Origin of the sequence: Brevibacillus borstelensis (genome assembly GCF_037834415.1) — a bacterium.
In the GTDB taxonomy this organism is placed as follows: domain Bacteria; phylum Bacillota; class Bacilli; order Brevibacillales; family Brevibacillaceae; genus Brevibacillus; species Brevibacillus borstelensis_A.
The window spans coordinates 1-57,082 of the sequence record NZ_JAUMSJ010000012.1 but is presented as its reverse complement, the minus strand read 5'-3'; the positions used below and the strand labels follow the sequence as shown (position 1 = coordinate 57,082).

The window sequence follows — 57,082 nt, the reverse complement described above, 5'->3', positions numbered from 1 at the left end:
CGCGCGGTACATGCTCCAGATCGGCGAGCTTGTCTCCTATGTGCACAGACACGGAATCATTCACCGCGATGTACGGATACCGAATGTCATCTGGCAAAACGGGACGCCTTATCTGATCGACTTTGGCCTGGCCCGCTTTTGTGGAGATTCGCCCACCTATAGCGCAGCTGACATGAGCAGCTACCCGGAGGAAAAACAGTTGAAACGCCACGTCGAGCCTGCAAGCGATCTTTACGCCCTCGGACACTTCTTTTTGTTTTTGCTGTACACCGGGTATCAGCCGGGAGAAGATCAACCGGAGCGAAGCTGGGAGGAAGAGCTGACGCTCCGGCCCGAGGTGGCCGCGATGATCAGACGGCTGCTGCAGATTGATCGCGGCTATGCAGATGTGGACGAATGGCTCTGTGACCTAAAGGCCATCATTCAAAGCCAGACGAGGAAAAAGAGCAGTACACCCTCGCCGTAGCTTGGGGTATCTGCTCTTTTTGTATTACTCCCGAATCTTTTCCTGTTTGGCGTTCTCCATTTTTTGCTTCAGTTCACCTGCTTCACGGCGCAAGGTTTGCCTCTCGTGCTTCGAAAGCTCTTCTCCGCCGATGGGACCATTGACCAGCAAATCTTCCTCATACAACCGATCTTTGCGCATGGGAACCTCCTGTACAAAAGAATGGTGAGCCCACTCCTACTTTGTTTCAAAACGCCGCTTCTTATGTACCGGCCGTTTTTCCTTTGCGGCTTGCTTGACCTGTTCGGGATCGACCAATTGCCCGTGCGACATGGCCTTTTCCATGATCGAAAGTCCGGTCTGCTTGGAAAATTTGCGAAGGATAAACAGCTCCTGAGGCGTACTGATCGAAAAGACCAGTCCGGCCCTGCCCATTCGCCCAGTTCGTCCGCTGCGGTGAACGTATGTATCAACGTCCGCTGCCGGATCAAAATGAACGACGCACTCCACCTCGGGTATATCCAGGCCGCGGGCGGCTACATCCGTGGTGATCAGGACGGGATAAACTCCATCGCGGAACTGCTGCAAGGCCCTTGCCCTTTCTTCTTTGCTCGTGTCGCGATGCAGAAAACGGCAGGGCAGGCGGTGGTATTCCAGTTTGGCGACAATCTCCTCTACCTTGTCGATCTGATTGACAAAGACGATGGACGCCCGTACGTTTACCAATCGCAGCAGGCGACGCAGCGTGTCTACTTTTTTCCGAGGTTCGCTCACCAGATACATATGGACGACGCCAATCGCATTTTCCGGCCCGGCTGCTCTAATCAGGACAGGATCATTTGCCATTTCCGAGGCGAGCTCGACAACCTTCTCAGGGAGCGTCGCCGAGAAAAAGAGCCGCTGAGTATCTCGCAACACTCGCCGCATCACTTCCTGGACGGACCGAAGGAAGCCGGCATCAAGCAAACGGTCCGCCTCATCGACGACAACCGCTTTTACCTCGTGCACCTTTACCTTGCGGCCATCCAACAGCTCCACCAGCCGACCGGGTGTGGCCGCTACGACAGACGGGTGTTTTTTCAGCCGTTCCAGCTGGCGTTTTACGTCGACTCCTCCGATGATTGCGGCGGCCGACATGTTTTTCTTGGCGAGCAAGCCTTCCGCCACTTTTGTGATTTGCATGACAAGCTCATGCGTAGGTGCCAATACCAGCAGCTGAATGTCCTTGGATTCCGTATCCAGACGATCGATCAGCGGAAGCAGGTAGGCAAGCGTCTTTCCCGTTCCGGTGGGTGATTCGACCAGTGCGTTTCGGCCGCTCTGAATGAGCGGAATCGCTTCCGCCTGTACAGGAGTCGGCCGTTCTATTTTTTGCTCTCGCAGTGCTTCCATCAGCGATGTGCTTAACGTAAAATCTGCAAACGTGGCGCTCACAAAAACCCTCCTGGCATTGCTTTATCGTGCTTGGGTAAGCTTACCACATTTTGCGTTTATGCGAAACAGCAGGGAGTACAGCGTTCGCCCGTACCCGACATGCATGCCACTCGAGCATCATCCATGGAAGCTCGTCTTTGTAGTGAAAAATCGCCTGGAGGATGCTTACGTCAGCGGTTATTGGAATCAAGACGGGTTTCCCGCTCCTCCATCTTGTCATGCCGGTCCTTCTCCGTTCGTTGATTGATCGTTCCCGGGGGATTTTCCCGATACGCCTCCACCTGATTTTGAAACTCCTTGTCAAAGCCGCGCACTACCTATCACCTCCTGCCCTTATTTTGTCCTGATGTTCCTTATCTATTTCACGAAACTTTTTCGTCACCCGTTCGTCAATCTATTACAGAGAACTTATCAATCTCATAGGAAGGGTCGCCATGCAAACTTTATCACGCACTCGTACGAGAAAAAGACGCCAACGCCGCAATCGCCCCTGGCGTATATTGAAGCGCCTAGTATTTATAGGCACGATGACTGTTGCCACCTTTATGCTTCTCGGAGCGATTTTTCTGTTCGCGACAGACACGGGAGAAGAGCTTCGGGAATGGGCTGCCGGCACCTTGCTGACGACGCAGCACGACTACTGGGCGCCCTATACGTTTTTGCCGGACGAAAAGCTGGAAGCGCTCAAGCAGCAGATTCGCAATCCCGTCGTCATCAATTCCGCGGACGACACCCCCAAAATTCACGAGGAGGAGCCCCCGGTCGCGGTGGAGATACAGGAAGTGAAGAAGGAATTGATTGAAATCGAGGAAATCGACGAAAAGCGGAGCAATTATTACTTTAAAGGTAAGATTATGTACATCAGCGATCCCAAACGGGTTCACCTGCTCGTTTCCAATCGGAAAGACCGGGGCGAGCTGCTCGATGAATTTGTCAAAAAGCACAATGCATTGGGAATTGTAAATGCGAGCGGCTTTTCCGATCCGGACGGATACGGCAATGGCGTCAAAGCCTTTGGACTCGTAATCAAGGACGGGAAAATCCTGCAGGGCTACAATGCAAAGGGCGGGGAAACAGCGCTGGGGATCACATTCGACGGGACACTGATTACAGGCAACTATACGGCTCAGCAGCTGGTCGACATGGGGGTAAAGGACGCCATGAGTTTCCGCCCTCAACTCATCGTAAACGGAAAAAACCTGTTTGCCGACAAGCCGGCGAAAAGCTGGGGAATTCAGCCGCGAACCGCCATTGGCCAGAAGGAGGATGGCACCATCGTGTTTGTCGTCATCGATGGACGCCAGCCCGGACATTCGATCGGTGCCAGCATGAACGACATCGCCGAATTGCTCGCTGAGCGCGGGGTGGTTACGGCAATGGCGATGGACGGAGGGTCCAGCTCAATGATGCTGCACAACAACGAGGCGATCACCAAAACGTCCTGTCCCTATTTCCGAGGCCGCCATTTGCCCAATGCCTGGGCAGTTTTATAGGAGGAGAGCGGAGCGGTATGTATTATCACTTTAGCGAAGACCCGTTCATTACGTGTTTTCACCCGCGCCCCCATCCATCCCATCCCTCTCTGCCACCGGCCGTCTGGGCGATTGACCGGGAGAAATCGCCCCTGTATTTCTTCCCGCGAGACTGCCCCCGGATCGGGTTTGGCCGGGCGACAACAACTACCCCTGAAGATGTTGCCCGGTTTATGGGGTTCTCGGACGCGGCCATGGTTATCGCGACAGAATCAGCTTGGTATCCAATCATCAAAGAGACAAAGCTTTACAGGTATACGTTCCCACCTGACACATTTGTTCGCTGGGACGATGGAGCCGGCTATTACCTCTCCTTTGAAACGGTTACCCCGCTTGCTGTGCAACCACTGGGCGATCTGCTGGCATGCTTGACTCGGGAGAATGTGGAACTGCGGCTTACTCCCTCTCTGAAGCCTCTGCACGATGCTTTGCTCGACTCTACCATGCAGTTTTCCATGATCCGCATGCGCAATGCGCAGTTGTCATAACGGAATGCGAAAGAATCCGCAGTAAACAAACAGGCAGCCCCTCAAAAAGGCTGCCGTTTTTTCTTACAGTTTGATAGGCGTCTTGGCTTGGTCCAAGCTCCATTCTTCCACATTCCAAACCTGCGTGACCCAGTCCTCGTAAAATTCGGGTTCGTGGCAGACGAGGAGTACCGTCCCCTTGAACTCTTTTAAAGCTCGCTTCAATTCTTCCTTGGCAACTACGTCCAGGTGGTTCGTCGGCTCGTCGAATACCAGCCAGTTGGCTTCTCTCTGCAGCAGCTTGCAAAGCCGCACCTTCGCCTGCTCTCCCCCGGATAAAGCAGTCAGTGAGCGATTGATATGCTCATTCTTCAAACCGCAGCGGGCTAGCGCTCCCCTTACCTCGTGATTGTTCATGTGCGGAAACTCATTCCAAACATCATCCAGAGCGGTGACAGGCTTCGGCTTTACCTCCTGCTCGAAGTAAGCCGGGAACAAAAAGTCTCCGCGATCCAGCTTCCCGCCAAGCGGAGGAATCATCCCCAGCACCGTCTTTAGCAACGTCGATTTCCCGACGCCGTTCATCCCGACGACCGCTACCTTTTCCCCGCGCTCAAGGCTGACTGTAAGCTTGGGCAAGAGCGGAGCGGTGTACCCGATCGCCAAATCCTCCGCCGTGAAAACAAACCGGCTGCTGGCCCGAGCTTCCTTGAAAATAAAGGTTGGCTTTGCTGCAGATTCCGGTTTATCGATGCGCTCAATTTTATCCAGCTGCTTCTGGCGGCTTTTCGCCCGCCCGGAAGTGGAGGCCCGGGCCTTGTTGCGGGCGATGAAATCTTCCATTTTGGAAATTTCTTCTCTCTGCTTTTCGTAAGCGTCAAAATGCTGGGAGCGCTTCATTTCGGACTGCGCCAAAAACGACTCGTAGTTCCCCGTGTATCGGTTCAATTTGGTGAATTCCAGATGGTAAATCACGTTGACGACCTCGTTCATAAAAGAGGTGTCATGGGAGATCAATATGAACGCGTATGGATACTCCTTGAGGTATCCCTTCAGCCAGGTAATATGCTCTTCATCCAGGTAGTTGGTCGGCTCGTCGAGCAAAAGCACGCTTGGCTTCTCGAGCAATAGCTTGGCCAAGAGAACCTTTGTCCGCTGTCCTCCGGAAAGCGCGGAGACACCGCGGTCCAGACCGATCGCAGTCAAACCAAGCGCGTTTGCGATCTCCTCCACCTTGGCATCGATCAGATAAAAACCGCTGTTTTCTAAACGGTCCTGAATTTCTCCCATTCGCTCCAAAAGCTCCTCCAGCTCTTCAGGAGTCGCCTCTGCCATTTTCTCGCCAATCGCGAGCATCTCCGCTTCTTCTTGCAGCAAAGGCAAGAATGCATCCTTTAAGACATCGCGGATTGTTTTGCCCGCCTGCAATTTTGTATGCTGGTCCAAATACCCGTACTGGATCTTGGGCATCCATTCGATTTTCCCTTGATCGGGGATCAGCTGTTTGGTCAAGATTCCCATCATCGTGGACTTGCCCGTCCCGTTTGCCCCGACCAATCCTACCCGATCATTGGGCTGCAAACGAAAGTTGACATCGCGGAAAAGGACGCGGTCCGCGAAGCCATGCGATAAATTTTCAACGATCAAAACACTCATAAAGATCCTCCTGCCATATTCTTGCGTCAAAAAGTGACGTTCTCGAAAAATTTAGGTTGATAGCGCAATTCATAGCTGGACCCCGCCAAAATCTGCTCATCGAGGCGTCTGCGAAGCTCATTTAGCGAAATCTTTTCCATCGCTGTGTTCAAGATGACTGCACGGGCCATTTGTCTGAGCAGCTTTACTTCGTCAGCCAGCGAATCTCCATGCTCCTTGCCGCTGTGGACGATCTCCGAGCGATGGTTGTACGATTGCTTGACAAACTGCGCGATCTTCTCCCTCTTCTCCGGCGCATCACCGAAATAATAAGCCATACGGAAACGAAGCTTGTAGGTAATCTCCCCTTTTTTCCCATCAGGAGCAAAAAGCGATTCCAGTGAAATCCACAAATCCAGCAATTGGTCTTCCAAGCTTTTCTTTTCCAGGGACAAGGAATAGCGTCTGAGCGCAAGGGAGGGCAGTGCTATCCCCTCTTCCATAAGTGCGAGGAAAATTTTCTGCGCTTGTTCATCAAATAAGTATTTATCTCCATCAAGCGAACGCTTGAGGTACGTAATGCCGTATACAGGAAATTTCGCTGTAATAATGTATGGGATCGAACAAACTCCTCCGGTGGAGGCCAGATTCAGCTTGTACTCAATCTCCTCGATCCATTTCCGTTCATCCGAATACTTCAATTCATGCGTATCCGATGGATATTCCGCCAGCAAAAAGATACTGGTCAGATCTACTTTTCGATCGAACAAATAACGGCTCTCGTCCATCACGTTGCGAAGATACCGGGAGGCGACGTTATACGGCTTTTCGGCACCGGAAACAAGATGAAATGACTTGGGAAGCTCGATGTGAAGCGGATTCGTTGTCGTGCTGTTAAAAACGGGGGCAATCAATGTCGGCATACAGTCATCTCCCTTCCTGCGAGAAAGCCCTTGGTATCGGGTGAAATATCTTATCTTACCATAACATATCCGATGTCTGCACGGTGCTTTTCGCCAATATGCAAGTATTTCCGAGATTGCCTTTTCACAACTGCCATACTTGTACACAGACTTCCTTTTAGAATACCAGTATTTCCTATGGTTCGTCACTATCAGATTACGGCATTCTAAACAAGGAAGGAGTGGATACGATGGAAATGGATCATCTGCTGGATGAAAATCCGCACCAAACCTACAATAACACCTATGAACCGATGGAACAAACGGGCAGGCCCATGCCAGGTTCCAAAAAGGTGAAACAAGAAAACCATTCACGCCAAATCAAAACACGGGAAGGGTAAAGCATTCCCCTTCCTGTTTTTCACATCCCAAAGATTGAATTGTCCCACAAGGATGAACTATGATGATAGCAGTATCCTTGTTGGAGGTCTACAATAATGATTTCAGTCCCTCTTTCGGGCGGCAGCCCTCTTCTTCCTACCGTTACATACAGTGTTTCTCCCCTATTTGAGGTAGCCGCCAGCCTTCACAGCTTGGCCCATACATCCCAGACAAAGGTGCATTCCGACTGGGCAGACGAGCTTCTGTCTGGCTTTCAATCAGAAGGCCTCTCGGAAGAATGGGAGTATTTCGCTCCCATTTTCCTTGAAACAATCCCGGAAGTTTTTGATCCAGTCCAGACAAAAGAGGTCATGCTGGTAGAAGACCTGTATGATTACTTTGTTCAGATGCCTGCCGCATCTTTTGCAAGCAGTCTCCTATCACTCGAAGCTGGAAGAGGAAAAAGCGATAATTGCCCTACCATCTACCAGGATGCAAATCAGGATGCCGAGTTCGTAAAAGGTCGATTTTCCTTATTTCTGTCTACCTATTGGCTATTGTTTTTTGAGGAAAAGTGGGAGAGGATCGCGCCTTTGTTCGTCAATGAAGCCGAGAAGATCTATCAGGCATTGCGCTCGCCCGATGAATGTGCCGCCTTTTTACAAACGGTTGCTCCGCTTTTTACCTATCGTGAGAAAGAGCAAAAGCTGCTCTGTGACGATGGTTCAACGGATACCGTACATGCCGAACAACTCGTATTGTGTCCAAGCTATTTTTACGATCATATTCGAATTGCGACAGAGGGATTGGCAACGTACCTCATCTATCCCATGAACAAATAGAAAACGCCCTCTCAAGGGCGTTTTCCATCTTGAATCATGTGGGCAACAATTAATTTATCCAGTTTTTGACTAATTTTTACGATTTCCGGGTCGAGAAAATTGTAGCCAGAATCTTTCGCTGCTTTTTCAAGCTGCTGGCGTACATCATCAATCATCTTTTGCGTAATTTCCATGGTGTCTACCCCCACCCGACTCAGTCTCCCACTATTTTACATTATTTGATAAACGGTGGAAAGGGGAAATACAGAAATAAAAAAACCCTGCATCATACAGGATGCAGGGTTTGTGTTGTTCGATTACTTCATTACGTGGATCGGACGGCCCAAAGCCAGCTCCGCTGCTTCCATCGTCACTTCTCCCAGCGTCGGATGAGCGTGGATGGTCAGCTCAATATCTTCGAGCGTCGCTCCCATTTCGATCGCAAGTCCGATTTCAGCAATAATGTTGGAAGCTTCTGGTCCGACGATTTGCGCCCCGAGGACGAGGTTCGTTTCCTTGTCGGCAATCAGCTTGACGAAGCCTTCACCCGCATTGACGGAAAGCGCGCGGCCATTGGCAGCAAACGGGAAGCGGCCAGACACGTAGTCAATGCCTTTTTCCTTCGCTTCACGCTCGCTGAGTCCTACACTCGCAATTTCCGGGTCGCAGAATACAACTGCCGGGATCGCCTTGTAGTCTACTTCTGCAGGGTGGCCAGCGATTGCTTCCGCCGCCACTTTCCCTTCATAGGAAGCCTTGTGGGCAAGGGCCGGTCCTTCCACAATGTCCCCGATGGCGTAGACGTTCGGAATGCTGGTCTGACCTTGTTTGTCTACGACAATATAGCCACGGTCAGTCAGTTTCATGCCGATGTCTCGCACGCCGAGCTCATCGGTGTTCGGACGGCGGCCTACGGTTACGAGAATATATTCAGCTTCGACCTGCTTTTGTTCGCCTTTTACTTCAGCGGTTACAACAACGCCGTCTTCCTTCTCTTCCATTCCTTGTGCCAGAGCTTTTGTGTGAATCTCCACGCCCAGCTTCTTCAGCTTGCGATCAACGAGGCGGGTCATTTCCGCTTCAAAGCCCGGAAGGATCTGGTCGGAGCCTTCCAGGATGGTTACCTTCGTGCCGAATTTGGCAAACACAGTACCCAGCTCCACGCCGATGTAGCCACCGCCGATGACGACCATGCTCTTCGGAATTTCCGTCAGAGCAAGTGCTTCCGTCGAAGACAGCACACGCTTGCCGTACGGGAACGCCGGCAATTCGATCGGACGGGAACCGGTCGCGATGATGCAGTGGTTGAAACGGTAGCGGTTTACATCATAGCCGTGGAATACCCGGACTTCGTTCTCGCTCACGAACAGAGCTTCGCCGGGGATTACCTGGATTTTGTTTCCTTTAAACAGTTTGCCGACTCCACCAGTCAGCTGGTTGACGATGCCTTTTTTCCACTCCTGGACTTTGGCAAAGTCGACCTTTACGTTCTCCATGGTAATTCCCATGACGTCCGTATGTTGAGCATGCTCATACGTATGAGCTGCATGGATCATGGCTTTGGACGGGATGCAGCCGACGTTCAGACATACGCCACCGAGCTCGGCTTTCTCTACGACAGCCACGGTTTTGCCCAGCTGGGCAGCGCGAATGGCTGCCACATAACCGCCGGGACCGGCACCGATGACGAGAACGTCTACCTCTGTTGTAAATTCTCCTACTACCATCGCTTGTTATCCCTCCATGACGAGCAGTGTTGGGTTTTCCAAGAGCTGCTTCACGTAGTTGACGAATCGTTGAGCAGGTTCGCCGTCGATGAGTCTGTGGTCGATGCTGAGCGAGAGCGACAGCACTTGGCCAACTACGATTTCACCGTTTTTTACAACTGGTTTTTCACTAATACGGCCCACTCCGAGGATCGCCGCTTCTGGATAGTTGATGATCGGAGTAAAGAACATACCGCCTGCAGAACCGATGTTTGTGATGCTGAAGGTAGAGCCTTTCAGCTCATCTGCGGATGCTTTGCGGTCGCGTGCCTTCGCAGCAAGCTCGCTGATTTCGCCAGCGATTTCGAAGATCGATTTACGTTCGGCAGCTTTCACTACCGGCACAACCAAGCCTTGGTCCGTTGAAGTAGCGATACCGATGTTATAGTACTTTTTGTAAACAATTTCTTGTTTTTCGTCGTCGATGGAAGCGTTCAATTCCGGGAACTTTTTCAGGCCTGCGACTACAGCTTTGACGATGAATGGCAAATAGGTCAGCTTTACGCCACGCTGTTCAGCCAGCGGCTTCGCATCTTTGCGCATAGCGACCAGCTCTGTCACGTCCACTTCATCAAAGATGGTTACGTGAGGAGCGGTGTAAGCAGATTTAACCATTGCTTTGGCAACCGCTCTGCGAATCCCCTTGAGAGGTACCCGTTCTTCGATTTCGCCAGCTTGTGCCGCGTAGTGGACAGTCGGAGCTGCCGCTGCCTGCTGTACGCCAGTTGTTTCCGGAGCATCTGCTGCCGCTGGTACTGGCGCTGCTGCTTCTGCTGCTGCAGGAGCAACTGCTGCCCCGCCAGCCAGGAAGCGGTCAATATCTTCACGGGTAATCCGGCCGAGTTTGCCTGTGCCTGGCACATTTGCCAGCGCAACGCCTTTTTCACGGGCGTATTTGCGTACAGACGGCGTAGCCAGCACGTGTTTGCGATCGATTGGTGCTACGGTTGCTGTCGCTGCAGGTTGTGCGAGCGGAGTATCCATTGCTTGGTTTGCGTTTGCGCTTACCTGGGAGCCAATGTCGCAGCCCGGTTCCATTTTCTCTTCGGCAGCCGGTGCTGCTGCTTGGCTGTCTCCATGACCGTGGTCAGGAAGATTCGGGATTTCGCCTTCCACGTCAAATTCGATCAGCGGATCGCCGACCACGCAGACAGTGCCTTCCGTAACTTTCAGTTCCAGTACTTTTCCTTTTACAGGAGATGGAACTTCCACTACAGCCTTGTCATTTTGCACTTCCATGATAACTTGGTCTTCTTCAACGGTATCCCCCGGCTTTACATGCCATTTGACGATTTCGCCCTCATGGATGCCCTCGCCAAGCTCCGGGAGTCTAAAAGTAAAACGACTCACGCTATCTCCTCCTCAATGAGGTTGTTTGTACAAGCATAACTATCCATTATGGAAAAAGAGTTGCCTAAAGAAGGCGGAAAGCATTCTCTTTCCGCCGGGTATGTGATTAAAAATCGAGTACTTGAGTCAAACCGTCTACGACGCGTTTCACATCTGGCAGCCAGATGTCTTCTGCTTGCGCGAACGGGAAGATCGTATCCGGTGCAGTAACGCGAAGCACTGGCGCTTCCAGGTGCAGAATGGCGCGTTCGTTGATTTGAGCGATGATTTCGGCAGCTACGCCGGATGTTTTTTGCGCTTCCTGTACCACGATGGCGCGGTTGGTTTTCTTCACGGACGCGACAATCGTATCGATGTCGATCGGGTTTACTGTGCGCAGGTCGATCACTTCCACTTTAGCGCCGCGAGCTTTTTCCAGCTCTTCAGCCGCTTTCAGGCTGGTATGAACCATAGCGCCGTAGGTGATGATGGTAACATCGCTGCCCTCTTTCACTACGTTTGCTTTGCCGAGTGGAATGGTGTACTCGCCTTCCGGTACTTCCTGGCGGAAAGAGCGGTACAGCTTCATGTGCTCCAGGAAGACAACCGGATCGTTGTCGCGGATGGCAGAGATCAACAAGCCTTTTGCATCGTACGGGTTGGAAGGAATGACGACTTTCACCCCAGGCGTTTGCATGATCAACCCTTCCAGCGAATCCGCGTGCAGCTCAGGCGTTTTTACCCCGCCGCCAAAAGGAGAGCGGAACGTGATCGGGCTGTTGTAGCGGCCTCCGGAGCGGAAACGCATACGGGCTGCCTGAGAGGCTATCGCGTCGAATGTCTCAAATACGAAGCCGAAGAATTGGATTTCGGCAACCGGGCGGAATCCGTTGACGGAGAGGCCCACAGCCAGGCCGCCGATTCCGGATTCGGCAAGCGGCGTGTCAAAAACGCGCTGCTCGCCGAACTCGGCTTGCAAACCTTCCGTAGCACGGAATACCCCGCCGTTTTTACCCACGTCTTCACCGAAGACGAGAACGGTTTCGTCGCGCTTCAATTCAACGCGCATTGCGTCCGTAATGGCTTGAACCATTGTCATTTGTGCCATGGGTTACTTCGACTCCTTTGCCAGATATTCCGCCTTTTGTTCTTCCAGTGCAGGCGGCAGTGTTTCAAACATAACGTCGATGAGCTCGCTTACTTTCATTTTCGCTGTTTCGTCCGCTTTCTTGATCGCGTCGGCAACCGCTTGCTTCGCTTCTTCGATTACCGCTTCTTCGTCTTTTTCGCTCCACAGGCCCTTGTTTTCCAGGAACTTGCGGAAACGGATCAGCGGGTCTTTTTGCTCCCATTCGCTTTGCTCTTCCCCAGTGCGGTAGCGAGTCGGGTCGTCACCAGCCATCGTATGTGGACCATAGCGGTAGGTAAGCGCCTCGATCAGCGTCGCGCCTTCGCCGTCAATACCGCGCTGCTTCGCTTCGGTCACAGCATGGTACACAGCAAGAATATCCATACCGTCTACACGTGCGCTGGCGATACCGGCAGCCTTCGCTTTCACAGCGACGTTTTCAGCGGCTGTTTGTTTTTCAAATGGTACAGAAATGGCATATCCGTTGTTTTGCGAGAAGAAGATCACGGGCAGCTTGTAGACGCCGGCAAAGTTCATCCCTTCGTAGAAATCCCCCTGGGAGGTAGCACCGTCGCCGAAGTAGTTGATCGCTACGCGTTTTTCACCGCGGAGCTTGTAGCCCATCGCAATGCCTGTAGCCTGCGTACATTGGGCGGCAATGATGATTTGCGGCATCAGGACGTTTACGCCTTCCGGAATCCGGCCGCCTTCGATATGTCCACGAGAGTAGAGGAATGCTTTGTGCATCGGGAAACCGTGCCATACCATTTGCGGAATGTCGCGGTAGCTTGGCAGGATGAAGTCTTCTTTGGAAAGTGCGGATTCCGAACCGATCATGGCAGCTTCCTGTCCGGCTACCGGCGCATAGAAGCCGAGTCGGCCTTGACGGTTCAAGCTGATCGCACGTTGGTCCCATACACGGGTAAAGACCATTTTGCGCATCAGTTCACGCAATTCATCATCAGAAAGCTTGGGCATGAGATCAGGACGAACAACGGTTCCGTCCGGAGCAAGAATTTGCAGCGGAGTGTTGTTGCCCGTTTGTTCAACAGCAGTAGTCACGCTCATCACATTCACCTCGTCACTGGATTATAAAGCGGGAAAGGTCAATTGCCCGAAAGCCGCCGTGTTGAAAGTGCTTACAACCGCTTTCGCGCAACCCTGTTATACCTCAGATAAAATAACTGTTCAACGTGTTATAGTATTGATATTACAGGGTTTATTTCCTTCCTGTTATCATTTACTATAAAATCTGTATCAGTTTTTTTCAAGGATTACTTTGGAATTTCGTTTAGGAGTTGAGATGAAATCCCATGTCAGACTATGTAAAAAGAACGATTGTGAAAGAAGAACTTTCCAGCAAGCATCTGGACTCGCCCCGCTCCGTCAGGGTATATCTCCCTCCCGGATACAATGAGCTTCTCTCCTACCCTGTCGTCTACTGCCAGGATGGAAATGATTTTTTTACCATGGGCCGGATTGCCACAATTGCCAACCAGCTGATCCTGGACGAAGGTGTGTCGCCCTTTCTGATCGTAGGCGTATCGGTGGAGCGAAGCAAACGGACAAGCGAGTATTCTCCCATCGGCTCGCGGAACGAAGGGTATAAGCGTTTCTTTATAGAAGAATTGGTCCCGTACATCGAAGAGCGCTATCCGGTCCGCCAAAACCGGGAATCGCGGGTGCTTGCGGGCGATTCTCTTGGAGGAACCGTATCCTTGCATATCGCGCTTGACGCCCCTGCACTCTTTTCCAATCTGCTTTCCCTGTCGGGCGCGTATTTCCAGCCCACCTCGGATCAATTGTCTGGGGCGAAAGACCTTGGCTGGCTGAATGCCTGGATGGTGGTCGGGCTCGATGAAACAGCCGTCGAAACTCATATCGGGACCTATGACTTTGTGGAATGGAACCGCAAAACAAAAGACCTCCTCGAAAAAAAGGGGGCTGCTGTCTCCTACCGTGAGAAACCGGGAAACCACGTCTGGGGTCTGTGGCAAAAAGAATTGCCGGACGGGCTGCGTCACTTCTTTCCGGCGTCCGACATGTAGCGATTGTCTGTCTTCATGCGCTTAAAGTCCGTTAATCTCCCGAATATCGGCGTAGCTGTAGTAACTGCCATCCGTCAGGAACAACCCCTGGTGGGTGGCTTTGTCTATTTCCCCTGCTACTTGTCTGTCATCGCAAAGGACAATGTTGACGACTTTGCTTTCATCCCGCTGCATCTGGCTCTGCACCTGCTGACGCTGTTTCGCAGATATCATCAAGACCCCTCTTTCCCTTTTGTTGGATAGTCGTAGTATTCCTTTGAAAAGGCTGAATTACTCTCCCGCACGTCATCTTGCGGGAAGCCCGCCCTCCCGTTTCGCGGGAAATTCGCCAGGGGTGAGCTCATGGCTGGTCGCTTGTTGGACTTGAGTGAAATGGAACATTTTGGGGCAAACTCTACACAAACAGCTCCTTAGTCTGATTTGCAAAGCAGCCTTGCAGCAAGGAAATTCACCTGGAAAGGATTCACCCAGATGAAGCCGTTTACAAAGTCCCACCCGTCGGACCTCGTCCCTGTTCTAAGCGACAATCTGCAACATATCCTGAACCTGCTTGGAAACAGTTCCGATATCGTTTTCAAGGAAATGTCCCTGGGCCGAACCGAGCGGAAAGCTGTCGCCATTTATGCAAAAGGCATGGTTGACCAGCAATTCCTGCTCAATCAAGTATTTGGAGTGATTTCCCGGAGCTTTCTCACAGAAGTGGAAGAGAATCCTCTCCCCTATTCGGAACATCTCAAGGACTTTACCCGGAACGCGAGCACACTTGGCGATGTCTCGCAGGTAACCAGGGCTGATCAATGTGTTTCCGAGATACTGGCAGGCAATACTTGCGTTTTGTTTGACGACTATAACAGCGCCATTGTGTTTGGAACGGCCAAGGACAACTCCCGGCAGCAAGAGGAGCCCGCGAGCGAAGCGCTTGTACGCGGACCGCGGATCGGTTTTGTGGAAGAGGTGAGCGAAAATACAGCGATTCTGCGACGACGGTTAAAGGATCCCCACCTCACCTTTGAGTCATTGTTTTTGGGCAGACGCGCACGAAAAGAGGTCGTCATCTGTTATCTGCGTGACGTAGCGAAACCGGATCTTGTAAACGAAGTAAGGCAAAGAATACAGAAAATCGATATCGACGATCCAATTGAATCGGGCTATGTCGAGAACTACATTCAGGACAATCCCTTTTCACCCTTTCCGCAGGTTCAAAATACGGAACGGCCGGATCGCGTTGAAGGTGCTCTTTTGGAAGGAAGAGTTGCGATTCTGATCGAAGGCACACCCTTCGCGCTGATCGTCCCGGTAACGTTCCCGATGCTGATGCAATCGCCAGAGGATTATTACGACCGCTGGATTCCTGCTTCTCTCATCCGCTTGCTGCGTACTTTGGCGCTGTTCTTTGCGCTTTTCTTGCCTGCTTTATATGTAGCGCTCGTCTCCTATCATCAAGGTCTCATCCCGACGAAGCTGGCCATCTCTATTGCCGGTACGAGGGAAGGAGTTCCCTTTCCCACCATAGTGGAAGCCTTGTTCATGGAAATAACGATTGAACTGTTGCGGGAAGCGGGCTTGCGCTTGCCAAAGCCAGTCGGGCAAGCAGTCGGAATCGTAGGGGGACTTGTAATCGGCCAGTCAGCGGTCGAAGCGGGCATTGTAAGCCCGATCATGGTAATTGTTGTTGCCTTGACCGCCATTTCTTCCTTTGCGTTTCCCCAATACCCTGCCGCCATCGCGATCCGTCTGCTGCGTTTCGCGATGATGCTGGCAGCTTCCATTTTCGGTCTATACGGGATCATTCTCGTATTTGTCCTGATCACCTCCCATATGGTGAGGCTCCACAGCTTTGGAATCAATTATGCTGCTCCATACGTCCCGACTCGCATGTACTCGTGGAAGGACTTGTTCCTTCGCTTGCCTCTGCAGACGTTGCTAAAAAACCGACCGGCTATGTTTAAGCCGATTGACCGAAGGCGTTCCGATCACCCAAAGTAAAGGAGGGTTGACTTAGGTGAGTTCGCTTCCGATTTCTCCTTTTTCGCCAATCCAGTTGACGATCACAACTGTTTCCACCATCATCGGGGTCGCCATCCTGACCCTTCCCCGCGTCCTCGCTGAAGAGGTGGGGACCCCGGATGTCTGGATCGATGTTCTTCTCGCTGGAATCATTGTCGCCATCACCTCGATGATTTGCTTGCATCTTAGCAACCGCTTTCCCGGCGAGACCTTCTATATTTACAATAGACATATTGTCGGGAAGGTATTGGGGGCTTTGATCAGTGTATTGTACATCGTCAACTACATAACGTTTGGAGCCTTTGAAGCTCGGGTGCAGGCGGAGGTGGTCCGCCATTTTCTTCTGGACGAAACACCTCTGGAAATAACGATTCTAGCCTTTTTACTTGTCGGTTTATATTTGGTCGCTGGCGGCTTGAACGCGATCATACGGATCAATCAGTTTTATTTCCCGATTACGCTTTTGATTGTGTTTACAATCCTCTTTCTTAATTGGAAAAACTTTGAGTTTGATAATGTGCGTCCGTTCCTTGAAAATGGCCCGACAGCCCTTGTCCCCGGCATTTTCCCTACCGCTCAAGCGTTTTCGGGTTTTGATGTGATCCTGTTTCTCGCCGCCTATACTCGTAACGCCAAAAAATCAGCGCTCCCCCTTCTGCTGGGCATCGGGCTCGTTACGCTCATCTACATGACCATCGTCGTCATGGTGATCGGTTCCTTGACGCTTAACGAGGTTGCCACTCTGACATGGCCCACGATGGAATTCGTAAAGCAGATCGAATTTCCCGGGGCTTTCTTTGAACACTTTGAAATTTTTTTTATCACGGTCTGGCTCCTAAATATGTTCACAACGTTTTTTATTAATCTGTATTTAGCTTCTTTGGGCATTCACCTCCTCCTTGGATGGAATATCAAACTCGTTATGTTTATGCTTCTTCCTGTCATATACGGAATCGCACTCTTCCCGAAGGATCTCAACGCTACATTGGAACTCGGAAAAAGCATCGGTTTCGTCTCCGTTCTCATGTCAACCACCATCCCGCTTTCGTTGCTTCTGTTAGCAAGAGTTAGAAACCTGCCGAAACGCGATTACTCGCTTAAAGAGGGGCCCAGAACATGAAAACAAACAGGCTCAAAGCCAAATCAAGACGAATCCTGGCGGCACTTCTCATCCTGAGTGCGCTCGTCACAAGCAGCTGCTGGGATCGCCGGGAGATCGAGGAACTGGGAATTGTCATAGGAATGTCTGTTGATCATGCTCGACAGAAGCAGCAAACCTCGGAGGAAGAAAAACAATTCGTCCACAGGCATAAGAAGCTGCTCCCCATTTCGATCACGTACCAGATCGTGAACCCGAAAATTATTGGCGGAAGCACACGGGGCAACCCTACTAACCAAAAGCCTTATATAAATATTACAAGTTCAGGGGATACCGCCTTTCAGATCGTAAGAGAAACATCTACCCGCATAGGTCGTCCGCCTTTTTTCATGCATTTGAAAATCATTATTTTGGGTGAGGAAGTATCACGGAAAGTTGATTTGACACAGCTGCTAAATTTTAATTTGCGAGATACCGAGATGCGTCGAACGGTTTATCTCACCATAGCCGATGGAAAAGGGAAAGAAGTGCTTGAAACATCACCAAAAAATGAAGACCTGCCCTCATTTGAGCTGTTAAGCTTGATTAACAATTTGGCAAAAACCATTCATATCGCTCAACCGATTTCCATCGGGACTGTCTCGGAGCATTTATCAGCCGACACCAGCTTTTGCGTTCCCCGAGTGGTCATCCACCAAAAAGAGATGAAGCTGGCAGGTGCAGCCATCGTTAGCGGAAAAACAGGAAAAATGCTCGGGTGGATCGGCGAAGAAGAAACAGCTGGAATCAATCTGATTCAAGGGACTGGCAAATCGGAGGAGGGCCATAAGGGAGGGATCATTGAAGCAGTCATCAAAGGCAGCAGTGAGCCTTTCTCCTTTGAGATCGGAAAGATCCACAGCAAGATTATTCCATCCGTAAAGAATGGACAACTATCATTCAAAGTCTCTATCAAAATGGAAGGAAGGTTAGGCGAAGACTGGTATCTCAACGAGGATGCCTTCAAGGAAGACTACCTCCAGAAAGTGAATGCGGCGGTAAAAAAACGAATTGAAGAGATCGTGACGAATACGCTGAAAAAAACACAAAAGGAGTACCGGGTAGATGTAGCCGGTTTCGGAAAGCAATTGCACATCCACAATCCGAAGGAGTGGAAAAAGCGAAAAGAAAATTGGGACGAGGAATTCAGCCGCATACCCGTATCTCTCGATGTAACAGTGAAGACAGAAGAATTTGCCTTGAAGGGAAAGAAAAGATAACGATTCTCGGAAGCGCAACCGTGAAGAGGATTGAGCCTGCTGCACGGTTGCGCTTCCGCTATGTTGCCGTTCTTTGTGACGATGCCGAAGCCAAAACGTTGTTAATGCTTTTCCTCGTGGATCGGCTACCTGCACAAATGGGGCTTTCGCCGCCCATTGTCTATTTAACCGCTACGAGTTCAAAATAACATGAACAGCTGCCAACGTGTTTTGAATATCCTGATCACTGATGTGGCGGTGCGTTGTAAAACGGACAACCGTCTCGTCAAAGTCGACGGCAAGAACCCCTTGTTCACCCAGCTTGGACAAAAATTCTTCAGCAGAAAGCCCTGCCTTGTCCGTGTGCACAAGTACGATGTTTGTTTCGACTGGTTCTACATGTAAAGAGAACTTTCGCAAGCCTTCGGCCAAGGTGTGCGCTCGTTGATGATCTTCTGCGAGACGAGCTGACATCTCCGTCAATGCGAGGATTCCCGGTGCTGCCATGTAGCCGGCTTGGCGCATGCCCCCACCCAGCTTTTTTCTCCACCAACGCGCCTCGCGGATCAACTCTCTGCTTCCAGCAAGAACCGACCCTGCCGGTGCGCTCAATCCCTTCGAAAGGCATACCTGCACGCTGTCTGTAAAACGAGTGAACTCGGTGACCTCACATTCCAATGCTGCAGCCGCATTGAATAGCCTGGCTCCATCCAGATGAACAGGCACGCCGCTGCCCTTCGCCACTTCATATACGCCTGCCATCTGTTCAGGCCGGATGACAGCCCCGCCTGCACGATTATGCGTATTTTCGATGCAAATTAAACGTGTTCGCGGAAAATGAATATTGACCCCGCGGATCGCTTTCTCTACATCCTTCGGGTGAAGGGCGCCTCTTTCCCCCACTATCGTTCTCGTTTGAACCCCTGCGAGGGCAGCCATCGCTCCTCCCTCGTAGTAAAACAGATGGGAGTCGGCCTCTAAAATGACTTCGTCTCCATTTACGCAGTGAGTAAGCACGGCGACTTGGTTCCCTTGGGTACCGCTGGTGACAAACAGCGCGTCCTCTTTCCCCAGAATCTCGGCAGCTATCCTTTCCAAGCGGTTTACTGTCGGATCTTCACCGTACACATCGTCCCCCACTTCCGCCTCGTACATAGCCCGAAGCATCGCTTCTGTCGGCTTGGTAACTGTATCGCTTCGCAAGTCGATAACCATCATTCCCATTCTCTCCCTTCTCGAATTTCATTTTAACACTTTCTGCATTGCATCGGGTTTTGCCAGTTTGCTAATATGGAGGGGTACGATTCCAATACAAGGGAGACTGACCCATGAAGGTAAAAATTACCCGCAACGCCGCCAAACAATTGAAAGAAGTCCTGGAGCAAGAAGAAGATAAAGAGTTGAAGCTTCGCGCATACATAACCCATGCACACGGTGACCATGCCCACTACGGCTTGGCTTTGGACAAGCCAACCGAAGACGATGTCGTCGTTTCTACCGACAAAGAGATCGATGTAATTGTGAAAAAGGACGAGCCGCTGCTCGATGGCCTCGTTATCGACTATCTGTACACGCCTCAAGAGGGCTATATGCTCACGAATCCATCCAAAGGAAACCACGGCGATCACTAATCGCTTCCTTATCCCCCGCTGCAGCTGTCAGGCAGCGGGGCTTTTCTGTTTCAGTGAACGGATACCCATTTCCAAGACCAACTGGAAAAAACGATTAACAAAGCTATAATGGACGCCCTTTCGAAGGAACCGTTTCCTTAGAGGGAGCTTTTTATCCGTTCCGAACGTTTGACATATGAAAGTGGGTAAAACTTTCCTATACAAAAAAGAGACATCGTCTTTGATGTCTCTTCTTTTTCGTTACAGAATTCTCTTTTCATACAACGCCGTCGGCACGTCGGCAAACAGCGGACTCATCCGATCCGCATGATGAAGCATGCAAAGCCGGTGCACAGGCCTCGTCATGGCGACATACAGGAGCTTCGTATCCCATTCATTGTCCTTGTACTCCTCGATATCCAGCAGGATGACCACATCGAATTGCAGCCCTTTGGTCAAATAAGCCGGCATGACCACGACACCGCCCGGGAATTGCGTATCTTTGCTCCCCAGCAGCTTCAGCTCTTCGATGGACGTTTTCAATGACTGATACGCTTTCTTGCTCGCTTCGGCTGTTTTGGCGACGATCGCGATGGATTGGAACCCCTCTTGGCGGTAGTCATTTACGAGATCGGCCAGGTCTTTTGCGGGAAGCTTGTTTCCTTGCCACGATGTCAAGGAAGGTTTTTCGCCGTGACGCAATACCGGTTTGGCCATAATGGTTTCCGGCAATTTGATCTTTCTCAAGACTTCGTTGGCGCATTTCATGATCTCTATCGTGGAACGGTAGCTTTGCGCAAGTGTGTAGGAAACACCGCGCGGCTGCTGAAAAACTCCTTCCAGCAGCTCATCCCAGGTTTGCAAGCCCCTGTATGCATGAATGCCCTGTGCGATGTCTCCCACCACCGTCAAAGACTGTCTCTTTGTCACGAGACCGATCACCGCGATTTCCAAAGCACTGAGATCCTGGGCTTCATCCACGACGCTGTGGTCAAAGTGATCGGCCTGCTCGAGTCCTTCGATTAAATGGCGAAGGTAGATCAGCGGCGCTACGTCTTCAGGCTCTATACGCTCCGATTGAAATATGTCTGTGGAAGACCGGCAAATATCCTCGATATCCTCGTCACCGATTTCTGCGTTTGTCAGTTCTTTTAATAGAGAGGAGTCCGTCAATATCTCGCGGTACGCAGCAAAGACGTCCAGCTCGGGAAAAATAACGAAGTATTTGTCCAGGAGCTGATCGATCATTTTTTCGTATTTTGCCAATGCCTGTTTGTCCAGATCAATTCGCTTCTCCCGCAGATGAGAAAACAACTGCTTGTTGATCTCCTGCTTTACATGCTTCCGGACTGCTTCCAGGCGCCGACGAAACGGCAGATGCGCATATTGTTCGGCGAAAAGCTGGCGGATGGACTCGCCGGGTATCGTAAAAACCTGTTTGGTCCGGTTATAGACAAAGCTTAATTTTTTGTAGGCCACCCTGTTTTCCGCTATGTACAACAGGTATCGGTGGAGAACATCCTTGAAGACGAGCGATCCCTTGAAGCGAAGACGATGGAGCGCAACCCTGCGCTCGTCCTCTCCATGTCCGTGTTCAAAGAACAAGTGAAGCGGCTTTTGCGGGTCCAGTATGCGCCACCCTTTCGGAAGCAGGGACTTGACCAGCTTTGCTGCCCAATCCAGAAACGTCGCTTGCTGTACGTCATCCACCCCCAATTCCGGCAAAACATCCGAAATGTAGGTAAGAAACAAACGGTTGGGCGCAAAGACCATAAACCTTTTCGACATCATCGAGTCCTGGTAATTGTAGATTAAATAGGAGAGCCGGTGCAGGGCAATCGTCGTCTTACCGGTTCCAGCCACTCCTTGAACGACGACGGGACGATCTTTGTCCGCACGGATGATGTCATTTTGTTCAGACTGGATCGTCGCCACGATATCCTTCAGCCTGCTGTCGTTCGTCTGATTCAGGTTGGCTGCCAAAAACTCGTCTATATACCCTTCCTGCAAGAAGTCATCCGGGTGACCTACCTCCCGGTGAATCGTCTCCTTGAGCGCTCCATCGTAAATCCCGGTAATTTTTCCGTTTTCAATGGCGAAATTCCGCTTCAGCCGCACTTCCCCGCGCACGATCTCCCTGCCGCTGCGAAAGTACGCATCCTTGCTTTCGCCGCTGTAATACAGACTGGCGATGGGGGCTCTCCAGTCTACTACCACCGAGTCGAAGGTATCGCTACGGACAATCCCCCTCTTTCCTATGTACACGCTGTCCAGCTCATATGTCTCATCTTTCAGGAAGTCCACGCGTCCAAAGTAGGGCTTTTCCTGCCCCTGATCCTCCAGATAGCGCAGTTCCTTTGCTTTTTTATAGTTGACGACCTGCTTCACATAATCGTCGGTAATCTCCTTTACCTCTTTTCGAAGCGTGTCCACTTCCTGATTAATGATGGAGCGCGTTTCATCCAGTCTTTTCTGTTCATGCTCGTAGTCCGGGTGCTGTACAGTCATTTGCATCCTCCTTTCCATATTCTCATGGTCGGTGTTGCATTCAGCTTTTTCGCGTCTGTCCTACCAAACTTGCCTGCCAAGCCAGATACCGGAACCGCAAGCAAGAAGCCCAACCAGAACGCTAATCCCTGCATAGAGCAGCCCTCGTCCGATCTGCCCGTCTCCGAAAAAGCTTACCACTTCCAGAGAAAAGGTAGAAAACGTCGTAAATCCCCCCATCAAACCTGTTGTAAACAAAAGGTACATGTCCGGTGACATCATGCCTTTTTCCTTTCCCCACGCATAGAGCAGGCCGATGAGAAAAGACCCGCAGACGTTCGCAAGCCATGTTCCCGCGGGTAAACCGGGTTGATTTAATACAAGACCAAGACCGTAGCGAACCACCGAGCCGACAGCACCTCCAATCGCAACAGCTAGCCACGACACTATGGCACGCCCCCTCCTTCTTTTTATATGGAACAAAAAGACACCCAGGCAAAAAGCATGGATGTCTTGTTTTTATGTCAAATGGCGCGTTTAATGTTTGGGGTTGTTGTCCTCGAGGTCTTCCACATACCGGATCGATTCAAGATTGGAGCGAAGCGACGTTTTCACAGCATCGATGTACTTTTGCCGCAGCGCTTTCTGTTCCTGCTTCTCCTCTTCAGTCAATCCGGCTTCACGAGATTTTTTGGCCAACTCGTTAATCCGTTTGATTTCTGCGTCTGATACCAAAGCCGTTTCCCCTCGCTTTCAATGAATGCCGCTCCATTATATCACATCGCGGCGATGAAGCAAGAAAAAGCTGCACCTTTTCAATTACCGACAGGGATCAGAATGGTTTGTCCCGGATAAATGATGGCACTCTCCAGCTTGTTCAATTCCCGGATCGCATATACCATGTCGCGTACATCCTTTTTCGGATCGGTTTTGTAGGCGATCGCCAGGTTCCACAAGCTGTCTCCCGGCTGCACCGTTATTTCTATTACTGGTTGGCTTGTCTCAATCTGTTGTTGTGTAGAATGATTATCGGATGCGAACACTAGTTCTGTCAAAGTGTAAAAAAAGAGAGTGAAAGCTGCAAAGAACAGAATCGCCTGTCCCCGCGTAACTCCAAAACGAACGCCTCGAACCTCTTTTTTCGCGAAGCGATCAGAAACTGTCATCGTACTCATCAATTTCATCCCCCTGCAAACATACGTTCTATCTTCTTGTTTTCATCATAAATGCGAACATGTGTTCATGTCAAGAAAAAAAACGAACTTATGTTTGTCGAACGCAGGATCCCATGGTATAATATAGAAAACATGTTCGAGAAAATAGAGGTGTGGTCTATGTCCAAGCTATCCAACAGACAGCAAGCCATCATCGATTTTATCCGCAAAGAGGTCAGGGACAAGGGTTATCCCCCATCCGTACGGGAAATCGGCGAAGCTGTCGGTCTTGCATCCAGTTCAACTGTCCACGGCCATCTGGCCAGATTGGAAAAAAAGGGACTCATCCGGCGCGATCCTACCAAACCCCGCGCGATTGAGCTGCTGACAGATGAAGAACGCTTTCAGGATGACTTTGACGTATCCGTTGTTCGCGTGCCAGTAATCGGAAAAGTGACTGCCGGTCAGCCGATCACAGCTGTCGAACAGGTTGAGGATTACTTCCCCCTTCCCGACAGCATCGTGACATCGGACAAGGTGTACATGCTGCGCGTGTCCGGTGACAGCATGATTGAGGCTGGCATCCTGGATGGAGACTATGTGATCGTTCGCCAGCAAAACGTCGCCAACAACGGTGATATCGTCGTCGCCATGACAGATGAAGACGAGGCGACCGTAAAGCGGTTCTTCAAAGAAAAGAACCATTTCCGGCTGCAGCCCGAAAACGCGACATTGGAACCGATTATTCTGGATTCTGTGACGATTCTGGGAAAAGTGATTGGCGTTTACCGCTTGATTCACTAGATCATATGATTGGAATCCTTGACCGCGCCTTGCTCTTCGGCTGACTCGCAGCTGACCTTGGACGATCAGCCGTACTACGTTTTTCAGCTTTCCGGCTGACAGTACAAAAAAGGCGTTCGCGCTTGTTACGCGGACGCCTTTTTTTCGTCACTTTCACGATTTACTTGCAGCTGTCTGACACCACTACATCGCCACAAAGAACCAAATGATCATCACTACCTGCAAAACCACCTTTACGACCGCGCTGCCCAAAAAACCGATGAGAGAACCCACTCCGGCTTTGACAGCCCGCTCAAACGGCTGTTTTTGGAGCAGCATTTCCACCAGCACGACCAGCACAAACGGCATGATCAGCATGCCGAACGGGGGAAACAGAATGACCCCGAGAAAAATGCCCACCGCCGCTGCCCACGATGAAGCTTTCGACCCCCCGTACTTTTTGACAAAGTACATATTGGTCAGTAAATCCGCTCCGTAAAGGAGAATACTTAAAACCGCCATTCCCCACCAGAACGAGGCCGGCAGCCCGGCACCCGGTTCGGCTATAAAAAAGTGATAGAGCAAAAATCCGCCCCATAACAGAATCGTATCAGGAATAACCGGCAAAAAGATTCCCGCAATGCTGAGGATAAACAAAGCGGCAATCACAATCCACAACAAGATCTCCATCCATTGACACTCCCTTCTGTATAGGGTATACGATAAAGTGCGGTTTTTGTTTCCGTTTCCACCAGCTTTTTTGCCGATGAAGACATGCTCCTCTTTCCATAAATAGTGAAACGAATGATCCATAGTTTTCAAGTGAGTATTTATTACTAAATATTCATTGTTCCCTCAGAACCATTCAAATAAAAGACGGGTACAGCAATCCGTCAGAAAGAAAGGATAGTCAGATCGCAATGAATTCAGCCATGAACCGAGATTGGTTTGACCTCTCATACTTGCAACTCGGCACTCGTCGCCAGAAGGACGCATTTCATGTACTGGACAGCTTGGGCATCTTTGCCAAGCTGGGAGCATACCATCCTGTCCTGGCAGGAACAATTCCTCTCGATATTGACGTCGATACGAGCGACCTTGATTTGATTTTTTTTGCAGAGGATTTGGATCGGTTCGAGCAAATTGTTAAAGAAGAGTACGGGCATTTGGACCATTTCGCACAAGCTCGCAGCGAGGTACATCAAGTGCCTACCAGCATCACTTCTTTTTTGCATCGAAATTTCTGGTTGGAGCTTTTCGCTCAACCTGTCCCTGTCACGCGTCAAAACGCGTACAGACATATGGTCATCGAAGCAAAGCTTCTCGAGCTTGCCGGCCATCAAGCTGCGCAAGACATACGAGCCTTAAAGGAACGCGGGATGAAAACCGAACCTGCTTTTGCCTACTACTTCAGGCTCCCGGGAAAAGACCCTTACCTGTCTCTCCTGGATGTAGAGATGAAGACTGAGGAAGAATGGAGACAATTGGTCAATAAACGGAGGAAACACCTCGAGTAGCTTGTCCCGAGGTGTTTTCATGTTACGCTATTTCCGGACAATGCCTGTTTCTCACGAAGTATGTCAAACTGACAACGGCAGCAATTTCAAGCTCCGTTTTTGCGGTCTTTTCAAAAAAACCTCTTTTTCCAGAAGATCAAGCTCGTTACTAACGCCGAAACAGCTGACATCACCATGATAAGGGAAAATGCGTTTGGATGCTCCTGCAAAGGTAATTCCACGTTCATCCCGTATATGCTGGAGATCATCGTTGGCAGCGCCAATACGATGGTAATGGACGTCAATAGTTTCACCACGTGATTGACGTTGTTGGAGACGACTGACCCAAAAGCACTCATCATGGAGCTCATGATGGAGCTGTACACCTCTGTCATCGCAATCGCCTGTTTTGTTTCGATGATCACATCCTCAAGCAATTCCTGATCTTCTTCATACATTCTGAGCGCATTTCCATTGATCAGCTTCTTCAGCAGGATGTTATTCTTGGTCAGGGAAGTGGTAAAATACACCAAGCTTTTTTCCAATTCCAGCATAGCGAGCAGCTCCTTGTTTCTGACCGACTGGTGGAGCTCGTTCTCCAATCGCTCCCGTTTATGGTTTATCCGCTTTAGATAGTACAGATAGTAATCCGCGATCCGATGGAGAATCTGCAGGAGAAACCGCGTCTTCATATGCGTGTGGAAGTGCTTGACCTTTCCCGCACAGAAATCTGTCAGAATAGGCGTTTCTTCCATGCAGACAGTGACGAAGCAGTTATCGTTTATAAAGATTCCAAGCGGTACCGTGCTGATCTTCTCCTGACGATCTGCACTCATTCTGGGGATTTCGACGATCAGCATGGTGCTGTCCTCTTCTTTTTCGACGCGGGCACGCTCCTCTTCGTCAAGAGCATCCCGGAGAAAGTCTTCCCTTACGCCAAGAGCTGTTTCAACGCGCTGCAGCTCTTCCTGCGTGGGCTGATTCAGCTTGACCCAGCAGCCTTTTTCAAATTCATTCAATGGCACCAGCTTTCCGAATTCTGTACTGCGAAAAATAGTTAGCATCTTGATCACCGTTCCTTTCGTGAAATACCGGGAATCAAAAGACGCTCATGCCTTGCTGCTCATGCAAGCACATGATCAAGCGAGCAGAAGGTGAGCCCTTTCTGAGTCAAATTTTTTCTATGAAAACTGCAAGATCGAGAACTGAAAGCGGCTCACCTCCTGAATCATCCAATAAAAAAAGCTTCCCTACGGAAGGGAAGCTTGAGATGCTGCAAAAAACATGCATGAAAAAAACTGTTTCACGCACGACGAAGCGCACTCCAATTTGCTTCCCCTTGTTGAGTTTTGGCACATAACAACGTAGAGCAATGCTGCACGCTCAGCCACCTTAAGTAAAGCCTTAATCCGGCAGTACCTGTTCTACCCGTTGGTGTCTTTCGACATTTCCGGGCAGTGGCCTATGTTTGTCATGGAGCCTCACCTAACGGGAATGGTTCCATTGAAAGCAAAATCATTCATTCCTAGGCAGTATATTCGTCTACCACAATGTTTGTCAACCCCAAAAAACCCCTCGCACCAGTTCGTGCAAGGGGTTTGGCATTAATACGTATTCATGTACTGCTCGCGCTCCCACTCGGTTACGCGGGTGCGGAACATATCCCACTCGATTTCCTTCGCGTCGACGAAGTGCATCAGGGCGTGTTCGCCAAGCGCTTCGCAGATGACCGGATCGGCCTTCAGGCATTCAATCGCATCCTTCAAAGTAGCCGGCAAGCTGGCGATTCCTGCGGCTTCGCGCTCTGCCTCGTTCATGATGTAGATGTTGCGGTCGACCGCCGACGGCAGCTCGAGCTTGTTCTTGATCCCGTCAAGACCTGCTTTCAGCATGACGGCAAGCGCCAGATACGGGTTGGCAGCAGGGTCCGGGTTGCGAACCTCAATCCGTGTGCTCAGCCCGCGAGACGCCGGAATCCGAACAAGCGGAGAACGGTTTTTCGCCGACCACGCTACGTAGCAAGGCGCTTCATAGCCAGGTACAAGGCGTTTGTAAGAGTTCACCAGCGGATTGGTGATGGCAGCAAAACCGCGAGCGTGCTTCAGGATTCCCGCCAAGTATTGCTTCGCCGTTTTGCTCAGACCAAGCTCATCCTTGTCGTCAAAAAATGCGTTTTTCTCCCCAATGAAGAGAGACTGGTGGGTATGCATGCCGGAGCCGGCGACACCATACATCGGCTTGGGCATGAACGTTGCGTGCAAACCGTGTTTGCGCGCGATCGTTTTCACCACCAATTTAAACGTGAGAATCTGGTCCGCAGCCTGGACAGCGTCTGCGTATTTAAAGTCGACTTCGTGTTGGCCTGGTGCGGTTTCGTGATGGGATGCTTCTACTTCAAAGCCCATTCTTTCCAGCGTTAAAACAATGTCGCGGCGGCAGTTTTCGCCCAGGTCGAGCGGCGCGAAATCAAAGTATCCGCCTTGGTCGTTCAAATCCAATGTCGGTTCGCCTTTTTCATCCATTTTGAACAGGAAAAATTCCGGCTCCGGTCCCACATTGAAGTTGGTGTAGCCCAACTCTTCGGCTTCTTTCAGCGCGCGCTTCAAGATGTAGCGCGGGTCCCCTTCGAATGGAGTACCGTCCGGATTGTAAATATCGCAGATCAGACGCGCGACATTGCCGTGCTCATTGCCCCAAGGGAAAATGACCCATGTATCGAGATCCGGTACGAGATACATGTCGGACTCCTCGATGCGGACGAAGCCTTCAATGGAAGAGCCGTCGAACATCATCTTGTTGTCAAGGGCCTTGGGCAATTGTGAGACTGGAATCTCGACGTTTTTAATGATTCCCATCAAATCGGTGAACTGCAGGCGAATGTAGTTTACATTCTCTTCTTTGGCCAAACGAAAGATGTCTTCTTTGGTGTACTTGCTCACGTTTCTCTCCTCCTATATTCGTATGCATGTATCAGTGGAAAAAGCGGGATAGCTCTCCACGTATCAACGCTTGTTCGCCAGGGCGATTGGCGTTGCTGAAAAATATTTGTTGTTTGAGGAGCTGATGAAGCTCTTGCTCGGTAAGCTCTTTGCGCTTGGCCTCTGAACTGGCGGTGATCTCCGTCTGATCCGGGACAGGATCTTGAAGCTGAAGCACCTGTTTGATTCCGGCGATGTTGAGGCCTTTTTCAATCAGGGACTTCACTTCCAGCAAGCGGTCGACATCGTTAAAAGAAAAAAGCCGCTGCTTTCCTTCTGTACGTGCAGGTTGAATCAGTCCGTTCTGCTCATAGTAACGAATCTGCCGCGCAGTCAGGTCAGTCAGCTTCATGACGATACCAATGGGAAACAGCGCCATGTTTCGACGAAGGTCATCACTCATGACTTGTCCCTCCTTTGAAAACATTCCTTGCTTGCTATTGTATGATTCAAAAGCAACTCTGTCAACGGATGTAAGAAAAGATTACACACAAAAAAGCGATAAGCCGCTCTTGTGCTTATCGCTTTATAAGGCTGTATTGGATTTACCGGATTGAGATGTTTAGTCTCTCGCGGGGAGATCGAGCAGCCCTTTTTCCAAAAGGCCGTCAAGCGCCGTCAGAATGCCTACCTTTACATGGGAGTAGGTAAGTCCCCCCTGCACAAAGCCGAGATAAGGAGGCCGGATCGGACCGTCCGCCGAAAACTCGATGCTCGCCCCCTGAATAAACGTGCCCGCGGCCATAATAACCGGGTCTGCATAGCCGGGCATTTCACTCGGATAAGGCGTGACGTGCGAATCGACCGGCGCTGCCTTTTGAATTCCCTGACAAAAGGCGATCAACCGCTCGGCAGTCCCAAACTCGACAGACTGGATCAAATCGGTCCGGGGATCGTTCCATAGCGGATTCGTGCGAAAACCGAGCCGCTCCAGCAGCGCCGAGGAAAAGACCGCTCCCTTCAGCGCTTCGCCCACAACGTGCGGCGCGAGGAAAAATCCTTGGAACATCTCCAGCAGGGAATACAGGGATGCCCCTCCCTCAGCCCCAATGCCAGGGGCCGCCATGCGGTATGAAGCTCTCTTGACCAATTCCTTCTTTCCGACGATATAGCCGCCCGTCTTGACCAAGCCACCGCCGGGGTTCTTAATCAGCGAACCAGCCATTATGTCTGCCCCGACCTGAAGGGGCTCCCATTCCTCTGTAAATTCGCCGTAGCAATTGTCGACGAAGACGATCAGCTCGGGATTGATCTCCTTGACAAACTGGATCATCTCCTTAATTTTGGCAATGGTAAAGGAGGGGCGGTCTGCGTAGCCGCGGGATCTCTGGATGCCGATCACCTTTGTTTTCGGGGTGATCGCTGCGGCAACGGCAGGAAAATCGATCTCGCCGGATGGAGCAAGCGGCACATACTGATAGCCGATGCCATAGTCCTTAAGCGAGCCCTGTCCTTCGCCTCGGACGCCTACCACTTCCTCCAGCGTATCGTACGGCTTGCCGGTGATGTAGAGCAAATCGTCACCGGGACGCAGCAAGCCAAACAGCGAAATGGCAATCGCATGCGTACCCGATATGATGTGGGGACGTACCAGAGCATCCTCTCCGCCAAACACGTCGGCATAGATAGACTCCAACGTCGCACGTCCGGAATCATCGTACCCGTAGCCGGTCGAGGGAGCGAAGTGAAACTCATTGACTTCATGCTTTTGAAAGGAACGCAGTACCTTCAGCTGATTATAGTCGACCAGGGCAGCGATTTCCTGATGCCGCCCTGCAATCATTTGTTCTACTTCCTGTACGATGGGGCGCAAGCGCTCCCCGTGGGCAAACAAGGAAAACATGTGCTACTTACCAACTCTCTTCATCAGTCTCTGGTTTATCCAGGAGAAAAGGAGCAATCCTTCCGTAGATGGGATGATCTCTGTTCACTTTGACGGAAATCCGATAGGAGGAATCCGCTTCGTCAAATTCCTGTTCCATCTCTACCCCCTCCCTGTGCAGGAGCGAAAGAATATCGCCACGCTCCGCCGGGACGACCAGGGCATAGCGGTCAAATGAGGAGTAGACATATGTTTCGATCCGTTTCAACAATTCGGTGCGGTCCTCTTCGCGAAGCGCCGAGATCAAAATGGAGTCCTCCACCTTCGGCAAATAGGCGCCTTCCAAAATCAAATCCGCTTTGTTGTAGACAACCAGCTGCGGGATGTCGTCCGCTTTCAGCTCCCGCAGAATGCGGTACACGACCTCCATATGAATCTCCAGGTCGGGATGGTGCCCGTCAACGACGTGCAGGATCAGGTCCGCTTCTTTCACGCCTTCCAGCGTGGAGCGAAAAGCGGCGACAAGGGAAGTCGGCAAGTCTTGAATGAATCCGACCGTATCGGTCAACAGCACCTCAAGCCCGCTCGGCAGGGTCAGCTGACGGGTGGTCGGGTCCAGCGTCGCGAACAGCTTGTCTTCCTGGAGCGTCTCAGCCGCAGTCAGCTGGTTTAGCAGCGTAGATTTGCCTGCATTTGTATAACCGACCAATGCGATTTGAAACACTTTGTTCTTCTTGCGGCGCTCCCGATGCAGTTGACGGGTGCGAACCAGCTCCGACAGTTGTTGTTTCAGCTCGCTGATTCGCCGTCTGATGTGCCGACGGTCGCTTTCCAGCTTGGTCTCACCGGGACCGCGCGTACCGATACCGCCGCCGAGGCGGGAAAGCTGCTTGCCTTGACCGGCAAGGCGCGGCAGCAAGTAATTGTACTGAGCCAGCTCGACCTGGATTTTCCCTTCCCGCGAGTGCGCCCTCCCGGCAAAAATATCGAGAATCAACTGCGTCCGGTCAATCACCTTGCAGTCGAAAGCGATGTCGAGATTGCGTGTCTGGCTGGGGGAGAGCTCGTCATTGAAAATGATGACATCGACATCCAGCTCTTCCGCGCGATGTGCGATCTCCTGTATTTTGCCGCTTCCCAAATACCAGGCATTGTCGATGCGCTCACGATTTTGCGTGATGACATCCAAAACCTCCACCCCTGCCGTTCTCGCCAGCTCGTGAAGCTCCTCCATCGACAATCGGGAGCGCTCGATGTCGCGATTATCCAAAAAACAGCCAACTAAAATGGCTGTTTCCTTCGTCTTGATTCCGCCTTCCAAGGAATCACGTCCTTTCCTTCCCCTATCATACCACATTTTACGTTGGCCGCTAGGAAGCGGTCCAGACAAAATCCTCCGGCTTCAGTGTCATGACGTCGTCCTTGGTCGGCTCTGGCACCGTCATCAGGCGGACTGCCTGCTTGCGAATGGCCTTCTCAATGGAATTCCGCACGTACCGGGCGTTGCTAAAATTCGTTTCCAGCATATCCTGGCGAATGCGGCTCAAATGCAGCCTCAGCTTATCCTTGGCTCCTGTCGAGAGTCTGTATTCTTTTCCCTCGACCATTGTTTCGGCAATCTTGATCAACTCATCGACGGTATAATCGGCGAATTGAAGCTGAATCGGGTACCGCGAAGGCAAGCCGGGGTTCAGCTCCAGGAAGGCATCCATCTCGTCGGTATAACCGGCTAAAATACAGATGAAATCGTTGCTGTAATCCTCGAGGGCCTTCGTCAGACAGTCGATCGCCTCCTTGCCGAAATCCTTTTCTCCGCCCCGCGCAAGCGAATACGCTTCATCGATAAAGAGAATGCCGCCCATTGCTTTTTTCACAAGCTCTCTCGTCTTTTGCGCCGTGTGCCCGATAAACTCGCCGACCAGGTCGGCACGCTCCACTTCGATCAAATGCCCCTTGCTCAATATCCCCATTTCCCGGAAGATTTTGCCGAATATACGGGCAACCGTTGTCTTTCCCGTTCCCGGATTGCCTTTGAACACCATATGATACACTTGCTTTTCCAGCTTGAGGCCATGTTTTTCCCGCTCCTTGTTGAGCCGCAGAAGCGCGTGAATTTCGTACATCAGCTTTTTGGCTTCCTGCAAGCCGATCAGCTTTTCCAGTTCATCGAATGCAGCGGCTACATTGCCGGGTGCAGTCGTTCGTACTTTCTCGGACAGTGTTTCCGGTAGTTTGACCCGTTCCGGCTGGCGAAACACCACCTGGATCCGGTGGGGAGCCTTTTCAGCCAGCGTATCAGCCGGGGGTTGGTTGCCCGACGGTTTCACAAGTCATCACCTGCCTCTTGGTCATACCTTAGTATACTCACCTGCCCGGAAAACCTGCCCATTTTTTGACGGCGATCTTTCCGCGCTGCTCCCGCTCTCTCGATAGCAGCCAATACTTTTCCGAGCGTCGAACGTGGTTCATCTTCTTGGAGGCCGCCCCAAACGGGAGAGCCAGGACACAACAATCAGTCCGAGCATGCAGCCAGACAAAAACGGAACGACAGCACGAAGCGGACGGAAATGGGGAAACAGCCCGCCAATCGAAAAAAGGTACGTGCCAGCGGCAAACACGCCAAACCCGGCTACACACAGCCAGAAGAACCATTTTTCCCGGCAAGAGCGGCTTCTGTCTTGGGCTTTCACCGGCTTGCTGCCAGCTTTCCGCTCCAAATGGTTCGCGTGTAACCCGTGCCTTGTTTCTTTTGCGATCACGATCCCAATACAAAGCAATCCGATCAAGGTACTGCCGTGCTGGAAGAATTTATACACAGGAATGGCCAACCCGGCCAGCTCCGCATTTTGCTGCAAGAGCGGCAGCCGGCTGACCATAAATGCTCCGTCGTGGGTAAAGGAATCCCAGACAATATGCGTGACACTCCCCAGGACAGCGGAGTAGCAAAAAACCAGGAAAGAACGAAGCGAGGTCAGGGCCCACGGCGCCTCTGCCCAATGGAGCAGCCCTCGGTCAAAAGGCGCGGGCAAATGAGCGATCACGGCTCTTTTCACGATCCCGTGAAACAAAACAGCCAGCAAAAACGTCATCGGCAAGTCAAACAAAAAAAGCCCTGCCCATGTATGACTCACAGAACTGTATGGCTGCAGCCGCAAGAAATACTCGAAATCCGGTGCCATGCTTCCAAAAACCAGAGCAAGAAAAGAAAACCGGCGAACTCCCCGCAATGGCAATACAATCGCCGGATGTGCAAACGTAAACGGCATTGCCCTCTCCCATTTACATAAGAAATATTATGTATACCTTTTCTCGAAAATGTAAGCAATCTATCTTTACTAAGGTAAAGCATTTCCAACATGCCAACACGATAAAAAAGCCCGGATGGCTAAGATCCCGGCTTCGTTGTTGTGACGCTTATGCTTGTTGATTGTTGTCCTGAGACATGAGCGACACGGGACGCTGTGGCGTGAAGGTGGAGATGGCATGCTTATAGACCAGCTGCTGCTTTCCTTCACTGTCGATCACGATGGTGAAATTGTCAAACGCTCTGATGTAACCGCGCAATTGAAAACCGTTTACCAGGTAGATGGTGACCGCAATGTTTTCTTTCCGCAAGTGGTTCAGGAACGTATCTTGAATGTTGATCGTCTGTTTCATTGGTCATTACCCCCTAAAAGGACTTGTATGTTATATATTCGGCAATTGAGGAAACTTTCCTGCCATTATCTGTTTGATTGTTTGGACGATCTTCGGGTAGTCATCGGGGTTTGTGAGGTCAAACCACTCGATCGCCGACATCCGCCGGAACCAGGAAAGCTGTCTTTTGGCAAAATGTCTCGTGCGTTGCTTGATGTCGTTCACGGCTTTCTCCAGCGTGATTTCTCCGTATAAATAAGGAATCAGCTCTTTGTACCCAAGCCCCTGCATGGAGGTCAATGCCGAACCGTAGCCGAGATCAAGGAGACGTCTCACTTCTTCCACCAAGCCGTCTTCGATCATCTTGTCTACACGCTGATTGATACGTTCATACAGCTTTTGCCGGTCCATCGTAAGGCCGATCATGAAGATGTCGTACGGCGAATACTCTGCCCGGTGCTGAAAGTCGGACATCCGCGTACCCGTCAGTTGATAAATTTCCAGGGCCCGTATGACCCGCTTTACATCGTTGGGATGCAGTCTTTGCGCTGTCAGCGGATCCACATCGGCCAAACGCCGATGCAGCTCTTCCACGCCCTCAAGCTCAGCCAGCCGTTGCAGACGGCTCCTCAATTCAAAATCCTGCTGGGCTTCGGCAAACTGAAAGCGATGGGTCACTGACTCTATGTAGAGCCCGGTTCCTCCCACGATAAAGGGAAGATGTCCGCGCCCGTTGATCTCGGAAATCAATCGGGTAGCCGACTCCTGGAAGCGGGCTACTGAATACTCTTCATCCGGATCAATCATGTCGATCAAATGATGCGGAACTCTCGCCAATTCGGCTGGAGACGCTTTCGCCGTGCCGATATCCATTCCGCGGTAAACCTGCATGGAGTCGCCGGAAATGATCTCCCCTTGGAACTGCTCAGCCAGCTCCAGACTTAAAGCCGTCTTGCCCACTGCCGTCGGGCCAACGATGACGACGAGTCTCTCTTTCTCTTGCACATTCACTCCCCTCCGCCTCTCTCTTTATAGCTGTATACGACCTGGTTTCCTCTGGTTCGATAGGGAGTGAAACCGAACTGTTGATACAGCCTTCCTGTCTTTCCTTCCTTCAGCACGACACGCCTTCTGGCGACGCGAAGCGCCTCCGCTACGGCAGCCTCCTCCAGGGAACCGGCATTCGCCCATTCCCTGACCCCGGCAATCCCTGCGGAGCTGTTCACCGTTTCTTCGAACATGGGATCAAAATAGACCACGTCAAACGAATCGGCAGGCAAGCTTGTCAATACGTCCAAGTGGTGCCCGATCCGGACTTCCACTCGCTTCATCGCTTCACGCAGCGCGTGTGATTCGGCCGGCCAATACGTAAGCCCGTCTTCAACCAACAAAGCGATGGTCCGCTCCGATTCAATCCCGACGACACGTCCGGCTTCTCCAACGCCATGGGCAAACACGATGGAATCAGCACCCAAGCCCATCGTGGCATCCAGGACTTTGTCGCCTGGCTGGATTTGGCAAACAGCGAGCATAGTATCATTATCGCCGCGCTCCAACCGCTTTATACGAAATGCAGCCGTATTCGGATGAAAAAAGAACGCCGTCTTGCCCTCTGCCTCCAGTCTAGCTCCCTTGGAGGATACGATCAATACTTCCGATTCAGCAAATCTTTGTCTCAACTCTGCCAGTGAGTAGTCCTTTCGCTCTACAAGTGGCAGCTTGAAACGCGCTGCCAGCTCCAGGGCGTGCCTCGTCGTTTCTGCGCTCGGCTCAAGAGAGGTGGTGACAATCATCCGTATCACCCGTTCGAATAGAAGTCATGATCTGTCTGAAACTCTCCTTTTTTCAATCATTGCACATTTTGTCCTTTTGGGATTCTTGTCCACTTCATTTTTATATCTTTTCCAGATAGGGATGTCAAATTTGTTTCCGCTGCTTGGCCAGATTTAGGGCGAATGAGGCTTGCAAAAGATGAACCTTTGATCTTCAGGTATGGTCTGCCTACGGCGTAATACAGTGTAGAGAGCATATTTTTTTGCGAGGTGGTTCGTTTGATGTATCCTCATCAATCCATGTCTCATTTTCCTTTGCAGCCAACTTCTCAGGATCATTATGTGATCAAGGTCACAGGCGAAGGAACAATCTACACGGCCCCGGACCAAGCTGTTGCGATTCTGGGAACCATTACAGAAAACAAAAATCTCCAGCTTGCTCAAACAACAAATGCAGAAGCTGTGTCGCAAATCATTCAATCTTTGATGAAACTGGGAATTCCGCAAGAATTGATAAAAACGATCCGTTACCAAATCGAAATCGAGTACCAATACCATGAAGGAAAACAAATTTTCCAGGGCTATAAGGTCACGCACATGCTGCAAGTGATTATCGGCCAGATCGAACAAACCGGACTTGTCGTCGATACGGCTGTCGAGAACGGGGCGAACACCGTTTCCAGCATTCAATTTACGGTCAGAGACCCGGAGTACTACTACAATCAAGCCCTCGTCATGGCCGTCAAGGACAGTCAGCAAAAAGCAGCTACGATTGCAAGAACCCTCGGCGTCCGCTACAATCCCATTCCGCATCAGGTGCAAGAAATGACCTCAGCCCCGGAACCTGTTACCTCCCGTGCCGAGGCATTTCTGGCCAGAGCAACCACCCCGATACAGCCGGGAGAAATTAAAATTCGCGCTTCCGTTCATACGGAATTTTCCTTTGCACCGTGTTAACGGCCACTAGCAGCAGCCTTGGAGTTTGCCTTCTTGCGCAAAAACTTACAAAAGATTTTGAAACCGTATGCATTCATATTCGTAGATGCTAATATAGATGCAACTGACCATACATTCGCACGAGGAGGTGTACGCCTTACTTCTGTAAGGCTGCTCATTGGAATTAGCTAACTTAATACTGGTAGTGATACTGATTGCATTTACCCGGTTTTTTTGTGGCAACTGAATTTGCGATCGTGAAGATCAGAAGCACCAGGATCGACCAGCTTGTAACGGAAGGCCGTAGTGGCGCGCGCGCCGCAAAGGAAGTGACCACACACCTCGATGAGTATTTGTCTGCATGCCAATTGGGTATCACGGTTACCGCAATGGGACTAGGTTGGTTAGGTGAGCCTACAGTTGAAAGGCTGCTGCATCCGTTATTTGTAAGATGGGACCTGAATGACTCCGTTTCCCATCTTCTGTCTTTCGGTATCGCCTTTGTTGCCATGACCTATCTTCACGTAGTCGTGGGCGAACTGGCGCCAAAGACCGTCGCCATTCAAAAAACCGAGACGATCACACTGCTTTTTGCCAGACCGATCATCTGGTTTTACAAATTGATGTATCCATTCATCTGGTTATTAAATGGATCTGCACGCGTGCTGGTCGGCATTTTTGGAATGAAGCCGGCTTCCGAGCATGAAATGGCCCACTCCGAGGAAGAGCTCCGGCTGCTGTTGTCGGAAAGCTACCAAAGTGGGGCAATTAATCAGAATGAATTGAAGTATGTGAACAATATTTTCGAGTTTGATGAAAGAATCGCCAAAGAAATTATGGTTCCCCGCACAAAAATCGTCAGCTTGTCGATCCACGATTCGTTAGACGAAATGGTGCAAACGATCAGTAAAGAAAATTATATGCTACATTATCGTGAATGGGGATAAGGACGATATTCTCGGGATGATTCATATTCGACGCTGACGAAATCCCCGACATTCGCAAAGTGAAAGACAATCACTACATTTTAAGCGCGAAGCTGATCATCAGCGACGTAAACGAACTGCTCGGCACCAACCTTTCAGACGACATCGTCGATACCCTTGGCGGCTGGTTCCTCTTGAGCAACTTCACCGCCAAGATCGGCGACAGGATTGTGGCAGACGGCTACTGCTTCAAGGTTGTCGAACGGTCCGGACATACGCTTAAATACTTTGAGATCTCCAAGATAGAGTCTTAACCGGCGCTTTTCCTTCTTGCCGTCATTTCATAGGCAAAGACAAAAAAACAGGGTCAAGGGCTTGTGCAGTGAGCAGCCCTTGACCCTGTTTGTCTGTTTGCTACATGACACGCTTGAACATTTTCTCCAAATCATAGCTGGTAAAGTGAATGATGATCGGGCGACCGTGCGGGCAGGTAAAGGGACTTGAGCTCTCCCGAAGCTGGTTGAGCAGGCTTTCCATCTCTGCGTGAGTCAGAAAGCGGTTCGCCTTGATCGATGCTTTGCACGACATGAGGATGGCCGCTTTTTCCCGCATGGACCGGATGTCAGCTTGAGCGGCCTCGCTTGCCTCCATGACAAATTGGACCAGCTCTTCGATTACCTCCAGCTCGCTTCCTTCGGGAAACCAGTGCGGATGCGCGCGGACGATGTACGTCTTGCTGCCGAAGGACTCGATCTCAAGTCCAAAGGACCGCAGCAGCGGCAGCCGTTTCTCCAGCTTTAACGCTTCCTGCGCTGTCAATTCGACCGTGTGCGGAAACAGCAGCATCTGACTTGCGACGCTTTCTTCCGCCAGCTTTTGCATGAAATGCTCATAGAAAATTCGTTCCTGAGCCGCGTGCTGGTCGATCAGATACATGCCGCTTTCATTTTGAGCCACAATGTACGTGCCGTGGACTTGGCCGACTAGGTACATTTGCGGTACGGTCTCCGTTCTCTCGGGAACGGCTTCGTGTTCTTGCCCGAATTGATTTGCAGTCTCCTCGTCTGCACGTTCTCCTGGATGCGGCTGCCGCCGATCAGAGGGTGGGAAAAAACTTCGTTCCCCCTTGTCCATATGTGTCTCGAAAGCGGAGCTCACCGGGAGGTAGTCTGATGGAACAGGTGGTAAATCGATGCCATTGCGACCTTCTTTTGCAGCGGCATATACTTCCCCCGCCTCTTTAACAGCGAGGTATTCCTGCTTTTCACGCTCGTTGGTCGGCCCATCAGTGTCAGCGTCCGCTCCAGCTTGTCTTTCAGCCATGCTCAGGGTGTCAACCGTCTGGTTCCTTTCGCTCTCCCTGAATACTTGCTTCCTTTCGTTTTCCCTGTATGTTTCGGATAGGAAGCCGTTGAAAATCGGCTGCTGCCTTCCCGGAACATTCAGAGCTTGCTCTCCTCTCCCGCTCCCCGCCTGAAGCGGGCTTGACCCGTTTATATCCGGCTGGCTGGCGGGCTTTGCCCACGTCAGGTCGAATTGCGGCTGAACCACCTGCTCGATGACTCTGGCCTTGCGTTCCGCCGTAAGCGGACGGACGATATCCAGTCCCCGGAGCAGCGTTTCCTTCACACATTGCTCGATGGCCGTGCACAGCTCGTCCTCCTTGCTAAAGCGGACTTCCAGCTTCGCAGGATGAACGTTTACATCAAGCAGAGTCGGGTCCATTTCGATCTGGAGAGTGACGATCGGGTAGCGTCCGATCGGAAGCAGTGTATGATAGCCGCGCATGATCGCGTTGTTCAGTCCGAAATGGCGCACGTATCGTCCGTTCACGAGGGTGGACAGATACGAACGGTTGGCTCGGGTTACTTCTGTTTTGGAGATGAACCCCGTCCACTTAAAATCAAGCGTCTCTCCGCTGATCGGCAGCAGCAGCTTGGCTACCTGCACACCGTAAATAGCCGCCATCACATGCAGAAGCTTGCCGTCCCCGGTCGTATGCAGCAGGTTCTTTCCGTTATGGGTCAAAGCAAATGCCACATCCGGATAAGTGAGGGCCAGTCGATTGACGTAATCGGAAATATGGCCAATCTCCGTTGAGATGGATTTCATGTACTTGAGACGGGCAGGCGTATTGTAAAACAGGTCGCGAACCGCAATTTCCGTCCCCTTGACAGCTGCGATTTCGCTGATGCTAGCAACCTGTCCTCCCTCCAAGACCAGTCGCGTCCCCACCTGACCGCTTGATTGGGTGCTTGTCAGTTCAATCCGGGAAACAGCCGCAATACTGGGCAGTGCCTCTCCGCGAAAACCGAGTGTCCGTATGCGGAACAAATCCCTCGGATTGCGAATTTTGCTCGTCGCATGACGCTCAAAAGCGAGACGGCAATCCTCGCGATCCATCCCCTGTCCGTTGTCCACGACACGGATCAGGGAAAGACCGCCTTCCTCCACATGCACTTCCACTGTGCTCGCCCCTGCATCAATCGCGTTTTCCACCAGTTCTTTGACAACGGAAGCCGGCCGCTCCACTACTTCGCCAGCGGCGATCATATTGGCCAGATGCTCATCCAGCACATGTATGTTCCCCATTGCTTTCCTCCTCGAACCGGTTTACGTGCTCTTCTTGATTTGCTGTTTCCAGTGAAAAAGCTTCAACATGGCGTCCATTGGCGTCATTTGATTGAGATCCAGCTCGCGGAGCTCAGCAAGCACCTGTGTCTCTTCCGGCGTCAACGGGGACACCGGTTCTTCACGGACAGCAGCCACTGGAGCCGACCAGAGCGTCTCCAAAGACATTTGCACATCACCTGACGCCGCCGTGCCCGCCGACTCCAATCCAGACAAGATCTCCCGGGCCCGTTCGATGACCTGGCGGGGCATCTCGGCCAGCTCTGCAACGTGAATGCCATAGCTTTTGTCTGCACGGCCTGGTTCAATCTTGTGCAAAAAGAGCAGCTTGCCCTCCCTCTCTTCGCAGCGTGCGTTCACATTGACAACTCCTGTCAAGGCTTCCTCCAGACCTGTCAGCTCATGGTAGTGCGTGGAGAACAACGTTTTGGCTCCAATTTTTTGTCTGATGTATTCGATCACTGCCTGAGCCAGAGCCATGCCGTCATACGTAGAGGTTCCCCGTCCGATCTCATCGAGCAGGATCAGGCTTTGCGCTGTTGCCTTTTGCAAGGCGTGCCTGGTTTCCAGCATCTCCACCATAAACGTGGAATGCCCGGAGGCCAGATCATCCGCCGCCCCGATCCTCGTGAAAATTTGGTCAACCAAGGACAACCGGGCTACTTTTGCCGGCACGAAGCAGCCGATTTGCGCCATGACAACCAACAGCGCGATTTGCCGCATGTACGTGCTCTTCCCGGCCATATTCGGACCGGTAATGAGGAGAATCTGCCTGTCTGTCTGGTTCATGTGCACATCATTTGCGACGTATTTTTCACGCTCGAGGACAGCCTCTACCACCGGATGTCTGCCGTCTGTAATGACACACTCTCCCGTCGTGACCAACTCCGGCCGTACATACCCGCGTTCGTCGCTTACCGTCGCGAACGCCTGCAGCACGTCGATTGCAGCCACCCGCTCCGCAAGCCCCTGCAATCGCGGGATGTGGGCAGCTACCTCGTTTCGCACCTGGACAAACAGCTGATACTCCAGCTCAATCAGCTTCTCTTCCGCTTCCAGGATGAGCGCTTCCTTTTCCTTCAATTCGGGTGTAATGAAGCGTTCCGCGTTGACGAGTGTCTGCTTTCGTTCATACCGCCCCGCTGGAATGTTCGCCAGATTCGCCCGCGAAACCTCGATGTAATAGCCAAACACTTTGTTGTAGCCCACTTTTAGCGAGCGAATCCCGGTCGCTTCCCGCTCTGTCTGCTCCAGTTGGGCAATCCATGTTTTGCCCTCGCGGCTCGCTGTATGCAGCTTGTCCAAATATTCATCGTAACCGGTCCGGATCAATCCGCCTTCCCGTACGGAAACCGGCGGATCGTCCACAAGAGCCGTCTGCAGGTGCGAAACAATGTCTGTACACTCGTCCATTCCCTCGGCCAACCCGGTCAAAACCGGCGCATTCGTCTCCAGCAGCAGCCGTTTCAACATCGGTACAGCTTCCAGCGAATGCCGCAGCTGCACAAGATCGCGAGCATTGGCATTCCCGTACGAGATCCTTCCTGCCAAGCGTTCCAGATCGTACATCTGGTCCAGGCAGTTCCGCAAATCGGAACGAAGCAGCAAGTCTCCTTTCAGATAAGAAACGGCATCCAGCCGCGATTCCAGCTCGACTTTGTTTACCAGCGGTCGCTCAATCCAGCGACGCAGCAGCCTTCCTCCCATCGCAGTCTCCGTGCGGTCCAGCAGCCAGAGCAGCGAGCCTTTCTTCGACTTGTCGCGAATGGTTTCCGTCAGCTCCAGATTTCTCCGGGAAAAACCGTCCATCTGCAAATATTGCTTGGCGTCATAACGCTTGATCAAACGCATGTGCGACAGGCTTCGCTTTTGTGTAACGCCGATATAGTGGAGCAGCGTGTTGACCGCCAGACGCATGGCGAGATCAAGCCCGCGGGAATCGTCGCCGTATTGGTGATCGACGGCAAACGCATCCACCTTATTGCCTTCTATGTATGTTACCGGTACATTTGTTTTGAGCTCTCCGTTCCAACCGGACGAGACCAATTCCTTGGGATGGTACTGCATCGCTTCGTCCAGCGCGCCTTCTCTTCTGCCGATCAGCGAGGTCACATACATCTCTCCGGTGCTCATGTCGCAAGCGGCGACACCCATGCTGCCTTCCGCTTCCGCAATCGCCACCATGTAGTTGTTCTCCTTGTCGGTGAGCCATCTTCCCTCCATCATCGTCCCGGGGGTAATCACCCGCGTGACCTCCCGACGGACGACCCCTTTTGCTTCCTTGGGATCCTCTACTTGCTCACATACCGCTACCTTGTAGCCTTTTTTCAACAATTCGGCAATGTAAGCATCCGCAGAGTGATGAGGAACGCCGCACATCGGAATTTTTTCTTCTCCGCCGCCCTCGCGTCCTGTAAGGGTGATTTCCAGTTCACGAGAGGCGAGAACAGCGTCCTCAAAAAACAGTTCGTAAAAATCGCCCAAGCGAAAAAACAAGAAAGTATCCGGGTAGTCACGCTTGATCGCCAGATACTGTTGAATCATCGGGGTATATTGAGTCATCGCAACCTATCTCCTAGCTTCCATTCTCGTTTGTTCATTATAACACGGGGAAACGGGTATGTTGAACCTTTCCCCGTGTATGACTTCAAGTGATTCCTTTTATTGACTGCTTGCTTTCCCGACGTAATGGCACCATACTTTTCGCAGATCGCTGTTTGCCGGCCAAACATTGCCTGCGAGCAGGAAGGAAAAATAAGCGTCCAAAGGGCTGCGGGACCGCTCATAGCCGGGCAGCATGGATACCTCTTGCCAAATGCTTTTCACATAGGGTGCCAGCTTCTCCTTTTCTCCTCGATAATAAGCGCGCATCAAAGCCGGGGAGGTGCAGCTGCGAGACAATTTGTCTGCCGAACTTGCCACCAGGTACGCCAGATGGAGAATGCCTCTCGCAATGACGGGGTGCACAAGCCAGCTTGGCAATGTCCGGTACTCGAAGCCTCTGGCTGTCTCGTAGTCCTTCTCCCGCACGTCGCCGAGAAAACCGTAGCGCGGGCGCCGTTTTTGGCAACCTTCATCTTCTACGAGAACGAGCGGAAGCGCGAGATAGGCATCCAGGCGGCGAAACAGGGAAAAGTGGGGCCTGATCCCGCTGAAGTGGATATGCCCCCCTGTCGGGTAACCGTCAAATGGCATGCCTCCGCCGATCCACTGTACTTCCTTATCTCCGATTATTCTGGCTGCAGCACCAAGGGCTTTGACAATCCGGGAAAACAACGCATCCGGGTCTCCGGAAGGCGCTGGGCGCAGCTCGACCAGAGGGTGCTGATGAAGCGCGAGGTCTTCGCGATAACGGGTTGAGTCGCACCCTACAACACCACGTATCCCCATGAAATCAGAGGCAAGCGCCATTTTGCCGTCAGGCTGCCGTAGCGCAAATTCAGGATCAGCTCCAAGCTGAATATGATTTGCGTTCCAGCGACTCTGTTCCTGGGACCACCACGCTTTTGCTTCGGCGAGGAGTCCCTCCCTGTGCTCTGCGGGCCATTCGGCGGATATACTGCGAACTTTTACGCGAAACGGAGATGCCGCCCGCAAAATAATCTCTCCGAGGTGCAAACCGACGGCATACAAGCTGCGGACAGCAAGATGTATCACAGCCCTTGCCTCATAATCGTCATCCGCTGGATTTATGCGTTGAAACTCGCTGTGTGCGACGGAGTACTTCGTCCAATGCTGTTGCACCTGACATCTCTCAATACGTAACACGTGGTTTTGAAAAAGGTGCACGCGGTAGGTCCTCGTTCCGGGTTCAGGAGGATCCTTTGTCGTCACAGGTATACCGCTGGTGCGCAAGAGGTAATGAACGCGGTTCGTTTTTTGCAATAGAGTCATTGTACTCTCTTCGTTGATCGGCAAGGCTGGCTCGCATCCAGGATCACTCCATACGGCTTGAGAGCTGTCCACTCCACTTTTTGCAAACAAGGGCCTCACCTCCACTCTGATGTGATAGCCTATGTCGCAAACCGGCAAAAAGTGAAGCAGCCGCTCTTCTCTCTTGCAGACAAGCATTTTATGACAAAAAGAAAAAGAGGAGATGGTCGCTCTCCTCTTAGTCCAATTCGTCCAGCAATGTGGCCGAATCAAAGTCATCAAACTCGTCGCTGCTGTCCTCGTAATCACCAATCAGGTGGTATTCCTTGTCATCGCAGCTGTGGCAGACGACTACGCATACTTTGGTTTCCCCGATGATCTCGACGGCATATTCACTTTCCACTTTGACAGTGACGGAGCCGCCGCCACTCAGTTCGGCTTTGACGCACTTCGGTTGTTCAACGGCACGGGCCATGATTTCCAGGTCTCCGCGGCTGTTTCTGTCGAAGAACGTGAGCGGAACGAGTACGGAGAAATTGACTGTCTCCCGCTTTACTTCGGTTTCCGTGTTATCGGCAAACGAGTACCAAAGGTTGACGTCATACGTACCAGATACCTCAACCGCGTCCCCTACCTTCTCTGCCTGGAAGTTCGTGTTTATCACCCAGCATCCGAGGATCGTCGAAGGAGTATGCGACGGTATGATGGTGTGGGTCGTTTGTGTGAATTTATGACCTTTACCGCAGACGGCTTTTGCGATGAGTTCCCGGCACTGCAGGTCTTTGTCTGTACCCGACATTTCGTTACCTCCTCCATACAACGTTTCTGTACATTTGTATGCAGGGCATCCGACTAGGGTGCAAACACCCACTGCCATTTTGGCAAGGCTTGTCGCAGGTTCATCCTATCGCATCTGCGGCCATTACGTGATCAGGAGGAGCAGCAGCCGTCCTTATGTTTTTTCTCTGGACCGCCGCCGGTCTCGCCAGTCAGCGGATTCCCGCCGGTATCCAGAACGATGCGCTCCGAAACGGTATTCGTAATAACCGTCGTAACCATTTGCAAGAGGTCGTTGACATCGACTTGCGACTGCTTGAACTCCGTTACAAGCGGAATGCTGTCCAACTCATCGTGAAGCTGATTGTACTCCGCCTCTACTTTGCTTACCAGCTCTGGCTTATTCATCGATTCAAACATGACCATCTGCTTTTGTTTCTTCTTTAACTCGTCGATCAAATTTTGCACGCGCTCGTGGTGTTTGATTTGCAGTTCTGCCCGCTTGTAAAAATCCACTTCTTTGGTCTGCGCAATCATAGCGGCCAGCTCTCTGGCTTTGTCCAGTATTTCTTTTTGTGTATACAGGTAAGTTTGCTCCATCATTTTACACCTCGATTTTTGTCACGATTTCCCCGTGCAAGGTCCATGTTTTCACGTCGGTGATCTTCACGTGCGTGTACTCGCCGATCAGCGATTTGTCACCGACGAAGTGGACCAGCTTGTTTGTCCGCGTACGTCCAGCCAGTACGTTCGGGTTATTTTTCGATTCGCCCTCGACGAGTACCTCTACGACTTGGTCCTGCAACGGTTTATTTTTTTCCAGACTGATCTTGGCCATCAGTTCATTCAAGCGATACAGGCGCTCCTTTTTCACTTCCATGGGGACATTGTCTTCCATGACAGCAGCCGGCGTGCCTTCGCGCGGAGAGTACACAAACGTATACCCGGAATCGTAGCCGACTTCTTCGACTAGCGAAAGCGTCTCTTCGAACTGCTCATCGGTCTCTCCCGGGAAGCCGACGATAATATCGGTCGTCAGCACTACATCCGGAATCACCGCTTTAATTTTACGCACCAGGTCCAGATAATGTTCGCGCGTATACTTGCGAGCCATCCGTTTCAATACCTCGGTGGAACCGGATTGAACCGGCAGGTGAATGTGCTCCACCAAATTGCCCCGTTTTCCCAGAACTTCGATAAGGTGGTCGTCAAAATCACGGGGGTGGCTGGTCGTAAACCGAATCCGCGGAATGTCGATCTTGCGGATTTCGTCCAGCAGATCGCCGAAGCCGTATTCCATGTCCTCAAAATCTTTTCCGTAGGCGTTTACATTTTGACCGAGCAATGTAATTTCCTTGAAGCCTTGGCGGGCCAAATCGCGAACCTCTGCGATCACGTCCTCGGGACGGCGGCTGCGTTCCTTCCCGCGGGTATACGGAACGATACAGTACGTACAAAACTTGTCACAGCCGTACATAATATTGACCCAGCCCTTGATGTTGCCCACGCGGTTTTTCGGCATGTTCTCGATGATGTCGCCTTCTTTGGACCACACCTCGACGACCATTTCCTTGCTGAACATCGCATCCCGAAGCAGGAAAGGCAGCCGGTGAATATTATGCGTGCCGAAGATCAAATCCACCTGCTGGTAGCTCTTCAGGATCTTGTTGACGACTTTCTCTTCCTGGGACATGCATCCGCAGACGCCGAGAATCAGGTTCGGGTTGTTGTGTTTCAGCCGCTTCATGTGTCCCAGCTCCCCAAACACCTTGTCCTCGGCATTTTCCCGGATCGCACAGGTATTGAAGAGGATCACATCTGCCTCCTCAAGCTCTTCCGCAAATGTGTATCCCATCTGCTCGAGAATGCCCGAGATCGTCTCCGAATCATGCTCGTTCATTTGGCAGCCATAGGTGCGAACGTGATACCGTTTGCCTTTCCCGATCCCCTTCATCACTTCCGGGATATCAAAATTGTAGTGTACTTGAATTTCTTCTTTCCCCCGTTTTTTTGCTTCCTTTAAAGAGGGGGGTTGAAAAAATTTGGCGAAATCCTCTACGGTTTTGGATGACTTCCCGGATTTTAAGTCCGGAGTCGCTTCCTTCTTTACTGACATCAGTCTATCACCTCATCTGCAAGATGTACTTGTAGGTTGTTACAACTCATGATTATAGCACATCCGCTCCTATTTCCCGAAATGAAATGCGAATATCCTATGAAGATTCCCGGGAGCCTCGTCCGCTCGCCTTTCGTCCAATCCATACGGCATGTACGCGAAAAGCAGATACATGATTGGCGAAACAATCCCATATAATCTTCCAAAAGCACATCTGCTTAGGACCCGCTTTCTTCCTGACACTTTTCCGTCGATAGAGCGACCCTGACTTTCGATACATCGATAAACAATACCGTTTCTGTCTTTTGCTGCTTGTTCCTTTCGGCATGAAACGATTCGTCTTCGTGAGACTATTTACGCATTTTTACCAAACAGGCTTGGTTTCCTGCAACTTCTCCTTGTCCCCCGCCGTCATAGTAGCAGGCCGAACGAAATCAAAAGAGATCAGGAGGTTTCTATGAAAAGAGTTCTCACATTTTTAATGGCAGTGATGATGTTTGTCACTGTCGTGCCGTTCGTCAACGCGTCGACGACCTTCTCCGACGTCCCTCGGAGTCACTGGGCGTACAAAGAAATCCAGGCAATGGCGTCCAAAGGGATTATCAAAGGCTATGAGGATGGAAAATTCCGTCCCAACAACAAGGTAACCCGCGCCGAATTTGCCAAGATCATGATTGCAGCAGCAGGTGTCGATATCTACAAGCAAAAGGTCAGCCAGACGTTCCAGGATGTCCCTAAAAATCACTGGGCTTTCTACTATGTAGAATACGCGAAACCGTACCTGACCGGTTATAAGTCCGGGAACAAATATACGTACAAGCCGGACCAGTATGCTGTACGGGAAGATATCGCCGTCGCCCTCGTGCGCCTGTTGGGCTACGACCGCACAACCAAAGCGGATCTGAGCGCACTCAAACGCTTCAATGATGGCGACCGTATTTCCGCTGCGCTTCGCCCATACGTAGCCATCTCAATTCAAACGGACCTGATGAAAGGAAGCAATAACTATTTCCGCCCGCAAGACGCGATCACTCGCGCGGAAGCCGCTTCTTTGCTCTATCGCGCCTTGTTGGAACGCGATGAAGAGGACGATGAAACAAAAGTGGTCTTCCCGTCCCCTGAAAAACCAACTCCGGAGCTTCCGACCAGCGTCAGCGACAATTTTTCTTCGGATGAGCTGAAAAACTGGGATACAGACAACGCGCTTGGCACTTGGGGCGTTCTCAACAACCAGGCGACGGCAACAACAACCGACCGCAAGCTGGAACATTTCTTCCTGCCTTTGATCTGGAACGAGAAAGCCAGTACCGATCGCTTTGAAATGTCCGTGGACGTAAACGCAAACGGCACAAATGGCTTGGGGGGTCTTTACTTTAATGAAAAGGACGGCAAGGCACACGTTGTTTTCCTGAACAAAGACAGGGTGACCCTCGCGACCGTGAATGACGTCAACGATGATGATGTGGATGTGATCGCATCCGGCTCTTACAAGCTCAAAGGGACAAATAAATTAAAAATTGTCGTCAAAGACGATGCCATCTCGATTTACATGAACAATCAATACCTGTTTGGCCAACAAAAATTGAAGCTTGCGAGCACAAAGCTCGGTCTGTATCTGCAAAAAGACGCGACAAAAGATGCTCCGCGCAAGCTGACCTCTCTCGATAATTTCACGTTTAAAGTGCTTGACTGATTTGCGCGATCACCGTTTTCGTCGGTCCCGCGGTCCGCTTGTGACCCGCCGTCGGAGACGGTCTTTTTATTCCCGGCAAAAATTGCGTGTTGAAGATCACTAGAAATGAATGGCGTTGAGAGTTATAATGGTAGCGATTCTTGACCGGGAAGGGGTTTCCTATGTCATTTTCTGTAAATCAGCCGTTTTTGTGGATGGACTCGGGCATCTATCGGGAAAGTCCGCTTGAGCCTCTTGCCTGCGATGAAGCGTTGGCGGCTCAAATGAAAAGAGAAGGAGCAGCACCCATTTTACATTTGTGGGTGTATGACAAAGCTCTGTATCTGGGGCGGCGCGACGCCAAGCTCCCCCGGCTGGAGGACGCTTTGCGCCATTTTGGGCAACAAGGGTTTGGTTGTGTGCTGCGGTCTTCTGGCGGTGCCTGTGTCCCGCTCGACGCGGGTGTACTAAACCTGGCTTGTCTTTTGCCTGATACCTCCATCTCTATCGATACATTTTTCCGCTTCGTCACCGAATTGCTTTCCGTCGGGCTGCGTGACTACGGAGCAATCGAGTTCGGGGAGGTTACAGGCTCATACTGTGCGGGAGAATATGATTTTTCGATTCGCGGAAAAAAAATTGGCGGCATGGCTCAGCGCCGCACCCGCTTTGGCTCCATTCTGCAATTGTGCATCAATGTGGAAGACCAGCCCCGCGGAGATTGGATGGAACAGTTTTACGCTCTGGCCGGCCTGGACGAGATGGAGAAAAACAAGCCGATTCCGTTTATCGACGGCACAACAGTGGGCAGCATCGACGCGCTAACCGGCAACATCGTCACGGTGAACGATGTCAAAGAACGGTTGTTTGCCGCCATCCAAGCAGAATGGGCCATACAGCCCGCTTCGTTTGCCGTCGACGCGGTGGCGCTTTCCGAATCTCGCGTCCATTTAGCGGAACGTCTGGGCTTATTTGCTTTTCCGGCGGAAGCGCTCAGAAAAGCGGACTGGAGATTGGCGGCCCAACCCGAAAACGGGGATGCTGCCAGCCGGAAATAAACGTGCGTGTCGATGATATGTGCGGTCAGAACCTTTAGGAGGAGATATGAGTAGCGATCGAAAGGGGACCTTTCAGGATCTGAATGCCCTTTTTGTTTTTGGGGCAGCTACTGTCTTGGTCATTCATATCCTGGGCTTCTTTATTCAAACACAAAACGAGTATCCCTTGAATACAGACGTCGAGGCGGTCATGCTGATATTGTTCAGGTTTGGACGGTCTCTGTTTATTTTCGCAACGGGGATGTTGCTGTTTTATTGGTATCGGAAACGCCAGGTCGACTGGGGGATATTCTGGCGAAAGCGCTTTAGAGTCATCGTCTTGCCTTATATGATCTGGACTGCGATTTATACGGTGTTCAAGCTGCAAACAGTGAACGTGGCGGAATTGGCGCCACAGTTTTTTCACAGCTTGCTAACCGGCAGTTCTTTTTATCATCTGTATTATATCCCGCTATACCTCCAGCTGAGTTTGCTCTTTTTCGTTTGCAAGGGCTGGTTTGAACGGTATCTGCGCTTTTGGATGGTAGCTCTTCTGTTTCTCTTGCAAAATGCGCTTTACCTTGTTTTCCGCTGCTTGTTTACAGACCCCCTGTGGGTCATCGATTGGTCGGCTCATCCATTGCTCTCTTTGGTTGAATACGGATATGTAAGCAGCCAGAATTACGCTTGTATGTACTTCTTCACCTTTGCTTTGGGAGCGTATGCCGGACTTCATGTTGACAAGTGGCGACTCTGGACAAAGCGATTGCAGCTGCCATCCTGGATTGTGACTCTCAGTCTGGCCGTTTGGATCGCGTACCGCTATCTAAACGGCCACATGAGCTACGAACAGAGCCTGAATATTTTCGAGCCCACGTACCTGACCTATACGACGAGCTTCCTGATCAGCTTTTACCCGCTTTCCCGGTACTTGGGAAAATTGCCGGTACTCGGCGAATGGCTGTCCAAATGGGCAAAGCATAACATGGCTATCTATCTCGTGCATCCGCTCATCCTGTTTCTGTTGGAAAGCCACGTCATTTTTCGGCTTGACTGGTCAACTCCGGTCATAATGGCGGCCATGTTTGTGATTACCCCGCCATTGTGCATTTTCCTGTATGAGCATACACTGATCTCCTACTGGAGCAAACGGTCCAGAGGAAAGAGCCGTCGTCCGGCACGAATGAACACGCATGGCGCCTAAGCAATGCAGGCGCCTTCTACTTTTCAAACCGATGGGTCCGGTCATTGTAACGAAGCAGCTGGTAGGAGCTTTTCTCCATCAATGCGACACCTGTCTGGTCCAAAGTGCGCTCTAAACTAAAATACACCATGGTTTTGCCCTCGGGATCAAGCTTAACAGTGGCATCCAGAACATCCATCGTCTCGTTTTGATTCCGTCGGTGGGCAATGCCGCTCCACGCCTCTCGGTAACCTTCCGGTGTCTTATGAATCACATACAAGGTGCGCTCATCGCCTTGTGCGGCTGATACGTCTGTCGTCAGCACCAAGTAATCCTCCCCTACAACCTGATAGCTGAAGATGCTCTCCTGCTTGCTCAGAACTGCTTCGTATTGTCCATCCCGATGCTCGTACAAGATCGTCAAGCCTGTGCCTCCCGGCAAATTGACAGCCGCGAGCAGGTCGGGAGCGTCGAATGTGCCGGCGACAGCAGAAGGGGCTTCCCCGGATAAGGCCATGCTCTTGATTCCGACGGGAACCACCGTAATATGGGCAGGATCAACCTGATTGCGGACATTCTGATCGAGCCCGTCACGCAAATCTTCCACGATCCATTCAGCAACGCGATTCTGTTGTCCGTCATAAATTCCTGAGCCGTGAACAGACAACTGTCTACCGATTAAAAGACCCACCCCCGCGGATAAGATCATGAACAGGGCAACTGCCCCCCAAATTGTTTTACGCATGGTTATACAGCTCCTAGCAATTGGAGGATCCATCAGTAAGACGATTGAGCCGGGAAAAAGGTTACGCCTGCTTTCCTATAAAATCCTAGTGTAAATAGCCCTGCCATCCTGCATACTTACATTCAAGGGACGTTCGTTCCACACCTCGATATCGCCCGGCTTTGGTGCCGGGCATCTTTGTTTTTGTTTGCACGACAGCCCTACCCTTCCCTCCTTACATACGGTATCATAGAGGTGAACCACATAAGGCGAATCGGTTCGCCAATGTAGAGAAAGGTGGTGGATATTGTTTGAATCCGGACTGGCAACTGCTCCATACCAAAATTAAAGACCTTGTGATTGCATCGACAAAAGTGGCTCACGTACAGCTGGGGAACTCTCTGGAACACGCCCTGCTCGTACTGATCAAGTCTGGCTATTCGGCAATTCCCGTATTGGATCACTCCTATCGGCTGCACGGTCAAGTCAGCACAACGAATATTTTAAACAAAATCCTGGGCTTGGAACGATTTGAATATGAAAAAATGGACGACTATACGGTTGATGAGGTAATGACGACCAAAATCGCCCGGATGAAAAATTCGGAGGAGTTTTTGAAAGCGTTGGAAATGTCGATCAACCATCCATTCATATGCATTGAGGATGATGAGGGGGTTTTCCAGGGAATCTTGACGCGAAAATCGATACTGGCGGTGGCTTATCGTCATTTCCGTCATCTTCCCCACCCGGCGGCAGAAAATCAAGCCGCCCCATCTGACGCTACATAGTGCTGCGTTATTTCCAAAAGACAAAAAGCAGGCCTGGCCATACGGCAGTCAGGTCTGCTTTTTTACTCGATGCTTTTCCCATGAATAGAGGGGACCATCCCTTTCATCAGGGAGCTGGCGTACTCAAGCGGATGGCGATAGGTCTGCCGGAACATCGCCACTTCCCCCGCCTTGAAAAAGGAATAGCGCTGATCCCGAATATTGATCTCGATCAGATAGGGGTTTCCTTGTTCATCGATTCCCATGTCCATTCCCAAATCTGCCAGTGACGGGTAATGCCTCTCATACTGTCTGGCCAACTGCACGGCTGCCTCACTGATCCTCCCGATGATTTCCTGCTGTTCCTCTGGAGAAAACCTCTCGCTCAAGACTGTTTCCAACGAAAACGCCCGGCCGCCTCGGGCCAAATTGCTTAGCTTGTTTTTTTGATTGGCCACTTTTGCTACCATGCCGCTTACGCACCACTTCTGCTCCCGGTTTTTTTGAACGGAGACCCGTATATCGTATGTTTTGCCTTCGAAGCGGGCCAAAGGGATCCCTTGCTGAATCAAATAGCGCTTGTTCCCGATCCACCTCGCCAACTCAACCTGCAGCCCCTGCCGGGAAAGCGCCTTTCGAAACTTTGAGGAGATGAAATGGTACTGATCTCCCTCTCGCTCGATCCGAACCACTCCGATCCCAACAGACCCTACCGACGGTTTCACATAGACGATTCGGCAGCGATCTAGGAAATGTCGGAGATTGTCTCTGGAATAAGGGACCGTACGGGGCAAATAGGCGCGCAATCTCGGGTTTTGCCAGAGCATCTGATGAACCTTCCGCTTGTCTCTGACGACCAGACCGTTAAAAACGAGCTGAGTCCTGCTCAGGCGCCTGATCACCTGGCGCGCTTTCACCTCTCCCGTCAGCACTCGATTGTGGATGACTCGCGGTACCGGAACAACTTTCGGGACGAGGCGGCTTCCATTCCAAAAGTAGCCTTTTACTTTTCCGTTCTGCAGGACATGACGAGGATGAAAAAAAACTGGCTCAAGACCTAACTCTTTCCCGATCTCCACATAATAAGGCAGTCGTTCATACGTTTTTTTGCCGCTAATGCCGTTTTGGATGATGTTCCAATCTAGCATGATCCCGACTTTATCCATGGAGTTTTACCCCCTCGATGCGTTCCTCATCATAGGGTATGTATCGCCCACAGGAAGAGCGTGCCTATTTTCCTGAAATTGTTCCATGACAGCCGAAGATTAGGGTCTCGATAGGGGACTTTTCTTTTTGTCGAATAAATTTTTTGAATTTGGTTGTTACTTTTCTTAGTATTTTTCGTTTTAATCTACAGGATATAAATCCCATATCCTGAAAAACTCGGAAGAGCGGAGGTGATCTTATGAAAAAGTTTCTTGCAATAGCTTCTGCTGCCATGTTGATTATGTCGGCAACTAGTGGTGCATTAGCAGCAAATCCTGACAGTCTTTGCAAGCCGAGCAAATCATGCCCTGGTGATCCTCCTCCTGGGTCCTGCGTACTTGTCCCAGGAGGAAATTCCAAGTGCCCTACACCGTAGCATCATGTAACGCTGACGACCATGATCTTTTATGTGGTCGTCAGTTCCTCTCCAGATGTGATGTTTTGTGAATCGGCTTTGCTCGCTTCATCGCCGTTATCCGTCCGTTTATCAAATCGTGTAATGGTTCATATCGGCTCATCATTTGATTGAACGCCGTTTGCGATGAAAGTTGCCTGCACGGTGTAGGCTCGAAGGAAATCCCTCACAACCAAAAGGGGCTAAGTCGAGAAAAGCGATGATACATCACCAATATTCCTCGGCTCCTGGTTTTTCCGACACAGCTTCTGGGTTCACGTATGCCGGGCTTCGTCGTCCAATTTGATCGTTACGTGAGTGCTCTCAACTCATTCGACAACGTATGGCACTCTTTTTCCGGTTGTCGGAACATGCGCTTGCCCGGGAAAGAAATCCCTTCTGCCCTCCTACATTTCTCTTCGTTCTACGGCCAGCAAAAAAGGCGCCTGGTTTTGTTGATTGAGATACTGGTATTGGAGCACCAGGAATTCCAGCTGGCTAAGCTGCGAGCAGTACGACTGCACCGTTTCCTTTTCTACGGAGCCAGCAGGGTGCCCCCAGTAAACCATAACGGTCATGATTCCGCCTGGCTTTAAAAGGGACAAGCCTGCTTCAATCGCCCTTATCGTACTGGCAGCCTGGGTTGTGATCTCTTTGTTTCCTCCGGGTAAATACCCCAGATTAAACATGATGGCTCCTACCTGCTCTGTCAGCTGCGCCATTTCCTCATGGCTCGCAAGCCGCATATCTACCCGATCGAGGACACCTTCCCGCTCTAGTCGTTCTTTTGTTTTCTCCATGGCCTGCGGCTGAATATCGTAGGCAATGACCTTGCCTGTCTCCCCTACATGACGAGCCAGAAACAGGGTGTCGTTCCCGTTTCCCATCGTCGCGTCAATCACTGTCTCCCCCGCTGAAACTCTCTCCCGTATTAATGTTCGTGCTACTTCCAGGACATTGGGAAACATCTTGTTTCTCTCCTCTCTTACAATGACAGATCTATCTGCAAACCGATTTTCGCAACATGACAAGTGCCGCTCCGGTACGCTGTGGCTTCTTGACGTACTTCCTCTTCCGTATACGCATGGAACAGATGGGTGAGGAGAAGCGATCGGCAGCCCAGTTTCTCCGCCCATTCAGCCGCCTGCCCTACGCTCAGGTGTCCATTTGGCCGCGCGGGTTTGTTCCGTTCCAAATACGTGCCCTCGCAAATAAACAGATCGACCTGGCTGGCGAACTTTGTCCAATCCGTTCCTGGACCGCTGTCCGCGCCATAGACGATCGTTTTTCCCGACGATTCCAATCGGATTGCATAGCAAGGATCGCCCTCGCCATGATCGGTACGGAGAAACGAGACGCGGATATCTCCGATCGTCAAAGCTGTCGTTTCATCTACCGGGTAAAAACGAGTCGCATCGCGGTACACCAATTCGGCAGTTTTTTCTTCCGGCTCGCCTGGAGCATAAATCGGCAGCGGAGACTTCTGGTCCCGCTGGCCAAACAATTGATGGACCATAAGGCCGTACTGCAATACCCCGATATCGGCTACGTGGTCATGGTGATAATGGGAAAGGATGAGCGCATCCAGATCGCAAATCGGCAGATACCGGGTAAGCTGAGCCAATACGCCGCTCCCGCAATCGAGCAGAAGGTTGGTATAAGGCGTCTGAATCAGGTAGCCGGGAGTCGCCCCGCAAGGGCCCGGATAAGGGGACTGAAACCCCAGTACAGTAAGGAGCATATTCATCGCTTCCTCTCTCATAGGATGAAGTAAGTGGGACAGGAGGTTTGTCATGCAGCGTTCTTGGAAGACCGCACTGCAAATTGCCTTTACGTATATCGGTACGGTGGTGGGGGCAGGGTTTGCTTCCGGTAAAGAGATCGTTGAGTTTTTTGTTCAATACGGCTCCCAGGGGCTGGTGGGCATACTGCTTGCGACCGGCTTGTTTATCTGGGGCGGAATTCGCGTCATGGTGCTATCCTATCGAATTCAGGCCGATTCTTACCAGGACCTGAGCACCTATTTGTTTGGACGACCCGTCGGTACGATCTTCAACATGCTGCTTTTGACTGTATTGTTTGGGACGACCTCTGTGATGCTGGCAGCAACGGGAGCTGTCTTCTGGGAGTCTTTTCAATTATCTCCGCAGCTCGGGATTTGGGTAAGCATGATCCTGATTTTTTTGGTGGCGCGAAAAGGCTTGTTTGCCATACACTCTGTCAACAGCTTGTTCGTTCCTCTACTAATCGGCTTTACCCTCCTCGTGTTTCTTTATTCCCGGCCTTGGCTGGATGACGGGCCGCTTGTCGAAATCATCAAGCCGTGGGCTTGGCTCAGCTCCCCTCTTTACTATGTTGCCTTAAATATCTCGCTGACACAAGCTGTGCTTGTTCCGATCGGCCGTCACAGCTTTAGCGAGAGACCACTTATATGGGGAGGAGTGCTGGGAGGGCTGGGCATTGGCACTCTTTTACTGTTGGCCTATGCTTCGATGTCCGTTCGCATGCCGGCGATCGGTCAAGCGGAGATGCCCATGATCGCTCTGCTGCAGGGACTCGGCAAAGGAATTCCGTTTTTCTTCTCGATTCTGGTCTACACGGAAATCTTTTCCACGCTTGTCGCGAATGTATTTGGCCTATCTGAGCAGATCAAGAAGGCAACAGGTCTTCGCCGGCATACGATTGTAGCAGGCATTCTGCTGGGGGGATACGCGATCAGCTTTATCGGCTTTGGTCCCCTGCTTCGTCTTCTCTATCCGCTGTTTGGACAACTCGTCATGTTGTTCCTTCTGATGCTGTTCATCCAGCAAATCCGCCGGAAACCGACGTCTTGACCGCGCTATCCCCGAAGGTTTGGCCAAATCAAAAA

General features: G+C 51.2%; 55 protein-coding genes, 1 pseudogene and 1 riboswitch (1 of these 57 cut by a window edge). Of the genes and pseudogenes, 19 read left to right on the top strand and 37 right to left on the bottom strand.

What is annotated here, in order from left to right:
- Positions 1–466: the 3' portion of a serine/threonine protein kinase gene (locus Q3F21_RS12275; RefSeq protein ID WP_340252898.1), read on the top strand. It extends 383 nt beyond the left edge of the window; only the last 466 of its 849 coding nucleotides appear in the window; its start codon lies off the left edge, out of view; its stop codon occupies positions 464–466.
- A 24-nt stretch (positions 467–490) separates the two neighbouring features.
- Here the strand turns inward: Q3F21_RS12275 and Q3F21_RS12270 are convergent, their stop codons facing one another.
- From Q3F21_RS12270 to Q3F21_RS12260, 3 genes are all read right to left on the bottom strand, one after another.
- Positions 491–646 (bottom strand): hypothetical protein, encoded by a 156-nt coding sequence (locus Q3F21_RS12270; RefSeq protein ID WP_340252896.1) that lies wholly within the window; start codon positions 644–646, stop codon positions 491–493.
- A gap of 36 nt (positions 647–682) precedes the next feature.
- A complete protein-coding gene (locus tag Q3F21_RS12265; RefSeq protein ID WP_340252894.1) occupies positions 683–1,879 on the bottom strand; it encodes a DEAD/DEAH box helicase in 1,197 nt (398 codons plus the stop codon).
- A 170-nt stretch (positions 1,880–2,049) separates the two neighbouring features.
- On the bottom strand, positions 2,050–2,193 hold the full coding sequence (locus Q3F21_RS12260; RefSeq protein ID WP_340252892.1) for a hypothetical protein: 144 nt from the start codon (positions 2,191–2,193) through the stop codon (positions 2,050–2,052).
- 120 nt (positions 2,194–2,313) lie between these two features.
- Between Q3F21_RS12260 and Q3F21_RS12255 the strand changes: the two genes are divergently transcribed.
- Together Q3F21_RS12255 and Q3F21_RS12250 are read left to right on the top strand one after the other, a co-directional pair.
- Positions 2,314–3,372, top strand: a complete 1,059-nt coding sequence (locus Q3F21_RS12255; protein WP_340252890.1) for a phosphodiester glycosidase family protein — start codon at positions 2,314–2,316, stop codon at positions 3,370–3,372.
- A 17-nt stretch (positions 3,373–3,389) separates the two neighbouring features.
- Entirely contained in the window at positions 3,390–3,899 is a 510-nt protein-coding gene (locus Q3F21_RS12250) for a DUF6886 family protein (RefSeq protein WP_340252888.1), read from the top strand.
- A 63-nt stretch (positions 3,900–3,962) separates the two neighbouring features.
- Here Q3F21_RS12250 and Q3F21_RS12245 read toward each other — a convergent pair whose 3' ends face one another.
- Entirely contained in the window at positions 3,963–5,534 is a 1,572-nt protein-coding gene (locus Q3F21_RS12245; RefSeq protein ID WP_340252886.1) for an ABC-F family ATP-binding cassette domain-containing protein, read from the bottom strand.
- A gap of 26 nt (positions 5,535–5,560) precedes the next feature.
- Positions 5,561–6,436, bottom strand: coding sequence for a hypothetical protein (locus Q3F21_RS12240; protein WP_340252884.1), 876 nt, complete (start codon positions 6,434–6,436; stop codon positions 5,561–5,563).
- 230 nt (positions 6,437–6,666) lie between these two features.
- On the opposite strand from Q3F21_RS12240, the gene Q3F21_RS12235 reads away from it, so the two are divergent.
- Together Q3F21_RS12235 and Q3F21_RS12230 are read left to right on the top strand one after the other, a co-directional pair.
- The gene (locus tag Q3F21_RS12235) at positions 6,667–6,816 is read left to right on the top strand and encodes a small acid-soluble spore protein P (RefSeq protein WP_340252882.1); all 150 of its coding nucleotides are present in this window, start codon (positions 6,667–6,669) and stop codon (positions 6,814–6,816) included.
- Between the two features lie 96 nt (positions 6,817–6,912).
- On the top strand, positions 6,913–7,638 hold the full coding sequence (locus Q3F21_RS12230; RefSeq protein ID WP_340252880.1) for a hypothetical protein: 726 nt from the start codon (positions 6,913–6,915) through the stop codon (positions 7,636–7,638).
- Between the two features lie 11 nt (positions 7,639–7,649).
- On the opposite strand, the gene Q3F21_RS12225 is transcribed toward Q3F21_RS12230, so the two are convergent.
- The 5 genes from Q3F21_RS12225 to pdhA all read right to left on the bottom strand — a co-directional run bounded on the left by Q3F21_RS12225 (position 7,650) and on the right by pdhA (position 12,909).
- Positions 7,650–7,811: a Spo0E family sporulation regulatory protein-aspartic acid phosphatase gene (locus Q3F21_RS12225; RefSeq protein WP_340252878.1), complete on the bottom strand. Its 162-nt coding sequence runs from the start codon at positions 7,809–7,811 to the stop codon at positions 7,650–7,652.
- A 123-nt stretch (positions 7,812–7,934) separates the two neighbouring features.
- Positions 7,935–9,344, bottom strand: a complete 1,410-nt coding sequence (gene lpdA, locus Q3F21_RS12220; protein WP_340252876.1) for a dihydrolipoyl dehydrogenase — start codon at positions 9,342–9,344, stop codon at positions 7,935–7,937.
- A gap of 6 nt (positions 9,345–9,350) precedes the next feature.
- A complete protein-coding gene (locus Q3F21_RS12215; protein ID WP_340252874.1) occupies positions 9,351–10,733 on the bottom strand; it encodes a dihydrolipoamide acetyltransferase family protein in 1,383 nt (460 codons plus the stop codon).
- Positions 10,734–10,839: 106 nt separating this feature from the next.
- On the bottom strand, positions 10,840–11,820 hold the full coding sequence (locus Q3F21_RS12210; RefSeq protein WP_003385721.1) for an alpha-ketoacid dehydrogenase subunit beta: 981 nt from the start codon (positions 11,818–11,820) through the stop codon (positions 10,840–10,842).
- A gap of 3 nt (positions 11,821–11,823) precedes the next feature.
- A complete protein-coding gene (pdhA, locus tag Q3F21_RS12205) occupies positions 11,824–12,909 on the bottom strand; it encodes a pyruvate dehydrogenase (acetyl-transferring) E1 component subunit alpha (RefSeq protein WP_340252872.1) in 1,086 nt (361 codons plus the stop codon).
- 245 nt (positions 12,910–13,154) lie between these two features.
- Here pdhA and Q3F21_RS12200 point away from each other — a divergent pair, with 245 nt between their 5' ends.
- Entirely contained in the window at positions 13,155–13,889 is a 735-nt protein-coding gene (locus tag Q3F21_RS12200) for an alpha/beta hydrolase (RefSeq protein ID WP_340252870.1), read from the top strand.
- Positions 13,890–13,910: 21 nt separating this feature from the next.
- Here the strand turns inward: Q3F21_RS12200 and Q3F21_RS12195 are convergent, their stop codons facing one another.
- Positions 13,911–14,102 (bottom strand): hypothetical protein, encoded by a 192-nt coding sequence (locus Q3F21_RS12195; RefSeq protein WP_340252868.1) that lies wholly within the window; start codon positions 14,100–14,102, stop codon positions 13,911–13,913.
- A gap of 258 nt (positions 14,103–14,360) precedes the next feature.
- Here Q3F21_RS12195 and Q3F21_RS12190 point away from each other — a divergent pair, with 258 nt between their 5' ends.
- The 3 genes from Q3F21_RS12190 to Q3F21_RS12180 are packed head-to-tail and all read left to right on the top strand — an operon-like array spanning position 14,361 to position 18,254.
- Positions 14,361–15,875, top strand: coding sequence for a spore germination protein (locus tag Q3F21_RS12190; protein WP_340252866.1), 1,515 nt, complete (start codon positions 14,361–14,363; stop codon positions 15,873–15,875).
- A 16-nt stretch (positions 15,876–15,891) separates the two neighbouring features.
- Entirely contained in the window at positions 15,892–17,016 is a 1,125-nt protein-coding gene (locus Q3F21_RS12185) for a GerAB/ArcD/ProY family transporter (RefSeq protein ID WP_340252864.1), read from the top strand.
- The gene (locus tag Q3F21_RS12180) at positions 17,013–18,254 is read left to right on the top strand and encodes a Ger(x)C family spore germination protein (RefSeq protein WP_340252862.1); all 1,242 of its coding nucleotides are present in this window, start codon (positions 17,013–17,015) and stop codon (positions 18,252–18,254) included. The genes Q3F21_RS12185 and Q3F21_RS12180 overlap by 4 nt, the downstream gene beginning before the upstream one ends.
- A gap of 171 nt (positions 18,255–18,425) precedes the next feature.
- On the opposite strand, the gene ltaE is transcribed toward Q3F21_RS12180, so the two are convergent.
- Positions 18,426–19,448 carry a low-specificity L-threonine aldolase gene (gene ltaE, locus Q3F21_RS12175; protein WP_340252994.1) on the bottom strand — a complete coding sequence of 341 codons (1,023 nt, stop codon included), beginning with the start codon at positions 19,446–19,448 and terminating at the stop codon, positions 18,426–18,428.
- A gap of 113 nt (positions 19,449–19,561) precedes the next feature.
- On the opposite strand from ltaE, the gene Q3F21_RS12170 reads away from it, so the two are divergent.
- Positions 19,562–19,864 (top strand): iron-sulfur cluster assembly accessory protein, encoded by a 303-nt coding sequence (locus tag Q3F21_RS12170; protein WP_340252860.1) that lies wholly within the window; start codon positions 19,562–19,564, stop codon positions 19,862–19,864.
- A 240-nt stretch (positions 19,865–20,104) separates the two neighbouring features.
- Here the strand turns inward: Q3F21_RS12170 and Q3F21_RS12165 are convergent, their stop codons facing one another.
- The 4 genes from Q3F21_RS12165 to yneA all read right to left on the bottom strand — a co-directional run bounded on the left by Q3F21_RS12165 (position 20,105) and on the right by yneA (position 23,505).
- Positions 20,105–22,351, bottom strand: a complete 2,247-nt coding sequence (locus Q3F21_RS12165) for a HelD family protein (RefSeq protein WP_340252858.1) — start codon at positions 22,349–22,351, stop codon at positions 20,105–20,107.
- A gap of 60 nt (positions 22,352–22,411) precedes the next feature.
- Entirely contained in the window at positions 22,412–22,777 is a 366-nt protein-coding gene (gene crcB / locus Q3F21_RS12160) for a fluoride efflux transporter CrcB (RefSeq protein ID WP_340252856.1), read from the bottom strand.
- A gap of 90 nt (positions 22,778–22,867) precedes the next feature.
- Positions 22,868–23,065 carry a DUF896 domain-containing protein gene (locus tag Q3F21_RS12155; protein ID WP_340252854.1) on the bottom strand — a complete coding sequence of 66 codons (198 nt, stop codon included), beginning with the start codon at positions 23,063–23,065 and terminating at the stop codon, positions 22,868–22,870.
- A gap of 80 nt (positions 23,066–23,145) precedes the next feature.
- A complete protein-coding gene (gene yneA / locus Q3F21_RS12150) occupies positions 23,146–23,505 on the bottom strand; it encodes a cell division suppressor protein YneA (RefSeq protein WP_340252852.1) in 360 nt (119 codons plus the stop codon).
- Between the two features lie 159 nt (positions 23,506–23,664).
- Here yneA and lexA point away from each other — a divergent pair, with 159 nt between their 5' ends.
- Positions 23,665–24,288, top strand: coding sequence for a transcriptional repressor LexA (lexA, locus tag Q3F21_RS12145; RefSeq protein ID WP_340252850.1), 624 nt, complete (start codon positions 23,665–23,667; stop codon positions 24,286–24,288).
- Between the two features lie 183 nt (positions 24,289–24,471).
- Here the strand turns inward: lexA and Q3F21_RS12140 are convergent, their stop codons facing one another.
- Positions 24,472–24,957 (bottom strand): DUF456 domain-containing protein, encoded by a 486-nt coding sequence (locus tag Q3F21_RS12140; RefSeq protein WP_340252848.1) that lies wholly within the window; start codon positions 24,955–24,957, stop codon positions 24,472–24,474.
- Between the two features lie 230 nt (positions 24,958–25,187).
- Between Q3F21_RS12140 and Q3F21_RS12135 the strand changes: the two genes are divergently transcribed.
- Positions 25,188–25,784 (top strand): DUF4269 domain-containing protein, encoded by a 597-nt coding sequence (locus tag Q3F21_RS12135; RefSeq protein ID WP_340252846.1) that lies wholly within the window; start codon positions 25,188–25,190, stop codon positions 25,782–25,784.
- Between the two features lie 110 nt (positions 25,785–25,894).
- Here the strand turns inward: Q3F21_RS12135 and Q3F21_RS12130 are convergent, their stop codons facing one another.
- The 10 genes from Q3F21_RS12130 to Q3F21_RS12085 all read right to left on the bottom strand — a co-directional run bounded on the left by Q3F21_RS12130 (position 25,895) and on the right by Q3F21_RS12085 (position 35,992).
- Positions 25,895–26,827, bottom strand: coding sequence for a magnesium transporter CorA family protein (locus tag Q3F21_RS12130; RefSeq protein WP_340252844.1), 933 nt, complete (start codon positions 26,825–26,827; stop codon positions 25,895–25,897).
- Between the two features lie 264 nt (positions 26,828–27,091).
- A riboswitch (M-box (ykoK) riboswitch) is annotated at positions 27,092–27,263 on the bottom strand.
- A gap of 104 nt (positions 27,264–27,367) precedes the next feature.
- Positions 27,368–28,702, bottom strand: a complete 1,335-nt coding sequence (glnA, locus tag Q3F21_RS12125) for a type I glutamate--ammonia ligase (RefSeq protein WP_340252842.1) — start codon at positions 28,700–28,702, stop codon at positions 27,368–27,370.
- Between the two features lie 31 nt (positions 28,703–28,733).
- Positions 28,734–29,144: a MerR family transcriptional regulator gene (locus tag Q3F21_RS12120; RefSeq protein ID WP_340252840.1), complete on the bottom strand. Its 411-nt coding sequence runs from the start codon at positions 29,142–29,144 to the stop codon at positions 28,734–28,736.
- 159 nt (positions 29,145–29,303) lie between these two features.
- Positions 29,304–30,584 carry an aminotransferase class I/II-fold pyridoxal phosphate-dependent enzyme gene (locus tag Q3F21_RS12115; RefSeq protein WP_340252838.1) on the bottom strand — a complete coding sequence of 427 codons (1,281 nt, stop codon included), beginning with the start codon at positions 30,582–30,584 and terminating at the stop codon, positions 29,304–29,306.
- Positions 30,585–30,591: 7 nt separating this feature from the next.
- Positions 30,592–31,920, bottom strand: coding sequence for a GTPase HflX (hflX, locus tag Q3F21_RS12110; protein ID WP_425341249.1), 1,329 nt, complete (start codon positions 31,918–31,920; stop codon positions 30,592–30,594).
- A gap of 13 nt (positions 31,921–31,933) precedes the next feature.
- On the bottom strand, positions 31,934–32,890 hold the full coding sequence (locus Q3F21_RS12105; protein WP_340252834.1) for an AAA family ATPase: 957 nt from the start codon (positions 32,888–32,890) through the stop codon (positions 31,934–31,936).
- A gap of 138 nt (positions 32,891–33,028) precedes the next feature.
- Positions 33,029–33,829: a DUF4184 family protein gene (locus Q3F21_RS12100; protein ID WP_340252832.1), complete on the bottom strand. Its 801-nt coding sequence runs from the start codon at positions 33,827–33,829 to the stop codon at positions 33,029–33,031.
- Between the two features lie 148 nt (positions 33,830–33,977).
- Positions 33,978–34,220: an RNA chaperone Hfq gene (gene hfq, locus Q3F21_RS12095; protein WP_003385747.1), complete on the bottom strand. Its 243-nt coding sequence runs from the start codon at positions 34,218–34,220 to the stop codon at positions 33,978–33,980.
- Positions 34,221–34,250: 30 nt separating this feature from the next.
- A complete protein-coding gene (gene miaA / locus Q3F21_RS12090) occupies positions 34,251–35,204 on the bottom strand; it encodes a tRNA (adenosine(37)-N6)-dimethylallyltransferase MiaA (protein WP_425341248.1) in 954 nt (317 codons plus the stop codon).
- Positions 35,205–35,206: 2 nt separating this feature from the next.
- A complete protein-coding gene (locus Q3F21_RS12085; RefSeq protein ID WP_340252828.1) occupies positions 35,207–35,992 on the bottom strand; it encodes a class I SAM-dependent methyltransferase in 786 nt (261 codons plus the stop codon).
- 261 nt (positions 35,993–36,253) lie between these two features.
- On the opposite strand from Q3F21_RS12085, the gene Q3F21_RS12080 reads away from it, so the two are divergent.
- Positions 36,254–36,928, top strand: coding sequence for an SIMPL domain-containing protein (locus Q3F21_RS12080; protein WP_340252826.1), 675 nt, complete (start codon positions 36,254–36,256; stop codon positions 36,926–36,928).
- Positions 36,929–37,085: 157 nt separating this feature from the next.
- Positions 37,086–38,147 (top strand): annotated as a pseudogene (locus tag Q3F21_RS12075) (hemolysin family protein).
- A 100-nt stretch (positions 38,148–38,247) separates the two neighbouring features.
- Here the strand turns inward: Q3F21_RS12075 and mutL are convergent.
- The 6 genes from mutL to miaB form a co-directional block, all read right to left on the bottom strand.
- Positions 38,248–40,425, bottom strand: coding sequence for a DNA mismatch repair endonuclease MutL (gene mutL / locus Q3F21_RS12070; protein WP_340252824.1), 2,178 nt, complete (start codon positions 40,423–40,425; stop codon positions 38,248–38,250).
- A 21-nt stretch (positions 40,426–40,446) separates the two neighbouring features.
- On the bottom strand, positions 40,447–43,026 hold the full coding sequence (mutS, locus tag Q3F21_RS12065) for a DNA mismatch repair protein MutS (RefSeq protein ID WP_340252822.1): 2,580 nt from the start codon (positions 43,024–43,026) through the stop codon (positions 40,447–40,449).
- Positions 43,027–43,125: 99 nt separating this feature from the next.
- On the bottom strand, positions 43,126–44,121 hold the full coding sequence (locus Q3F21_RS12060) for a putative amidoligase domain-containing protein (RefSeq protein WP_340252820.1): 996 nt from the start codon (positions 44,119–44,121) through the stop codon (positions 43,126–43,128).
- 454 nt (positions 44,122–44,575) lie between these two features.
- Positions 44,576–45,136 carry an outer spore coat protein CotE gene (cotE, locus tag Q3F21_RS12055; protein WP_340252818.1) on the bottom strand — a complete coding sequence of 187 codons (561 nt, stop codon included), beginning with the start codon at positions 45,134–45,136 and terminating at the stop codon, positions 44,576–44,578.
- 131 nt (positions 45,137–45,267) lie between these two features.
- Complete coding sequence (locus Q3F21_RS12050; protein ID WP_340252816.1) at positions 45,268–45,714, bottom strand: RicAFT regulatory complex protein RicA family protein; 447 nt, start codon at positions 45,712–45,714, stop codon at positions 45,268–45,270.
- 4 nt (positions 45,715–45,718) lie between these two features.
- Positions 45,719–47,230 (bottom strand): tRNA (N6-isopentenyl adenosine(37)-C2)-methylthiotransferase MiaB, encoded by a 1,512-nt coding sequence (gene miaB, locus Q3F21_RS12045; protein ID WP_340252814.1) that lies wholly within the window; start codon positions 47,228–47,230, stop codon positions 45,719–45,721.
- Between the two features lie 457 nt (positions 47,231–47,687).
- On the opposite strand from miaB, the gene Q3F21_RS12040 reads away from it, so the two are divergent.
- The 3 genes from Q3F21_RS12040 to Q3F21_RS12030 all read left to right on the top strand — a co-directional run bounded on the left by Q3F21_RS12040 (position 47,688) and on the right by Q3F21_RS12030 (position 51,143).
- Entirely contained in the window at positions 47,688–48,923 is a 1,236-nt protein-coding gene (locus Q3F21_RS12040) for an S-layer homology domain-containing protein (RefSeq protein WP_340252812.1), read from the top strand.
- Between the two features lie 161 nt (positions 48,924–49,084).
- Complete coding sequence (locus Q3F21_RS12035) at positions 49,085–49,960, top strand: lipoate--protein ligase family protein (RefSeq protein ID WP_340252810.1); 876 nt, start codon at positions 49,085–49,087, stop codon at positions 49,958–49,960.
- Between the two features lie 46 nt (positions 49,961–50,006).
- Positions 50,007–51,143 carry an acyltransferase gene (locus Q3F21_RS12030; protein ID WP_340252808.1) on the top strand — a complete coding sequence of 379 codons (1,137 nt, stop codon included), beginning with the start codon at positions 50,007–50,009 and terminating at the stop codon, positions 51,141–51,143.
- 16 nt (positions 51,144–51,159) lie between these two features.
- On the opposite strand, the gene Q3F21_RS12025 is transcribed toward Q3F21_RS12030, so the two are convergent.
- Entirely contained in the window at positions 51,160–51,867 is a 708-nt protein-coding gene (locus Q3F21_RS12025; protein ID WP_340252806.1) for a hypothetical protein, read from the bottom strand.
- A gap of 290 nt (positions 51,868–52,157) precedes the next feature.
- On the opposite strand from Q3F21_RS12025, the gene cbpB reads away from it, so the two are divergent.
- A complete protein-coding gene (cbpB, locus tag Q3F21_RS12020) occupies positions 52,158–52,634 on the top strand; it encodes a cyclic-di-AMP-binding protein CbpB (RefSeq protein ID WP_340252804.1) in 477 nt (158 codons plus the stop codon).
- 62 nt (positions 52,635–52,696) lie between these two features.
- Here cbpB and Q3F21_RS12015 read toward each other — a convergent pair whose 3' ends face one another.
- The 3 genes from Q3F21_RS12015 to Q3F21_RS12005 all read right to left on the bottom strand — a co-directional run bounded on the left by Q3F21_RS12015 (position 52,697) and on the right by Q3F21_RS12005 (position 55,954).
- On the bottom strand, positions 52,697–53,779 hold the full coding sequence (locus Q3F21_RS12015; RefSeq protein WP_340252802.1) for a YheC/YheD family protein: 1,083 nt from the start codon (positions 53,777–53,779) through the stop codon (positions 52,697–52,699).
- A gap of 841 nt (positions 53,780–54,620) precedes the next feature.
- A complete protein-coding gene (locus tag Q3F21_RS12010) occupies positions 54,621–55,181 on the bottom strand; it encodes a class I SAM-dependent methyltransferase (RefSeq protein WP_340252800.1) in 561 nt (186 codons plus the stop codon).
- Positions 55,182–55,198: 17 nt separating this feature from the next.
- Entirely contained in the window at positions 55,199–55,954 is a 756-nt protein-coding gene (locus tag Q3F21_RS12005) for an MBL fold metallo-hydrolase (protein ID WP_340252992.1), read from the bottom strand.
- A gap of 52 nt (positions 55,955–56,006) precedes the next feature.
- On the opposite strand from Q3F21_RS12005, the gene Q3F21_RS12000 reads away from it, so the two are divergent.
- Positions 56,007–57,047 (top strand): hypothetical protein, encoded by a 1,041-nt coding sequence (locus Q3F21_RS12000; RefSeq protein WP_340252798.1) that lies wholly within the window; start codon positions 56,007–56,009, stop codon positions 57,045–57,047.
- Positions 57,048–57,082 lie beyond the last annotated feature (35 nt).

Excerpts from the sequence above, each read along its gene's own strand:
- Q3F21_RS12270 (WP_340252896.1), bottom strand. The coding sequence starts at position 646 with ATGCGCAAAGATCGGTTGTATGAGGAAGATTTGCTGGTCAATGGTCCC.
- Q3F21_RS12255 (WP_340252890.1), top strand. The coding sequence starts at position 2,314 with ATGCAAACTTTATCACGCACTCGTACGAGAAAAAGACGCCAACGCCGC.
- Q3F21_RS12250 (WP_340252888.1), top strand. The coding sequence starts at position 3,390 with ATGTATTATCACTTTAGCGAAGACCCGTTCATTACGTGTTTTCACCCG.
- Q3F21_RS12245 (WP_340252886.1), bottom strand. The coding sequence starts at position 5,534 with ATGAGTGTTTTGATCGTTGAAAATTTATCGCATGGCTTCGCGGACCGC.
- Q3F21_RS12240 (WP_340252884.1), bottom strand. The coding sequence starts at position 6,436 with ATGCCGACATTGATTGCCCCCGTTTTTAACAGCACGACAACGAATCCG.
- Q3F21_RS12235 (WP_340252882.1), top strand. The coding sequence starts at position 6,667 with ATGGAAATGGATCATCTGCTGGATGAAAATCCGCACCAAACCTACAAT.
- Q3F21_RS12230 (WP_340252880.1), top strand. The coding sequence starts at position 6,913 with ATGATTTCAGTCCCTCTTTCGGGCGGCAGCCCTCTTCTTCCTACCGTT.
- Q3F21_RS12225 (WP_340252878.1), bottom strand. The coding sequence starts at position 7,811 with ATGGAAATTACGCAAAAGATGATTGATGATGTACGCCAGCAGCTTGAA.
- lpdA (WP_340252876.1), bottom strand. The coding sequence starts at position 9,344 with ATGGTAGTAGGAGAATTTACAACAGAGGTAGACGTTCTCGTCATCGGT.
- Q3F21_RS12210 (WP_003385721.1), bottom strand. The coding sequence starts at position 11,820 with ATGGCACAAATGACAATGGTTCAAGCCATTACGGACGCAATGCGCGTT.
- pdhA (WP_340252872.1), bottom strand. The coding sequence starts at position 12,909 with ATGAGCGTGACTACTGCTGTTGAACAAACGGGCAACAACACTCCGCTG.
- Q3F21_RS12200 (WP_340252870.1), top strand. The coding sequence starts at position 13,155 with ATGTCAGACTATGTAAAAAGAACGATTGTGAAAGAAGAACTTTCCAGC.
- Q3F21_RS12195 (WP_340252868.1), bottom strand. The coding sequence starts at position 14,102 with ATGATATCTGCGAAACAGCGTCAGCAGGTGCAGAGCCAGATGCAGCGG.
- Q3F21_RS12190 (WP_340252866.1), top strand. The coding sequence starts at position 14,361 with ATGAAGCCGTTTACAAAGTCCCACCCGTCGGACCTCGTCCCTGTTCTA.
- Q3F21_RS12180 (WP_340252862.1), top strand. The coding sequence starts at position 17,013 with ATGAAAACAAACAGGCTCAAAGCCAAATCAAGACGAATCCTGGCGGCA.
- ltaE (WP_340252994.1), bottom strand. The coding sequence starts at position 19,448 with ATGGTTATCGACTTGCGAAGCGATACAGTTACCAAGCCGACAGAAGCG.
- Q3F21_RS12170 (WP_340252860.1), top strand. The coding sequence starts at position 19,562 with ATGAAGGTAAAAATTACCCGCAACGCCGCCAAACAATTGAAAGAAGTC.
- Q3F21_RS12165 (WP_340252858.1), bottom strand. The coding sequence starts at position 22,351 with ATGACTGTACAGCACCCGGACTACGAGCATGAACAGAAAAGACTGGAT.
- yneA (WP_340252852.1), bottom strand. The coding sequence starts at position 23,505 with ATGAGTACGATGACAGTTTCTGATCGCTTCGCGAAAAAAGAGGTTCGA.
- lexA (WP_340252850.1), top strand. The coding sequence starts at position 23,665 with ATGTCCAAGCTATCCAACAGACAGCAAGCCATCATCGATTTTATCCGC.
- Q3F21_RS12140 (WP_340252848.1), bottom strand. The coding sequence starts at position 24,957 with ATGGAGATCTTGTTGTGGATTGTGATTGCCGCTTTGTTTATCCTCAGC.
- Q3F21_RS12135 (WP_340252846.1), top strand. The coding sequence starts at position 25,188 with ATGAATTCAGCCATGAACCGAGATTGGTTTGACCTCTCATACTTGCAA.
- Q3F21_RS12130 (WP_340252844.1), bottom strand. The coding sequence starts at position 26,827 with ATGCTAACTATTTTTCGCAGTACAGAATTCGGAAAGCTGGTGCCATTG.
- Q3F21_RS12120 (WP_340252840.1), bottom strand. The coding sequence starts at position 29,144 with ATGAGTGATGACCTTCGTCGAAACATGGCGCTGTTTCCCATTGGTATC.
- Q3F21_RS12115 (WP_340252838.1), bottom strand. The coding sequence starts at position 30,584 with ATGTTTTCCTTGTTTGCCCACGGGGAGCGCTTGCGCCCCATCGTACAG.
- hflX (WP_425341249.1), bottom strand. The coding sequence starts at position 31,920 with ATGTGGTATGATAGGGGAAGGAAAGGACGTGATTCCTTGGAAGGCGGA.
- Q3F21_RS12100 (WP_340252832.1), bottom strand. The coding sequence starts at position 33,829 with ATGCCGTTTACGTTTGCACATCCGGCGATTGTATTGCCATTGCGGGGA.
- hfq (WP_003385747.1), bottom strand. The coding sequence starts at position 34,220 with ATGAAACAGACGATCAACATTCAAGATACGTTCCTGAACCACTTGCGG.
- Q3F21_RS12085 (WP_340252828.1), bottom strand. The coding sequence starts at position 35,992 with ATGATTGTCACCACCTCTCTTGAGCCGAGCGCAGAAACGACGAGGCAC.
- Q3F21_RS12080 (WP_340252826.1), top strand. The coding sequence starts at position 36,254 with ATGTATCCTCATCAATCCATGTCTCATTTTCCTTTGCAGCCAACTTCT.
- mutL (WP_340252824.1), bottom strand. The coding sequence starts at position 40,425 with ATGGGGAACATACATGTGCTGGATGAGCATCTGGCCAATATGATCGCC.
- mutS (WP_340252822.1), bottom strand. The coding sequence starts at position 43,026 with ATGACTCAATATACCCCGATGATTCAACAGTATCTGGCGATCAAGCGT.
- cotE (WP_340252818.1), bottom strand. The coding sequence starts at position 45,136 with ATGTCGGGTACAGACAAAGACCTGCAGTGCCGGGAACTCATCGCAAAA.
- Q3F21_RS12050 (WP_340252816.1), bottom strand. The coding sequence starts at position 45,714 with ATGGAGCAAACTTACCTGTATACACAAAAAGAAATACTGGACAAAGCC.
- miaB (WP_340252814.1), bottom strand. The coding sequence starts at position 47,230 with ATGTCAGTAAAGAAGGAAGCGACTCCGGACTTAAAATCCGGGAAGTCA.
- Q3F21_RS12040 (WP_340252812.1), top strand. The coding sequence starts at position 47,688 with ATGAAAAGAGTTCTCACATTTTTAATGGCAGTGATGATGTTTGTCACT.
- Q3F21_RS12035 (WP_340252810.1), top strand. The coding sequence starts at position 49,085 with ATGTCATTTTCTGTAAATCAGCCGTTTTTGTGGATGGACTCGGGCATC.
- Q3F21_RS12030 (WP_340252808.1), top strand. The coding sequence starts at position 50,007 with ATGAGTAGCGATCGAAAGGGGACCTTTCAGGATCTGAATGCCCTTTTT.
- Q3F21_RS12025 (WP_340252806.1), bottom strand. The coding sequence starts at position 51,867 with ATGCGTAAAACAATTTGGGGGGCAGTTGCCCTGTTCATGATCTTATCC.
- Q3F21_RS12015 (WP_340252802.1), bottom strand. The coding sequence starts at position 53,779 with ATGGATAAAGTCGGGATCATGCTAGATTGGAACATCATCCAAAACGGC.
- Q3F21_RS12010 (WP_340252800.1), bottom strand. The coding sequence starts at position 55,181 with ATGTTTCCCAATGTCCTGGAAGTAGCACGAACATTAATACGGGAGAGA.
- Q3F21_RS12005 (WP_340252992.1), bottom strand. The coding sequence starts at position 55,954 with ATGCTCCTTACTGTACTGGGGTTTCAGTCCCCTTATCCGGGCCCTTGC.
- Q3F21_RS12000 (WP_340252798.1), top strand. The coding sequence starts at position 56,007 with ATGCAGCGTTCTTGGAAGACCGCACTGCAAATTGCCTTTACGTATATC.